At 62.5% G+C, this 56,084-nt stretch carries 54 protein-coding genes (2 of these 54 only partly in view); 35 read left to right on the top strand and 19 right to left on the bottom strand.

Annotated features, from left to right (window positions below; all coding sequences use genetic code 11):
* The 3 genes from P3T42_RS26935 to P3T42_RS26925 all read left to right on the top strand — a co-directional run.
* Positions 1-746, top strand: partial view of a fumarylacetoacetate hydrolase family protein gene (locus tag P3T42_RS26935; RefSeq protein WP_429307722.1) — the 3' portion only. The gene continues 208 nt to the left of window position 1, outside the view; 746 of the gene's 954 nt are visible here — the last part of the coding sequence; the start codon falls outside the window, past its left edge; its stop codon occupies positions 744-746.
* Positions 747-771: 25 nt separating this feature from the next.
* Positions 772-1,758, top strand: a complete 987-nt coding sequence (locus tag P3T42_RS26930; protein WP_429307721.1) for a 2-dehydropantoate 2-reductase — start codon at positions 772-774, stop codon at positions 1,756-1,758.
* A 66-nt stretch (positions 1,759-1,824) separates the two neighbouring features.
* Positions 1,825-2,313, top strand: a complete 489-nt coding sequence (locus P3T42_RS26925; protein WP_074296934.1) for a GNAT family N-acetyltransferase — start codon at positions 1,825-1,827, stop codon at positions 2,311-2,313.
* A 22-nt stretch (positions 2,314-2,335) separates the two neighbouring features.
* Here P3T42_RS26925 and P3T42_RS26920 read toward each other — a convergent pair whose 3' ends face one another.
* Entirely contained in the window at positions 2,336-3,049 is a 714-nt protein-coding gene (locus tag P3T42_RS26920; protein WP_074293748.1) for a LuxR family transcriptional regulator, read from the bottom strand.
* 172 nt (positions 3,050-3,221) lie between these two features.
* Here P3T42_RS26920 and P3T42_RS26915 point away from each other — a divergent pair, with 172 nt between their 5' ends.
* Both P3T42_RS26915 and P3T42_RS26910 read left to right on the top strand, forming a co-directional pair.
* The gene (locus P3T42_RS26915; protein WP_429307720.1) at positions 3,222-4,517 is read left to right on the top strand and encodes a pyridoxal-phosphate-dependent aminotransferase family protein; all 1,296 of its coding nucleotides are present in this window, start codon (positions 3,222-3,224) and stop codon (positions 4,515-4,517) included.
* A 103-nt stretch (positions 4,518-4,620) separates the two neighbouring features.
* Positions 4,621-5,448, top strand: coding sequence for an AraC family transcriptional regulator (locus P3T42_RS26910; RefSeq protein ID WP_429307719.1), 828 nt, complete (start codon positions 4,621-4,623; stop codon positions 5,446-5,448).
* A gap of 94 nt (positions 5,449-5,542) precedes the next feature.
* Here P3T42_RS26910 and P3T42_RS26905 read toward each other — a convergent pair whose 3' ends face one another.
* A complete protein-coding gene (locus tag P3T42_RS26905) occupies positions 5,543-6,883 on the bottom strand; it encodes an aspartate aminotransferase family protein (protein WP_429307718.1) in 1,341 nt (446 codons plus the stop codon).
* A gap of 39 nt (positions 6,884-6,922) precedes the next feature.
* Positions 6,923-8,299, bottom strand: coding sequence for a condensation domain-containing protein (locus tag P3T42_RS26900; protein ID WP_429307717.1), 1,377 nt, complete (start codon positions 8,297-8,299; stop codon positions 6,923-6,925).
* A 440-nt stretch (positions 8,300-8,739) separates the two neighbouring features.
* Between P3T42_RS26900 and P3T42_RS26895 the strand changes: the two genes are divergently transcribed.
* The 5 genes from P3T42_RS26895 (at position 8,740) to P3T42_RS26875 (ending at position 14,972) form a co-directional block, all read left to right on the top strand.
* A complete protein-coding gene (locus P3T42_RS26895; RefSeq protein ID WP_429307716.1) occupies positions 8,740-9,522 on the top strand; it encodes a DUF3050 domain-containing protein in 783 nt (260 codons plus the stop codon).
* Entirely contained in the window at positions 9,519-9,890 is a 372-nt protein-coding gene (locus P3T42_RS26890; protein ID WP_074293743.1) for a cupin domain-containing protein, read from the top strand. The genes P3T42_RS26895 and P3T42_RS26890 overlap by 4 nt, the downstream gene beginning before the upstream one ends.
* A gap of 11 nt (positions 9,891-9,901) precedes the next feature.
* A complete protein-coding gene (locus P3T42_RS26885; RefSeq protein ID WP_429307715.1) occupies positions 9,902-10,828 on the top strand; it encodes a diiron oxygenase in 927 nt (308 codons plus the stop codon).
* A 10-nt stretch (positions 10,829-10,838) separates the two neighbouring features.
* A complete protein-coding gene (locus tag P3T42_RS26880) occupies positions 10,839-14,402 on the top strand; it encodes an amino acid adenylation domain-containing protein (RefSeq protein ID WP_429307714.1) in 3,564 nt (1,187 codons plus the stop codon).
* An 81-nt stretch (positions 14,403-14,483) separates the two neighbouring features.
* Positions 14,484-14,972, top strand: coding sequence for an SRPBCC family protein (locus tag P3T42_RS26875; protein ID WP_429307713.1), 489 nt, complete (start codon positions 14,484-14,486; stop codon positions 14,970-14,972).
* A 39-nt stretch (positions 14,973-15,011) separates the two neighbouring features.
* On the opposite strand, the gene P3T42_RS26870 is transcribed toward P3T42_RS26875, so the two are convergent.
* Entirely contained in the window at positions 15,012-15,980 is a 969-nt protein-coding gene (locus P3T42_RS26870; protein WP_429307712.1) for a LysR substrate-binding domain-containing protein, read from the bottom strand.
* A 148-nt stretch (positions 15,981-16,128) separates the two neighbouring features.
* Positions 16,129-16,902, bottom strand: coding sequence for an AraC family transcriptional regulator (locus P3T42_RS26865; protein ID WP_074293740.1), 774 nt, complete (start codon positions 16,900-16,902; stop codon positions 16,129-16,131).
* 92 nt (positions 16,903-16,994) lie between these two features.
* Between P3T42_RS26865 and P3T42_RS26860 the strand changes: the two genes are divergently transcribed.
* From P3T42_RS26860 to P3T42_RS26850, 3 genes are read left to right on the top strand one after another with little or no spacing between them, the layout of a single operon-like run.
* Positions 16,995-18,470, top strand: coding sequence for an efflux transporter outer membrane subunit (locus P3T42_RS26860; RefSeq protein WP_083640179.1), 1,476 nt, complete (start codon positions 16,995-16,997; stop codon positions 18,468-18,470).
* 54 nt (positions 18,471-18,524) lie between these two features.
* Complete coding sequence (locus tag P3T42_RS26855; RefSeq protein WP_429307711.1) at positions 18,525-19,649, top strand: HlyD family secretion protein; 1,125 nt, start codon at positions 18,525-18,527, stop codon at positions 19,647-19,649.
* A complete protein-coding gene (locus tag P3T42_RS26850; RefSeq protein WP_429307710.1) occupies positions 19,646-21,232 on the top strand; it encodes a DHA2 family efflux MFS transporter permease subunit in 1,587 nt (528 codons plus the stop codon). Before P3T42_RS26855 ends, P3T42_RS26850 begins: the two co-directional genes overlap by 4 nt.
* A 33-nt stretch (positions 21,233-21,265) precedes the next feature.
* Here the strand turns inward: P3T42_RS26850 and P3T42_RS26845 are convergent, their stop codons facing one another.
* The gene (locus P3T42_RS26845; protein WP_429307709.1) at positions 21,266-22,147 is read right to left on the bottom strand and encodes an aldo/keto reductase family oxidoreductase; all 882 of its coding nucleotides are present in this window, start codon (positions 22,145-22,147) and stop codon (positions 21,266-21,268) included.
* A 102-nt stretch (positions 22,148-22,249) separates the two neighbouring features.
* Here P3T42_RS26845 and P3T42_RS26840 point away from each other — a divergent pair, with 102 nt between their 5' ends.
* Both P3T42_RS26840 and P3T42_RS26835 read left to right on the top strand, forming a co-directional pair.
* The gene (locus tag P3T42_RS26840) at positions 22,250-23,179 is read left to right on the top strand and encodes a LysR family transcriptional regulator (protein WP_429307708.1); all 930 of its coding nucleotides are present in this window, start codon (positions 22,250-22,252) and stop codon (positions 23,177-23,179) included.
* Positions 23,180-23,331: 152 nt separating this feature from the next.
* Positions 23,332-25,926 (top strand): transglycosylase domain-containing protein, encoded by a 2,595-nt coding sequence (locus P3T42_RS26835; RefSeq protein ID WP_429307824.1) that lies wholly within the window; start codon positions 23,332-23,334, stop codon positions 25,924-25,926.
* Between the two features lie 16 nt (positions 25,927-25,942).
* Here the strand turns inward: P3T42_RS26835 and P3T42_RS26830 are convergent, their stop codons facing one another.
* Positions 25,943-26,719 carry an NAD(P)H-dependent oxidoreductase gene (locus P3T42_RS26830; protein ID WP_429307707.1) on the bottom strand — a complete coding sequence of 259 codons (777 nt, stop codon included), beginning with the start codon at positions 26,717-26,719 and terminating at the stop codon, positions 25,943-25,945.
* An 85-nt stretch (positions 26,720-26,804) separates the two neighbouring features.
* Here P3T42_RS26830 and P3T42_RS26825 point away from each other — a divergent pair, with 85 nt between their 5' ends.
* Positions 26,805-27,695 (top strand): LysR family transcriptional regulator, encoded by an 891-nt coding sequence (locus tag P3T42_RS26825; RefSeq protein WP_429307706.1) that lies wholly within the window; start codon positions 26,805-26,807, stop codon positions 27,693-27,695.
* Positions 27,696-27,851: 156 nt separating this feature from the next.
* On the opposite strand, the gene P3T42_RS26820 is transcribed toward P3T42_RS26825, so the two are convergent.
* The 4 genes from P3T42_RS26820 to fabV all read right to left on the bottom strand — a co-directional run bounded on the left by P3T42_RS26820 (position 27,852) and on the right by fabV (position 31,020).
* Positions 27,852-28,313, bottom strand: coding sequence for a RidA family protein (locus P3T42_RS26820; protein ID WP_429307705.1), 462 nt, complete (start codon positions 28,311-28,313; stop codon positions 27,852-27,854).
* 60 nt (positions 28,314-28,373) lie between these two features.
* Positions 28,374-28,937, bottom strand: coding sequence for a DinB family protein (locus P3T42_RS26815; RefSeq protein ID WP_429307704.1), 564 nt, complete (start codon positions 28,935-28,937; stop codon positions 28,374-28,376).
* 39 nt (positions 28,938-28,976) lie between these two features.
* Positions 28,977-29,735 (bottom strand): precorrin-6A synthase (deacetylating), encoded by a 759-nt coding sequence (gene cobF / locus P3T42_RS26810; RefSeq protein ID WP_429307703.1) that lies wholly within the window; start codon positions 29,733-29,735, stop codon positions 28,977-28,979.
* An 88-nt stretch (positions 29,736-29,823) separates the two neighbouring features.
* Positions 29,824-31,020 (bottom strand): enoyl-ACP reductase FabV, encoded by a 1,197-nt coding sequence (gene fabV / locus P3T42_RS26805; protein WP_429307702.1) that lies wholly within the window; start codon positions 31,018-31,020, stop codon positions 29,824-29,826.
* A 104-nt stretch (positions 31,021-31,124) separates the two neighbouring features.
* Between fabV and P3T42_RS26800 the strand changes: the two genes are divergently transcribed.
* Both P3T42_RS26800 and P3T42_RS26795 read left to right on the top strand, forming a co-directional pair.
* On the top strand, positions 31,125-31,619 hold the full coding sequence (locus P3T42_RS26800) for an NUDIX domain-containing protein (RefSeq protein ID WP_429307701.1): 495 nt from the start codon (positions 31,125-31,127) through the stop codon (positions 31,617-31,619).
* A gap of 120 nt (positions 31,620-31,739) precedes the next feature.
* Complete coding sequence (locus P3T42_RS26795) at positions 31,740-32,714, top strand: C45 family autoproteolytic acyltransferase/hydolase (RefSeq protein ID WP_429307700.1); 975 nt, start codon at positions 31,740-31,742, stop codon at positions 32,712-32,714.
* Positions 32,715-32,736: 22 nt separating this feature from the next.
* Here the strand turns inward: P3T42_RS26795 and P3T42_RS26790 are convergent, their stop codons facing one another.
* From P3T42_RS26790 to P3T42_RS26780, 3 genes are all read right to left on the bottom strand, one after another.
* Complete coding sequence (locus tag P3T42_RS26790; protein ID WP_429307699.1) at positions 32,737-34,245, bottom strand: aspartate/glutamate racemase family protein; 1,509 nt, start codon at positions 34,243-34,245, stop codon at positions 32,737-32,739.
* Positions 34,242-35,525: a dicarboxylate/amino acid:cation symporter gene (locus P3T42_RS26785; RefSeq protein WP_429307698.1), complete on the bottom strand. Its 1,284-nt coding sequence runs from the start codon at positions 35,523-35,525 to the stop codon at positions 34,242-34,244. The genes P3T42_RS26790 and P3T42_RS26785 overlap by 4 nt, the downstream gene beginning before the upstream one ends.
* A 216-nt stretch (positions 35,526-35,741) precedes the next feature.
* On the bottom strand, positions 35,742-36,650 hold the full coding sequence (locus P3T42_RS26780; RefSeq protein ID WP_074293727.1) for a LysR family transcriptional regulator: 909 nt from the start codon (positions 36,648-36,650) through the stop codon (positions 35,742-35,744).
* 629 nt (positions 36,651-37,279) lie between these two features.
* On the opposite strand from P3T42_RS26780, the gene P3T42_RS26775 reads away from it, so the two are divergent.
* Positions 37,280-38,452 carry a porin gene (locus P3T42_RS26775; protein ID WP_074293726.1) on the top strand — a complete coding sequence of 391 codons (1,173 nt, stop codon included), beginning with the start codon at positions 37,280-37,282 and terminating at the stop codon, positions 38,450-38,452.
* A 101-nt stretch (positions 38,453-38,553) separates the two neighbouring features.
* On the opposite strand, the gene P3T42_RS26770 is transcribed toward P3T42_RS26775, so the two are convergent.
* On the bottom strand, positions 38,554-39,585 hold the full coding sequence (locus P3T42_RS26770; protein ID WP_429307697.1) for an FUSC family protein: 1,032 nt from the start codon (positions 39,583-39,585) through the stop codon (positions 38,554-38,556).
* Between P3T42_RS26770 and P3T42_RS26765 the strand changes: the two genes are divergently transcribed.
* Complete coding sequence (locus P3T42_RS26765) at positions 39,563-40,126, top strand: MarR family winged helix-turn-helix transcriptional regulator (RefSeq protein WP_429307696.1); 564 nt, start codon at positions 39,563-39,565, stop codon at positions 40,124-40,126. The genes P3T42_RS26770 and P3T42_RS26765 overlap by 23 nt on opposite strands.
* 22 nt (positions 40,127-40,148) lie before the next feature.
* On the opposite strand, the gene phnX is transcribed toward P3T42_RS26765, so the two are convergent.
* The gene (phnX, locus tag P3T42_RS26760; protein ID WP_074293723.1) at positions 40,149-40,952 is read right to left on the bottom strand and encodes a phosphonoacetaldehyde hydrolase; all 804 of its coding nucleotides are present in this window, start codon (positions 40,950-40,952) and stop codon (positions 40,149-40,151) included.
* Between the two features lie 100 nt (positions 40,953-41,052).
* A complete protein-coding gene (locus P3T42_RS26755; protein WP_429307695.1) occupies positions 41,053-42,258 on the bottom strand; it encodes a 2-aminoethylphosphonate--pyruvate transaminase in 1,206 nt (401 codons plus the stop codon).
* 117 nt (positions 42,259-42,375) lie between these two features.
* Between P3T42_RS26755 and P3T42_RS26750 the strand changes: the two genes are divergently transcribed.
* From P3T42_RS26750 to P3T42_RS26735, 4 genes are all read left to right on the top strand, one after another.
* The gene (locus P3T42_RS26750; protein WP_074293721.1) at positions 42,376-43,233 is read left to right on the top strand and encodes a LysR substrate-binding domain-containing protein; all 858 of its coding nucleotides are present in this window, start codon (positions 42,376-42,378) and stop codon (positions 43,231-43,233) included.
* A gap of 202 nt (positions 43,234-43,435) precedes the next feature.
* Entirely contained in the window at positions 43,436-43,651 is a 216-nt protein-coding gene (locus P3T42_RS26745) for a hypothetical protein (RefSeq protein WP_074293720.1), read from the top strand.
* Between the two features lie 303 nt (positions 43,652-43,954).
* Positions 43,955-44,347: a VOC family protein gene (locus P3T42_RS26740; RefSeq protein ID WP_074293719.1), complete on the top strand. Its 393-nt coding sequence runs from the start codon at positions 43,955-43,957 to the stop codon at positions 44,345-44,347.
* Positions 44,348-44,392: 45 nt separating this feature from the next.
* The gene (locus P3T42_RS26735; RefSeq protein WP_429307694.1) at positions 44,393-44,812 is read left to right on the top strand and encodes a hypothetical protein; all 420 of its coding nucleotides are present in this window, start codon (positions 44,393-44,395) and stop codon (positions 44,810-44,812) included.
* 33 nt (positions 44,813-44,845) lie between these two features.
* On the opposite strand, the gene P3T42_RS26730 is transcribed toward P3T42_RS26735, so the two are convergent.
* The gene (locus tag P3T42_RS26730; RefSeq protein WP_429307693.1) at positions 44,846-45,685 is read right to left on the bottom strand and encodes an SDR family NAD(P)-dependent oxidoreductase; all 840 of its coding nucleotides are present in this window, start codon (positions 45,683-45,685) and stop codon (positions 44,846-44,848) included.
* A gap of 76 nt (positions 45,686-45,761) precedes the next feature.
* On the opposite strand from P3T42_RS26730, the gene P3T42_RS26725 reads away from it, so the two are divergent.
* The 10 genes from P3T42_RS26725 to P3T42_RS26680 all read left to right on the top strand — a co-directional run bounded on the left by P3T42_RS26725 (position 45,762) and on the right by P3T42_RS26680 (position 54,479).
* A complete protein-coding gene (locus tag P3T42_RS26725; protein ID WP_429307692.1) occupies positions 45,762-46,946 on the top strand; it encodes a serine hydrolase domain-containing protein in 1,185 nt (394 codons plus the stop codon).
* A 174-nt stretch (positions 46,947-47,120) separates the two neighbouring features.
* Positions 47,121-47,708: a GNAT family N-acetyltransferase gene (locus P3T42_RS26720; RefSeq protein WP_429307691.1), complete on the top strand. Its 588-nt coding sequence runs from the start codon at positions 47,121-47,123 to the stop codon at positions 47,706-47,708.
* A gap of 77 nt (positions 47,709-47,785) precedes the next feature.
* The gene (locus P3T42_RS26715; protein WP_429307690.1) at positions 47,786-48,364 is read left to right on the top strand and encodes an RNA polymerase sigma factor; all 579 of its coding nucleotides are present in this window, start codon (positions 47,786-47,788) and stop codon (positions 48,362-48,364) included.
* A gap of 12 nt (positions 48,365-48,376) precedes the next feature.
* Positions 48,377-48,691 (top strand): hypothetical protein, encoded by a 315-nt coding sequence (locus tag P3T42_RS26710; RefSeq protein WP_074293713.1) that lies wholly within the window; start codon positions 48,377-48,379, stop codon positions 48,689-48,691.
* Positions 48,688-48,984: a 4Fe-4S dicluster domain-containing protein gene (locus tag P3T42_RS26705; protein ID WP_429307689.1), complete on the top strand. Its 297-nt coding sequence runs from the start codon at positions 48,688-48,690 to the stop codon at positions 48,982-48,984. Before P3T42_RS26710 ends, P3T42_RS26705 begins: the two co-directional genes overlap by 4 nt.
* Before the next feature lie 115 nt (positions 48,985-49,099).
* Positions 49,100-49,786, top strand: coding sequence for a pyridoxamine 5'-phosphate oxidase family protein (locus P3T42_RS26700; RefSeq protein WP_429307688.1), 687 nt, complete (start codon positions 49,100-49,102; stop codon positions 49,784-49,786).
* A 105-nt stretch (positions 49,787-49,891) separates the two neighbouring features.
* Positions 49,892-51,022, top strand: a complete 1,131-nt coding sequence (locus P3T42_RS26695) for a hypothetical protein (protein WP_074293710.1) — start codon at positions 49,892-49,894, stop codon at positions 51,020-51,022.
* A 73-nt stretch (positions 51,023-51,095) separates the two neighbouring features.
* A complete protein-coding gene (locus P3T42_RS26690) occupies positions 51,096-51,812 on the top strand; it encodes a dienelactone hydrolase family protein (protein ID WP_074293709.1) in 717 nt (238 codons plus the stop codon).
* Positions 51,813-52,147: 335 nt separating this feature from the next.
* Positions 52,148-53,185 (top strand): phosphogluconate dehydrogenase (NAD(+)-dependent, decarboxylating), encoded by a 1,038-nt coding sequence (gene gnd / locus P3T42_RS26685; protein WP_074293708.1) that lies wholly within the window; start codon positions 52,148-52,150, stop codon positions 53,183-53,185.
* A gap of 232 nt (positions 53,186-53,417) precedes the next feature.
* Positions 53,418-54,479, top strand: a complete 1,062-nt coding sequence (locus P3T42_RS26680) for a phytoene/squalene synthase family protein (protein ID WP_074293707.1) — start codon at positions 53,418-53,420, stop codon at positions 54,477-54,479.
* Between the two features lie 31 nt (positions 54,480-54,510).
* Here the strand turns inward: P3T42_RS26680 and P3T42_RS26675 are convergent, their stop codons facing one another.
* Positions 54,511-55,236 (bottom strand): response regulator transcription factor, encoded by a 726-nt coding sequence (locus P3T42_RS26675; RefSeq protein WP_429307687.1) that lies wholly within the window; start codon positions 55,234-55,236, stop codon positions 54,511-54,513.
* A gap of 403 nt (positions 55,237-55,639) precedes the next feature.
* On the opposite strand from P3T42_RS26675, the gene P3T42_RS26670 reads away from it, so the two are divergent.
* Positions 55,640-56,084: the 5' portion of a UDP-N-acetylglucosamine 1-carboxyvinyltransferase gene (locus tag P3T42_RS26670; RefSeq protein WP_074293705.1), read on the top strand. 857 nt of this gene lie beyond the right edge of the window; only the first 445 of its 1,302 coding nucleotides appear in the window; its start codon is at positions 55,640-55,642; the stop codon falls past the right edge of the window.

The following is a 56,084-nucleotide window of genomic DNA, read 5'->3' as shown; positions in this document are numbered from 1 at the left end:
TCGCGGTTCACATCTCGTACAGTTCGCGCAGCATCGAGACGCGCAACAAGCCGCGACCGACCGATGCGCCGACCTATTTTACGAAGCCGCCCACCGCGTTGAACGGGCACGACGGGCAGATCCTCAAACCCGCCGATTGCAGGTATCTGAACTACGAGGGCGAATATGCCGTCGTGATCGGCAAGACCTGCCGCAATGTGTTGCCTGATGAAGCGTGGGATTACATCGAAGGTTTCTGTCCCGCGCTTGATATGGGCCTGCAGGACTTCCGCGACACGGATCAAGGGTCGATGCTGCGCGTGAAGGGCGCGGATACGCTGCTGCCGATCGGGCCTGGACTCGTGCGGGGCGTGAATCTCCTGGAGCAGACGCTGCGTACCTACCGCAACGGGCTCGTCGTGCAGGAAGCGCGGATCGGCGAGGAAACGATCTGGGGCCCCCACTACGTGATCGCCGATATCGCGCGCCACATCACGCTGTTGCCGGGCGACGCGATCTTGATGGGTACGCCTTGTCATTCCCGTTCGGTGGATCCCGGCGATTATGTGGAGTGCGAAATCACCGGCTTGGGGCGGCTTGGCGGATGGGTGGAGGCGCTTGAGGCGCCCCGTGCCAGTGCACTGGGAGTAGGCCATCAACCGACCGATAGCGCGGAGGTGCGCCGCGTCGCGCTCGGTTTCGATGAGCGGGTCCCCGAGTGGCTCAAGGCCAACTACCGGGAAGCGGCTGCGCGCAAGCGCGGCTGAAGTGAATCTACATTCGGGAATGAACGTGAAAATTTGCATTGTGGGTGCCGGCGCGATCGGCGGGTTGATCGGTGTGCATCTGGCGGCGGCCGGCCGTGCCGACGTGAGCGTGCTTGCGCGCGGAGCGGCGCTGGCTGCGCTGCAAGCGCATGGCTGGCGGGTTCGCCATGCCGGCGCCGAGACGCACGCGCGAGTGCGAGCCGAGAATGATGCCCGCGGTCTTGGCGTACAGGATGTCGTCGTCATTGCGGTAAAGGGTCAGGCGCTGCCGGAACTGATGCCGCGGCTCGCGCCGTTGATCGGCCCTGAAACGCTCGTCATGCCCGCGATGAACGGCGTGCCCTGGTGGTTCTGTCATGGCGTCGCGGGTTTCGAGCATCGTCCTCTGCGATCGGTCGACCCGGACGGCGTGTTATCGGCGAGTGTGCGCGACGAGCAGATCGTCGGCTGCGTGGTGCACGCAAGCGCGTCGACGGCGCGGCCCGGAGTCGTTGAGCACAGGATGGGGCGTGGCCTCATCGTCGGTGCGGCGCAAGGCGGACACAGCCCGCGGGTTGCGGAGGCGGTCGATGTGCTGCGCGGCGCGGGCTTTGACGTCACGCATTCGGACAATATCCGGCGTGACATCTGGTACAAGCTATGGGGGAACATGACGATCAACCCCATTTCCGCGATCACCGGCGCAACGACGGACCGTGTGCTCGCCGATCCGCTCGTCCAGGCGTTCTGCTCGGCCGCGATGGCCGAGGCGGCTGCGATCGGCGCGCGGATTGGCTGCACGATCGAGCAGACGCCGCAGGACCGTCATGCGATTACCGCGAAGCTTGGCGCATTTCGGACCTCGATGCTTCAGGACGTCGAAGCGGGCCGCACGATCGAACTCGATAGCCTCGTCGCGGTGGTGCAGGAGATCGGGCGTGGACTGGAGATCGCGACGCCGAACATCGACGCGCTGCTCGGCCTGTCCCGGCTCTTTGCGCGGGTGCATGGCCTTTATCCGGAGGCAGTCTGATTCGACCGGTCGTGACTTGGCATGGATCGCACGGGTAATATCATGGATTCAGACGCGCAGCCGACTATGCCAAACATCGAATTGAAACTGGCGGGAACACCAGACCATCAACGCATCGTGAACCTGATGCAGTTCTATAACTACGACTTCAGCGAATGGATTCCGCTTCCGTTCGCCGAAGACGGCTTCTTTGCGCTTCGCCCTAAGCTCGACTATTTAGCGAGCGCCACAACGTCTCCGTTTCTCATACTCGTGGATGGAGAGGTCGCCGGTTTCGTCATCGTCGATGACGAGGTTCATGCTGCAGGGGCGAAGCACAACATCGGTTACTTCTTCGTGTCGCGGCGTTTTCGCGGTCTCGGCGTGGGCAAGCAGGTCGTGTCCGACCTGCTGACCCGATTCCCCGGCGCGTGGCAGATATGGCACGTCAAGGAAAATCTGGGCGCGGCTGCCTTTTGGGCAAAGGTGATCCCGCTGGTGTCCGAGGGCGACTATGCCGTTCACGACCTGTACATCGAAGACTGCAACGCGATCCTGTATCGGTTTGACCGGTGAGATACCCGATCTCCGTTGCTGCTCAAACCAGCCATCCCAGCAATAGCGCTTTCGTCGCCGCATGGGTCTTGTTTCTTGCGTCCAGTTTGACGACCGCGTTCTGTAGATGAAACTTGACGGTCCGCTCGGCCGTGCCGAGGATCTGGCCGATTTCGAACGCGGTCTTGCCATCAGCGGTCCATGTCAGCACCTCGCGCTCACGCGACGTCAAGCGGTCCGCCGTCAATGCGATCGGCGGGGCGCCTGCGAGTAGCGGCATCAGGTGCAAATGGGCAGCCTCGGCGAGCGCTGCACATGCCGCCCGTCGGCTCCGCACTTCGGCTAGCGTGATGGGTTCCGTTTCGCGCACGAGACTCAGCAGGCCGAGATTCGACGAGCAATCGTAGCTCGCTTGCGCCCAGCCGTACCGCAGACCGAAGCTCACCGCTTCATCCCAGAACTGCAATTCTTCGGATTCCTCTTTAGCTTGCCAGATGACCGGTTGCTTCGCTCGGGCGGCGCGGCGTACAGACGGGTCTCGCGCCGCGTAACCGCGTTCGATATAACGCTGCTGCCACGCCACCGGGTAATTGCTCAGGATTTGCACCTCGGGCCGCGCTAGCGGCATCGCGCTGCGCCGCCCATACGTGCAGTAGGGAAAGCCTAGCGCCGCGGCCGCATTCCTGATTACCGCAAACGCGTCTTCGGCGTTTTGCTGGTGCTGCAACTGCTCGAAAACCTCATCCAGCGTGTCCATGTTGTATCTCTCGTAGAGCACGGCTGCGGCTCTCAACGCAAGCGGCGTTCGACGATGCCGGCCGTGGGCCTGTCCTAAAGGACAGTTTTGTTGTAGTGGAAATACGTGTTCAATCTGCTACCTGTGAGTGATGCGACGCCCTCCTTCTTTAACCGTCTGCCGGAGATATGGAATGCTGGGATTCAAGTCTGTACACGACATCGTACGGGTCGACGATCTGCTCGCCGGCGAACTGCCGCTCCTGATGGGTGCGGGACCCGTGCCGCTTGCCGATTCCGTCGCCCGCGCGAACACGCTGATGATCAATCACCTCGGCAGCACGATGGATACCGTGCTGGAGCAGGTTATGCAGATGGGGGCATATCTGTTCCAGAGTTCCGACGCAACGATTCTCGGCGTGGCGGGCCCCGCTTCGGCGGGCCTCGAGATGACCGTGTCGAATCTGGTCACGCCGGCGACGCGTGTGCTGTCCGTCTGCAATGGCCACTTCGGCATGCGGATCGCGGAGATGGCTGCGCGTGCGGGGGGCGAAGTGGTCCGACTCACAACACCGCCATTTCATGCCGCCGCTGCCGACGACGTCGCTCGCGAACTGCGCCGCGGTCGCTACGGCGTGTTGACAATCTGTCACGGTGAGACTTCGCACACTGTGCATAACACCGCATTGCCGGAAATCTGCAGAATTGCGCGGGCACAAGGCTGCCTTGTTCTGGTCGATGCCGTTTGTACCCTGGGCGCGATGCCGTTCCAGATGGCGGACTGGCACATCGACGCCGCCGTCGTGGGAGGACAGAAGGCATTGGGCGCGATTCCCGGTGTGGCGCTGGTCGCGTTCTCGCCGCGCGCGTGGGCTCGCATCGAAGCGCGTCGCGAAGCCTCGGCGCACTGGTGTCTCGACGCTCGGCTCGCAGCGGATTTCTGGTTGCGGCGTGCCTATCACTATACGGCGCCGGTGCCGGGGATCCTCGCACTTCATGAAGCGCTGCGGCTGTATTGTGAGGAAACACCGGACGAGCGTTTCCTGCGGCACCGGCGTTGCTCTCATGCGTTGCAGGCCGGCTTGCGCGCACTCGGCCTCTCGTTCGCGGTCGAGCCAGGCGTGCGCTTGCAGACAGTGCTTGGCGTGCGTCTGCCGGACGGTGTCGATGCGCGTGCGCTGCGCGAATCGATGAGTCGCGAGTCGGGCGTCGACATATCGGGCGCGTTCGGTCTCGACATCGTGCGAATTGGGCAAATGGCCGAGCAGTGCCGTGCGCCGAATCTGCTGCGCACCTTGCGGGCGCTCGCGGCGGCCCTCGCCGAGCAGCACTGCGAGGCGGATCTCGCCGCCGCGCTTGCTGTCACGAAGCGGCTCCTTAACGACGCAGCGTCTGGCCGCGTGCGATTGCCGCCGAATCCTCCGTCCGGCTACACGCGCATGCGGGACGCGAGCGTGCCGGCGGAGGAACCCGAGGTGCAACCCGAATAGCCGCACACAGGCACAGGTCACGCCGCGGCAGCGCGGGCGTGTTCGGGTGCCGCCGTCTGCTGTTGTCCACGCAACTCTCATCAGCCCCATCAGGAAACGCCTCATGACAGATTTTCCCGAGAAGTCGCCCGAGCGACTCGCGCCGGCGCGTACCTTTGCGTTTGCCGGAATCCGGCCAAGCGTCAGCGGCAGCGTGGCACGTACGCGTGCCCCGCAGGTTTTCGAAACCGAATACGAAGCCCATGCCCATACATATGGTCAGTTGCTCTTCGCGCGCAGCGGGGTCCTGGTGCTGGACGTCGCGGGTACGCGCTGGATTGCGCCGCCCATGCGTGCAATCTGGATTCCGCCACAGGTGGTGCATGCGCTGCGCGTGGTCGGTAACGCAGAGCTCTGTTCGCTTTACTTCGGCGCCACGCTGTGCGTGTCGTTACCGTGGCAGGTCTGCGCGGTCAAGGTCTCGCCGTTGCTGCGAGAACTCGCGCCGCGCGTCTACGATGAGATTCTCGACTCCGGTACACCAGGCGAGAACGCATGCGCTGTGCTGATCGCCCAGGAACTGCAGATGCTGTCGCAGACGCCGCTCAGCCTGCCGATGCCCGAGGACCGCCGGCTCGTCAAGCTGTGCGAGCGCTTGCAGCGCGAACCGCATTGCGAGCAGCCGCTCGATTCGCTCGCCCGCGACGTGGCCTTAAGCCCGCGACATCTGGCTCGTCTCTTTCGCAGCGAGACCGGTATGAGCGTTGCGGCATGGCGTCAGCAGCTTCGTATGTCGATGTCACTTGTGCTTCTGGCGAGCGGCGGCCGGGTCACCCAGGCGGCGCATCAGGTCGGCTATCGCAGCGCCACGACTTACGCGGCGACGTTCAGGCGCACCTTCGGCGTGTCGCCGAGCCAGTACTTCGACACGCCGAACGGCTCGCCGGGCTGATCGCATTGCACGCTGCCCGTCGCGCGGCGTACCCATCCTGCGCTTCGGGCGGCGTGTCTTGCGCCGGATCGGCCCGACCCCGGCGCACGCGGACTCAGTCGCGCCGCACGCGCTCGAATGCGTGCTCGATTGCCGCGACGATCATGTCCACTTGAGCGCGGTCGATGATCAGCGGCGGTGCGATTGCGAGCCGGTTGCCGAGCGAGCGAATCAGCACGCCTGCTTCGCGCGTGGCTTCCGCCAGCGCGGCGCCGTAGCCGTCTGCGGGATCGATCGGCTCGCGCGTTTCCTTGCTTTTCACCAGATCGATGCCGACTAGCAGCCCCTTGCCCCGCACGTCGCCGACCACTGGGTAACGATCCACCAGCGGCTGCAGGCGTTCGAGCAGATATGCGCCTTGCTGCGCGGCATTGGTCGTGAGATTTTCGTCAATCACGATCTGCAGGTTCGCAAGCGCCGCTGCACAGACGATGGGGTGACCCGCGTAGGTGTAGCCGTGCATCAGCGTGCCCGCAGCGCCGGGATTCCCGGCGAACGCTTCCTCGATACGCCGGTTGACAAGCGTTGCACCCAGCGGCAGGTATCCCGAGGACACTCCTTTCGCAAAGCACATGATGTCCGGCGCGACGCCCCAGCCGCGACTGCCGAACAGCGTGCCGGTGCGCCCGAAGCCGGTCACGACTTCATCGGCGATCAACAGCACACCGTGGCGGTTGCAGACTTCCCGCACGAGCGGCCAGTAGTTCGCGGGCGGCACGATGATGCCGCCGGTAGCCTGCACCGGTTCCGCGATGAACGCCGCAACCGTGCCGGGGCCCTGAAACACAATCTCACGCTCGAGCAACGCGGCGCATATACGCCCCAACTCCTCGGGATCGTGTGTGAACGGGTTGCGGTAGATCCACGGCGTCTCGACGTGAAAGCAGCCGGCGAGCACCGGCTCGTAGTTGCGCCGGTACGCGGTGTTGCCGGTCACCGAACTGCCGCCGAAGTGCGAACCGTGATAACTCTGCTTCAACGAGATGAACTTGGTGCGCTCGGGTTCTCCGGCGACCTTCCAGTATTGCCGCGCGATCATCAACGCGGCCTCGACCGCGTCCGAACCGCCGGAACCGAAGATCACGCGCCGCATGTCCTCGGGTTCGAGCATCCCAACCAGACGCGCCGACAGTTCTTCTGCGCGCGGATGGCTGAAACCGGCGAAGACCGGGTGGTACTCGAGCTCGTCGAGTTGGCGCAGGATCGCCTCCTTGATCTCCCGGCGGCCGTGTCCGACATACACGTTAAAGAGCGATGCAACCGCATCCAGCAATGGCCGGCCGGTATCGTCGTAGAGAAAACAGCCTTCGCCGCGAACGATCCGCACGGGCTTTCCCGTTGCCGCTGCGACCGGATGCTGGCGCGGATGCCAGAAGCGTGATTCCTTGTAAGCCATGATTGGACTCCAGTGAGGGGGTGGCAAGCGATCGGTCGGTTAGACCGCCGGCGCAAGCGCCGGTCGCCAGTCGGGTTGCGCTTCGAGGCGGGCATCGAGCTCGCGCAGCGGCGCTTCGGGGGCATCCAGCGCGGCCTGGGCGAGTGCCAGAAACCGCGTGACGTGTGCGTTCAGATCGGCGCGCCGGTAGTACTGCGGGCTGGCATCGAAATCGAAGCGCAGCGGCTCGCCGTTGCGGCGGTCGGTCAGATTCACCATGAAGTCGTCGGTGATACCGACGGCCAGGTTGTGCGACGTGGCCCGGCTTGCGGCGAAGGCCAGGTCGTAGTCGAACGACATGATGTTGATCTCGGTGCCGAACACGCCTTGCCCATTGTCGAGCGACACCAGTTCACGGTGCAGGTCGCCCATGCGGTAGCGTTGATGCCGACGCAACGCGGTCATCTCCTGATTCGCTTGCCGGCACAGTTCGTCGAGCGTGTTCGAAGGTTCGACCGACAGGCGCAGCGGCAGCATGTTCGCCGTCTCGCAGGGCGTGCGCCGCTCGCGCGACGACGCACGCGCCATGGCGGTCACGGCGAGCACTACGTCGTGTGCGCCGGTTTGCAGATGAATGTAGGCGGCCGTCAGCGCAGTAATCAGTTGAGGGACCGTCGACTTGAACAGATCCTTCGCTACGGTCTCAATGCGCGCGTGCTGGCCGGGTTGCGCGTAGCGGGTCTCGCGCATGTCCGGCAGCGAGTCGCGCTCGGGCAACAGCGCCGGGCCGGCGAGCGTGGTGGTGCGAGGGTGGTCCGCGAAACGGCTCAGCCAATAGCGGCGATCCTCGGTGTACTGCGCGGAGTCGCGATACGAGCGCTCGTCTTCCATGAGCGCTTCGAGCGACGCGAAGCGGCAGGGCGGTGTCGGCACGCCGGCGTACAGCGCGCTGTAGACCTCGGCGACGCGCGTGGCAAGCAGACTGCACGAGTAGCCGTCGACGACGATGTGCGCGTAGCCCTGATACCAGTAGTACCGGTTGTCGTCGAGCTTGAAAAGGATGTACGCGAAAAACGGCCCATGCTCCAGTTCGATTGTGCGCGAGTAATGGTCGCGCATCTGTGCAAGCGCCTGTGAGTGTGCATCGTGCACGCCGCTCAGATCCCGATACAGCAACGCCCAGTTCGCGCCGACCGTATCGTCGACGATGCGCACCGGCCCGTCGATGGCCTCGGCAAAGCGTACGGTATGCAGCGTCTCGGCCTCGTCGATGACCTGCCGCAGCGCGCGTTCGAAGCGTTGCTGATCGAGCGGTCCGCGAATATCGAGGTATTCGGCCGCGTAAATGTTGGTCGAGGGCACCGCGTAAGCCTGCGCAGCTTCCCAGAAATCGAGTTGCGGCGCGGAAAGCGGCAATTTCCTGATTGAGCCACTCATATTTCTCTCCTGTGGATTATTACTTTGTACTCGCGAGATCTTCTGGATTCTGATTTGTAAAATCAATCAGGGGGTCACAAAAATACCATTTATAGGTTTGCGTGATTCGCAACACGGGATTTTGGTGGGCACATGCTAGTCATGCGTGGAATATGCTGTCAAGCACGCCAAGGATTATGTTGATTGGTCGGAAAGCCTTATCTGTAAAGGCGTGTGGTCGATTCGATTAAAACTTGACCAGAAATAATATGAGAATGTCCGATTTGAATAGGCGACGTTCAGTTTTGGCAATTAATATTGCCGTGCGTGCTGGAATTGTTCTGTTTCAAAACGGGACTGCTGCCGCAATATCCGTAGGCTGAAATATCCGTGTCAACTGTGTCGCGCCGGCGATGGCGACGGCACAGCCTCTCCATATGCTCTTATCAAGGAACCTCATCGTGAATCAAATCGACTTGTTGGAAGCGAAGATCAAGGAGCAGCACGCCAGGCTCACACACCATCCGGTATTCAGCTCGATTCGCACCATCGAGGAATTGCGGACCTTCATGGAGTGGCACGTGTTCGCTGTGTGGGACTTCATGTCGCTCGTCAAGCGTCTGCAGCTCGACTTCACCACCGTTGCCGTGCCGTGGATCGCACCGCGCAATATCAACGCCGCGCGCCTGATCAACGAAATCGTGCTGGGCGAAGAGACGGACGAAACGCCGCGCGGATACATGAGCCATTTCGATCTGTATCTGCACGCAATGCGCGACGTCGGTGCGTCGACCGGCAGCATCGAACACCTGATCTCGCTGCTGCGCTCGGGTTTCACCGTGTCGGCTGCGCTGTCGACGGTCGCGCCGCCGGCTCCCGTCCGGCAGTTCGTCACGGCAACGATGGCAACGTGTTTCGACGGCAAGACGCATCAGGTTCTCGGCAACTTTTTCTATGGCCGCGAGAACGTCATTCCTGACATGTTCCGCACGCTGCTCGACGAATGGAAGATCGATCGCACCTCGACGCCGCTGCTGACCTATTACCTCGACCGGCATATCGAAGTCGATTCGGGTGAACACGGTCCTGCGGCGCAGACCATGATCCGCGAAGCTGCGGGCGACGACCCGGGCAAATTGCAGCAGGCGCTCGAGGCGGGCATTGCCGCAATCGACGAGCGCCTGCAGCTCTGGGACGGTCTGCTTGCCCATCTCAACCAGACACGCAAGACGGTGGCCGCATGAACGTCAAGCTCGCAGAACGCATTCTGGATGTGGCGGACATCCACTGGGAGCATCCGCGCCATTTCGATCATGGGATCGATCAGCTGGTGGTCGTCGATACGCTGGACGAACGCGCGAAGCGTGGCATGCGTACCCGGCTCGTGCGCTTCGCGCCGGGCGCCGCGACACGCGTGCCGTTCCTGCACGACTATCACGAGGAGGTCTACCTGGTGAGCGGCGATCAGAGCCGCCTCGACGTGGCAACGTTTGAGCGTCGCGACACGCACCTGACGGGCACTTACTTTGTCCGGCCGGCCGGCACCGAACACGGACCGTTCAGCAGCGAAGCAGGTTGCGTGCTGCTCGAGATCCATTACTACGACGCGTAGGAACGATTGCGATGATGACATTGCAGAGTTACAAGAGTCACGCCGAGTCGTGGGAGCAGCGTGCAACGATCCGCTCGCGCCCCCGGCGTATCGTCGAGGACGACGGTTTGCACTACTACCCGCTCGAGCGTCAACCGCTATGCGCGCATCCGGCGATCGTCGATGCAGGCGACGCCGTGCGGGACTTCATCCTGTTGCAGAGCTTCTACAAGTACATCAACGACGTCATCATCTTCGAAACGGAGATCGTCAACGCGACCGCGCTTAAGATCGCCCGCGGCCGCTTCGCCCACGATTTCCCGTTTGCCTGCAGGCATGATGCGATGTCCGTGGTCATCGACGAGGATTATCACGCGTACGTTGCGATGGACTATCTGCGCCAGGTCGAAGTGCATACCGGTGTCGCCGCGCTTGCGGCGAACCACGAGATCGAGCTGTCGCGCGCCATCCCGCGCGCATTGGAACGCGTCGCGCCGCCGTACCGCGACGGCATGGAACTGCTCGCCGTCGCGATCTCGGAGAACACGGTGACCGCCGAAGTCGCGGCGTTTTCGCGCGACACGACGTTAAAGCGCTCGGTCAAGGGCGTCATGTCCGATCACCTCGCGGACGAGGGGCGCCACTCGGTGTTCTGGATCAACCTCGTGAAGCTTTACTGGAGCGAGATCGACGAAGCGGCGCGCAGCGCGCTCGGCGAAACGCTGCCGGTCTTCCTGAAGGAGTACCTGAGCGCCGAACTGCAGCTCGCATTTGACCGCCGTCTGATCGACGCACTGGATCTGCCCGCGGCTACGCGACGCGAGATCGCGGGCGACATGGTCGGCGCCTATCCGATCACGAGCCATCATCCGATGATCGTCAATATCCGCAATTTCTTCAAACTGAGCGGGCTGCTCGATCATGCGCCGACCCGTGCGGCGCTGGCGAGCGTTCTATGACGGTGAAGCCATGAAAGCGATAACGATTGCGATCAGCGGCCAGACGCCGCTGGCGGCCAGTATCGCGGCCGAACTCCATGAGATCGGGCATACGGTTAGCGTTGCCGATAACCAGGCCGGTCCGCTGCGCGATGTGGCCGATGCACTGGGCCTTGCTGCGTCGCCGGACTGCGCCGCTTCGGCGCCGGTCGCGTGGAGGATCGTCTGCGAGGCCCATGCTGCCGATGGATGCGGGGCTCGCGACGCAGCGGCACGCGTGCTCCGTTTTGCCGCGCTTGCGGAGCAGGTTCCCCCGCAGCGCGTGCGGCTCGAATGGCATCTGCTGCATGCGCCGGATGACTGGCGCGTCGCGGCCACGCAGACTGTCGAGTTCGATGCGCCGGTATGCGGCGCCGATCTGGTCGGCGAGATCGAGCATGGCGCGCTGCAGTTGCTCACCGATGTGGTCAACCGGATTGCGCGCGACCTGTTCGACGATACGCCGCATCCGCCCGTCGACAACGGCTATGCGCAGCCGCTCGATCTCATCGCGCTCGCGCGCTGGCATGCGTCGAATGAGACGCACCGTCACTACGCGTGCGAGCCGTCGTTGCCGGAGATGGTAGCGCGGGCCGCTCAGGCCACACCTGGCGCGACTGCCTTGATCGACGCGGACGATTCGCTCGACTACCAGGCTCTGCTGACCCGCGCGGCGCGCTTCGCCCATGCGCTGCACTCCGGCTCGCATGGCGTGCCGCCGAAGGTCGTGGCGGTGTGCCTGCCGAAGTCAGCGGCACTCTATACGGCGATGCTCGGCATCCTCGGCTCGGGCGCCGCCTGCGTGCCGCTCGATCCGGCGTTTCCGCCGGAACGCATCCGCCTGATCCTCCAGGAATCGGGTGCACAAGGGCTGGTCAGCGACGCGTGGTTTGAGGCCGCGGCGCTCGAGGGCATGGGGATTCGCCTGATCGACGCGCCGCAGCCGAACACCGATGCCACGCTGCCGTCGCCTCTGTGGCCCATCGAGCTCGATGCGCAGCGGGCGTCGCGATGCGCGATTGCGATCTACACGTCCGGTTCAACCGGCGTGCCGAAGGGCGTGATGTTGTCGCATGGGAACCTGGTGCATTTTTGCCACTGGTACCGCGACCACTGCGCGCTGGATGCAAGCACACGCGCGCTGCAGTTTTCGACCATTGCGTTCGATGCCTCGTTGCTCGATATCTTTCCGACATGGCTCGCCGGCGGTACGCTCATTGTGCCGACGGAAACGCAGCGCCGCGAACTGGATGCGCTGCAGGCGCTGGTCGACGCGCAGCGCGTGACGCATGCTTTCCTGCCGCCCGCGCTGCTCGCCGCACTGCCCGACAGCGCATGGCCCAGCTTGCGGCATCTGGTGACGGGCGGCGACGTCTGCGATCCGGATACGATCGCCCGCTGGAGCGCAGGCCGGCAGTTCCACAATATCTACGGCCCAACCGAGTGCACGGTGCTGGCGACCACGTCGCGTATGGAGGCCGGCAGCAATAACCGGCGAATCGGTCGGCCCATTGCGAACGTTCGCTGCTATGTGCTCGACGACAACGGCCGGCCTGTGTGCACCGGCCAGGCCGGCGAACTCCATATTGCGGGGGCGGGTGTCGGCATGGGCTACCTCGGGCAACCGGTACTCAGCGCCGAACGCTTTGTGGCCGAACCGGGGGGCGACGCGACGATGTACTGCACGGGCGACATCGTGCAATGGGACGTCGACGGTAGCCTCCTGTATATCGGCAGGCGCGACAAGCAGATCAAGATTCGCGGTTTTCGTGTCGAACTGGGGGAAGTCGAAAACGCGGTGCTGGACACGCAGTTGTATCGGCAGTGCGCGGCCATCGCCGACGAACGCAAGCGCATTCGCGTGTTCGTCGCGAAGCCTGCCCACGCAAGCGGGAATGCCGAAACGCTGCGTACCGCGCTCGCCGCGTCATTGCCGGACTACATGATGCCGTTCGACATCGCCGAGCTGGAGATCTTGCCCGCCACGCCCAACGGCAAGATCGACCGTGCCGCGCTTGCCTGCCTGCCGTTAAGCCGCGCGTGCACGACGGGCGGCGATGCCTGTGAGCCGCGCACGGCGACAGAACGTCATCTGCGCAACCTGTGGGCGCAATTGCTCGATCTCGATGCAGCCGAGATCGGCCGGCAGGATTCGTTCTTCGAACTGGGCGGCCACTCGCTGCTGGTCTCACGGTTGATGCTGGCGGTCAAGCGCGAACTCGCCGGCAACGCGCCGCTGGGGCGTTTCATGGAGCAGCCCACTATCGAGGCGCTCGCATCGCTGCTGACCGACGACGACCTGCAGCGGGGCGATCGCATCCCGGCGCGGGTGCACGAAGACCGGCACCTGCCGCGCGATATCCAGCCGCAATCCACGCGCGATGAGGAAACGGGGCGTGGCGCCGTGCTGTTGACAGGTGCGAACGGCTTTCTCGGTACCTTCATCCTGCATGAACTGATCGCGAAAACGGACGGCCCGATCTATTGCGTCGTGCGGGCGCATAGCGTGGCCGAAGCGCATCACCGGCTCGACGATGCGGTGATCGTCAATGGCATGGAGCACCTGTGCGGCCATCCGCGCATCCGTATTCTGCTCGGCGACCTGGCGAAGCCTCGCCTCGGTCTCGCCGAAGATGTCTGGCAACGACTGGCCGGCGAGATTGGCACGATCTATCACAACGGCGCGCACGTCAATCACGTCTACGACTACCCGTTCCTCTACGACGAGAATGTCGGCTCGACGCTCGCGTTGCTGCGTCTCGCCTGCGAAGGACGCCGCAAGGCGTTGCATTACATATCGACGCTCTCGGCAGCCAGCACAATCGATGCGCGTGGCAACGTGCTCGAAGCGCCGCCGGGGACGAATGCACCCGTGTTCGTCAATAACGGGTACAACCTGACCAAGTGGGTTTCGGAGCACCTCGTCTGGGAGGCGGTGCAACGCGGCATCGATGCGACGATCCTGCGGCCCGGCAATATCACCGGACATGCACAGACCGGCCTGTGCCAGCCGGGACGCAACCGCATCCTGCTGCTCGTCAAAGGCTCGGTGCAACTGGGTTTTGCGCCGGGTGGCGAGGCGCAGTTCGATTTGAGTCCGGTGGACTTTCTTGCCCGCGCGATTGTCGGCTGTACGCTCGACCCACGCCGCAGCGAGCGCGTGTTCCATCTGCACAATCCCCGGCCCCTGACATGGAACGGCTATCTGCAGGCACTCGCACGCCTTGGCTATCCGCTCGTGCTGGAGGACGCCGCGACATGGCGTAACCGTCTACTGTCGATCGACGAAGCGAACGCGCTGTTCGACGTCGTAGCGTTCTACCTCGACGACCGTCAGGACGACATCGGCGATATGTCCGTCATCGATCATGCGCGGAGTGCGGCGACGCTCGCGCGTCTCGGCATCGCCTATCCGGAGAAGGACGAACGCCTGCTCGGCCAGCACTTCCGCTATCTGATCGATTGCGGCTTCCTGCCGCCGCCTGACCCGCACACGCCCATGGTGGACCGCGCCCCGCGCGCGGCCGACCCGCACGACGCCGAACCCGCGTGGTAACACCGGCGTTCGTCGCCGCGCGAAGCTGGGCGCGATGTTTTTCCCTTGCTACCGATGTCCATTACTTACCGAGGAGATACCATGCTGCAAAAAGCCAATCCCGCGCTGCATCCCGCCACTCTGATTTACGCACCGGCTACACCGATCCTGACGGGCCGTGCCGAACTCGACGTCTCCGCACGTGCCGCATGGCGGGTGGTCGGCGATTTTGCCGGCTTTGCCCAATTCATCACGGGGCTCGAACGCACCGAGATGACGGGTAGCGGCGTGCGCTCGCTGCGCAAGAAGCTGTTTGCCGACGGCAGCATCGTTGTCGAGCAATTGAACACGCACGACGACGCCGCCATGGTGATGACGTGGAGCCTGATTTACACGACATTCGATATCGGCAACCTGTGGGCCTCGATGCGTGCCGAGCCGCGCGGCGAAAACGCCTGCACGGTGACGTGGGACATCGCGGGCGAGCCGTGGGCGGGCGGTACCGGCAGCCAGCCCGAATTCGAAGCGTTCGTGACGGGCTTCCTCGACATGGCCATGACGAATCTGCGCAACCTGTTCAACACCAGGTAAGCGTTGCGACCCGTGACGGCGAGTGCTTTGCGCGCGCCGTCACGACGTTTCCGTCAGATCGCGCGCGCTGTGGCGCAGACGGGGCGACGCGGTCTCACAGGGCGAGTTCGCTGACAGCGCAAGGCGCAACTGCGTCTTCATGAAATCGATCCACGCGCGAATCTTCGCATCGAGATACCGGCGCGAGGCATAGACCAGAAAAACCTCGATGCTGTTGAGGCGATATCTGGGAAGCACACGCACCAGCGCGCCCGACTGCAGATCGTCGGCCACCACGAAGTGTGGCAGCAAGCCGATTCCCATTCCTGCCTTGACCGCGATTGCGAGCGATGCGCCGACGTCGACCGTGAACGCGGGATCGAGCGTCACGATCTCGCAACCCGTTTCGCTTTCGAACTTCCAGATCCTGTCCTCATAGGCCGGCGCCACCAGTTGCAGGCAGCGGTGCTGTTCGAGCGCGGCGGGCACTTGCGGCAAGCCGTGTTCGGCAATGTACGCCGGCGCTGCGCACAGTATGCTATCCATGCGCCCTACGCTGATCGCGATCAGATCGGACGAACGCAGGCTGTCCATCGCGACCAGCGCAACGTCGTAGCCGTCGCGAATCAGGTCGGGCATCTTCGGCGCCAGCGTGAGATCGACGCTGACGTTGTTGTAGCGTGCCTGAAATTGCGCGGCGAGCGGAATCACGAAGTGGTTCGCGAGACTCGCGCTGCAGTGCACGCGCAAGCGGCCGCGCGGATGCAGAACCGAACCCTTCGCTTCGCGTTCCGACGCATCCAGCGCATGCAAAATTTCGCGCGTGCGGATGCGGTACTGCTCGCCGGCCTCGGTCAGAGCCATTGAACGCGTGGTGCGATTCAGCAGACGCGTACCGAGATGGTTTTCCAGCCATGTGACCGCCCGGCTGACCTGCGGCGCCGAGAGTCTAAGCTGTTCCGCGGTAGTGGTGAAACTGCCGGCGTCGGTCAAGGCGACGAAGACCCGCATGCATTGAATCAGATCCATGATGGTGCGATCGCACGGGCGTCGTGCACGGCGCGTCGCTCAGTGTGTTGGTTGTCCCACTGTAGCGTTGATCGGCGCGACATCGCGCGCGCAAATGGTCCAGTGGTCGTCGCGAAACGGACAGCGTGCGAGGGGGCGTGGTGTCTCGTCAGGACTTGCGGAAATATTCGCTCGGCGGCACGCCGAGCGCCTTGCGAAACATGGCGGCAAACGCGCTCGGGCTCTCGTAGCCATGCTCGAGTGCGAGCTCGAGAATCGACGCGCCGGCCGCGAGGCGCGGCAGGCTCAGCAGCAATCGCGCATGCCGGCACCATGCGCCCTGGGTCATGCCGGTTTCGCGCCTGAAGGTGCGCGCCAGCGTGCGCTCGTTCATATGCGCCTCGTCCGCCCAATGTGCGAGCGTCACCTGCAGCGAAGGTTGATTGATCAACTGCGTGCACAACTCGACCAGCGCGGGATGCCGCGGCATGGGCACGTGCAGCGATAAGGCCGGTGCGATCTCAATCTCGTCGAGGATCAACCCCATGATGCGGTGCGCGCGCGGGCTATTGGCCGCGTACTCGTCTATTTTGGCCGCCGTCACGATCAATTCGCGCAGCAGCGTACTCACGCCGATGACGCGGCACGCATCCGGCAAGCCGGCGCGCACGCCCGGCTCCACGAAGACGGTGCGCATCTGCACTTCGCCGGCGGTTTGAATTTCGTGCCGCGTGCCTCCCGGCACCCACACCGCGCGCCCGGTCGGCACGACCCAACTGCCGCCTTCCGAGCACACGATCATCACACCGGAGATGGCGTGAATCAGTTGCCCCTGCCGGTGCGAGTGCAGGGGGAATGCGGTGCGCGCCGGAGGATCGGTGGCGATGACCGCGACGAGGGAGGCTTGCTCCATCAGATCGATGTCCGTCGAAGGGAAGTCCATTTTGCGACGATGAATGATGATTCTGCGCGAGATTAACCGGAGACGTCACATTAACATTGCCGCCATCTCCTGTCCGAACCGCATGGCAATCGATGGCACATTTCCGCTCATGGCGTTCCTTCAAACCGGCTGTACGACACCTTGGCGATGCGCTGCGCATGACGTGCCTCGGCGTGCTCGCGAGCGTGGCGACAGGCTGCACAGTCGGCGCGCCATACCGCGAACCGGCCGTACCGGATGCCGCGAGCCGGCCGTTCGTGTCTACCACGGCAGCGCGGGTCTCGACCGACCCCGCCGCGGACCGGTGGTGGCAGCTCTATCGCGATCCGGTGCTGAACGGCCTCGTTGAGGAGGCGCTCTCGCAGAACCGGGATCTGGCCGTCGCGGCAGCGCATCTGGAACGTGCACAAGCGGTATTGAATGAAGCGGGCGCGGCTCGCTTGCCCGATACGGCGGTCGCGTTAGGCGGCAACTACGGCAAGCAGAGTTCCGACCAGATCGTCGCCGCGGCGGATCACCGAAGCGCGCCAACACGTTGGGCCTATGCGCCATCGCTGGCGATCTCCTGGGAAGTCGACCTGTGGGGTCGAGTGCGCCAGCTGGTTGCCTCCGCGCAGGCCGACGCCGACGCCACGCAGGCCGCCCGCGACGCACTGCGGGTCGCCGTCGCCGCCGGGACGACGGATGCCTACGCGCATGCCTGCAGCTATGGCGAGCAGATCGAGGTTGCGCAACGCTCGCTTGCGATCGCTGACCGCGTGGCTCAACTGACGCAGCTTCAGCGTGCGCAAGGGCTCGTCTCGGAACTCGAGGTGGTGCGTGCGCAGGCGTTTGTCGACGACACGCGCGCCACGCTGCCTACCCTGCAGGGCAAGCGGCGGGCAGCCCTGTACGAGCTCGCCGTGCTGACCGGTCGCGCGCCGGCGGATTTTCCCGAGCAAGCCGCGCAGTGTGTCGCCGCACCGGTGATCGCCACGCCGTTCCCGGTTGGCGACGGAGCTGCGCTTCTCAAGCGCCGCCCCGACTTACGTGAGGCCGAACGGCATCTTGCCGCGGCCAGCGCGCGGGTTGGGGTTGCGACCGCGGAGTTGTATCCGTCGGTGGTGCTCGGCGGTTCGGTGAACTGGCTGTCGACGAGCGGCAGTCTTGCCTCGCTCGGTAACGAATATGCCGTCGCGTGGGGTATCGGCCCGCTGATTAGCTGGCATTTCCCGAACATGGCGGTAAGCCGCGCGAAGCTCGCACAGGCGCAAGCCGACAGCGCCGCGGCGCTCGCGTCGTTCGACGCGAGCGTCTTGAACGCACTGAAGGAAACCGAACAGGCGCTCACGTTGTACGGCGCGGAGTGGGACCGGCATCGCGCGCTGCAGCAGGCACGCGAGCAACATGCCCGCGCGTTCGATCTGGCCGAGCTGAACTACAAAGCCGGTGCGCTTGATTTCCTCGATGTGCTCGATGCCGAGCGCGAACTAGTCACGACCGACGCCGCGCTTGCTGCGTCGACGGAGCAGATTTCGTCCGACCAGATCGCCGTATTCAAGGCGTTGGGCGGTGGCTGGCAGCGTTGAAGCGGCCCGCAACACAGGTTGGGTTATCCGTCATCTTCATTCAGGGTTCCTTTTATGAGCACCACTGTCGTTCCGGGAAAGCGCGCTATACCCGGCAGAAAACACTGGCTCGCGACCGGCGCCGCGATCGTCGCCGTGGTGGCGGTCGTAGCGGGCGTCCGCTGGTGGACCGTCGGGCGTTTTATCGAAAGCACCGATGACGCGTATGTGCGCGCCGACGTTGTGACGCTGAGCTCGCACGTGCCGGGCTATGTCAGCACGGTGGCGGTCGAAGACAACCAGAAAGTGCAGGCCGGCGACGTGCTGGTGCGCATCGACGACCGCGACTACCAGGCGAAAGTGACGCGTGCAGAAGCGGCGGTCGATGCCGCGTTAGCGACGATTCGCGCCGAGGAAGCGGGTGTCGCGAGTCTCGATGCGCAGACCACCCAGCAAGGCAGCCTGATTGCGCAAGCGCAGGCCGACGCAAGCGGCGCCAAGGCGGACGCGGTGCGCCGCGACGCCGATGCGGCTCGCTACCGCGAGTTGTATGCGCAACAGGCATCGAGCGGACAACGCTGGGAGCAGGCGCAGGCCGATGCGCTGAAAGCGGATGCGGCGCTGACGAAGGCGAGCGCCGCTGTAGAGACGCAGCGCGACCAACAGGACGTATTGCGCAAGCGCCGCGGGCAGAGCCTCGCTGCGATCGAGCAGGCGAAGGCGCAGTTGAGCGAGGCGCGCGCCGCCCTCGCCCTTGCGCAGATCGATCTGCAAAACACGGTGATCCGCGCGCCGCGCGCCGGCGAGGTCGGCCAACGCACCGTGCGGGCAGGACAGTATGTCGAGACCGGCATGCCGCTGCTGGCCGTGGTGCCGCTCGACGATGTGTACGTCGTGGCCAATTTCAAGGAAACCCAGCTCGGCGACATGCAGCCGGGCCAGCCCGTCGAAATCGATGTCGACGCGTATTCGGGCCGTACGCTGCACGGCAAGGTGACCAGCATTGCGCCGGGTTCAGGCGCCGAGTTTGCGCTGCTGCCGCCGGACAACGCGACCGGTAACTTCACGAAAGTCGTGCAACGCGTGCCCGTCAAGATTCACGTGGACGCGTCACGTGTGGATGCTGTTAGGCTGCGCGCAGGCTTGTCCGTCGTCGTCAAGGTAGATACGCGCGGCGCGAACGGTGCGCTGCCATCATGACGCCCAGCAAGATGGCAGTCACACCTTCTGAAAGCGTCTCGCTGCGTACATGGATCGTCGTGCTCGGCGGCGTATTCGGCTGCTTCATGGCCGGCATGAATGTCCACGTGACCAACGCATCGCTGCCCGACATTCGCGGCTCGCTCGGCGCCAGCTTCGAAGAAGGCTCATGGATCACGACCGCCTATCTGGTGGCGGAAATCATCGTTATTCCGCTGACCGGCTGGCTGGTGCAGGTGTTTACGATACGCCGCGTGCTTCTGGTGGGCGCAAGCGGTTTCCTCGTGTTTTCGCTTGCATGCTCGCTCGCCCCCAGCATCGACGCCATGATCGTGGCGCGCGCCCTCCAGGGCGCGTTTGGTGGTGTGCTGATTCCCCTCTCGTTCCAGCTTATCGTCACCGAATTACCAAGCTCGCGACATCCGCTCGGCATGGCGCTCTTCGCGATCGCCAACAACGTCGCGCAGGCCGCCGGCCCTTCCATGGGCGGCTACCTGACCGACATGTATTCGTGGCGCTGGATTTTCTATCTGCAGATTCCGCCGACGCTTGTGCTGCTCGCTGCAATCGGCTGGTCGATCAAGCCGCTGCCGATGAATCTCGCGAAGTTGCGTAACGCGGACTGGTTGGGTATCGGGACGATGGCGGTCGGCCTGAGCGCGCTGCAGATCGCGCTCGAAGAAGGCGGGCGCAAAGACTGGTTCTCCTCGACGTTTATCGTCGACACGCTGATCGTCGCGGTAGCGGGGCTCGCCGCGTTCGCGATCATCCAGTTACGCCGGGCGGATCCCTTCATCAATCTGCGGCTGCTGGGACGCTACAACTTCGGCATCGCGAGCCTGATGCAGTTTCTGTTCGGCGCCGTCGTGTTCGGTGTGGTGTTCCTCGTGCCTAACTATTTCGCACAACTGCAGGGTTATAGCGCGCGTGATATCGGCCTTGCGATGATTCCGTACGGGCTTGTGCAGTTCGTGATGTCGTTCCTGACGCCGCCGCTGATGCGCCGCACCAGCGCGCGTACAACGATTATTCTCGGCTTCGCGCTGGTCGCGGCAGGTTGCCTGATGAACATCCATCTCGATGCGGACGCTGCCGGGAATGTCGTCATACCGTCGTTGATCGTGCGTGGCGTCGGCCAGTCGCTGGTGGTGATCGCGCTGTCCGTGATGGCCGTCGACGGCCTGGAACGAAGCCAGCTCGGCTCCGCTTCCGGGCTGTTCACCATGGTGCGCAACGTAGGCGGCGCGATTGGCATTGCGGTGGCGAGCCAGATCGTGGTGGAGCGTGAGAAGTTACACGCGATGCGGATCGGCGAATCGGTCACACCGTTCTCGCCGGCGTTTCAGGAGCGCGTCGCCGATCTCGTGCGGCTGCTGACACGCAGTCACCTGGCGAGAGCCGACGCGCTGCCGAAGAGCGATTTGAGTGGCGTACGCGAACTGGCGCTCGGCATCATCAATCAGACCGTCGGACGCGAGGCGCTATTGATGGCCTATAGCGACACGTTCCTGATTGCGGGCGTCGCGATGCTCGGATGCACACTTGCAGCGTTCGTGCTGCGTACGACCCGGCAGACCGGCTGAGCACCGCTCGACGCCCCTGACCCCCTCACACGATCAATGCTCGGCGCCGGCCTGGCGGATCGTGTCCAGTTCAGCGAGGACGGCTTCCGACAAGCTCAACTGCGCCGCCTGCATGTTTTCACGCAGATGCCCGAGCGACGACGTGCCCGGAATCAGCAGAATGTTAGGCGAGCGATGCAGCAGCCATGCGAGCGCCACCTGCATCGGCGTCGCGCCGACCGTTTGCGCGACCGTCGACAATACCGAGGACTGGATCGGCGAGAACCCGCCGAGCGGGAAGAAGGGCACGTAGGCGATGCCCTTGGCCGCCAGTTCGTCGACCAGCGCTTCGTCCTCGCGCTGGACCAGGTTGTACTGGTTCTGCACGCACACGATCTCCGCGATGCCCTGCGCCTCGGCGACCTGGGTCGAGGTCACGTTGCTCAGGCCGATATGGCGCACCAGCCCTTGACGCTGGAGTTCGGCCAGTGCCTCCACCTGTTTGGCAATTGATCCTTCAGAGGGTGCGTGGATCGAGCCCATGATCCGCATGTTGACGACGTCGATCACATCGAGGCCCAGGTTGCGGAGATTGTCGTGCACGCCGCGCTCGATATCCTTGGGCTCGGCAGCGGGGAGCCACGAACCGTCGTTGCCCCGCACCGCACCCACCTTGGTGACGATCACCAGATCGTCCGGGTACGGGTGAAGCGCCTCGCGAATGATCTGATTGGTCACATGAGGACCGTAGAAGTCGCTGGTATCGATGTGATTGACACCGGTGGCCACCGCTTCGCGCAGCACCGCGAGGGCTGCGTCGCGATCCTTGGGCGGGCCGAAAACGCCGGGTCCGGCTAGTTGCATGGCGCCATAGCCCATGCGGCGGACCGGACGGCCGGCGAGCCTGAAGGTGTCCACGGGGGTGAAGTTTGACATTGCGCTCTCCTTGACGAGTGATGGCTGCAGTATGGTCGCGATTGCGTTGTTAGATAATCCGATCTAAATTGCACAGGTTGTTGCAAATTGTGAACAATGACCATGGAATTGAACGATCTTGCCGCCTTCGTATCCGTGGCGCGCGCCGGTGGCTTTCGCGACGCGGCCCGCGTCAGCGGGGTATCCGCCTCCAGTCTCAGCATTGCCGTGCGGCGTCTCGAGGCGAAGCTCGGCCTGCGTCTGCTGAACCGCACCACGCGTAGCGTGGCGCCGACCGAAGCGGGGCTGCGTCTCATCGAAAAGCTGGCGCCCTTGTTCAGCGAGATGGAGGCGGCGCTGGACGTCCTGAACGGATTCCGGGAGAAGCCCACCGGCACGCTCAAGCTCAACGTGCCGTCGAGCGCCGCGCGGATGGTTTTGCCAACGGTCATCGCGGCGTTTCTGAAGGCTTATCCCGACGTCCGCGTGGAGGTGGTGGTCGAGGATGGCTTTGTCGACGTGCTGTCGATCGGCTGCGATGCCGGCATCCGCTACGACGAGCGACTCGAGCAGGACATGATCGCTGTCCCGATCGGCCCTCGTGTGCAGCGCTTCGCGACGGCTGCGGCGCCGAGCTACCTGGACGTCCATGGCAGACCCGAGCATCCGCGCGATCTGCTCGGGCATGCCTGCTTGCGCGGCCAGTTCGCCGGCGGCGCGAAGCCCACGTGGGATTTTGAGCGCGACGGCGAGGTGGTGCGGCTGGATCCTTCGGGACCGCTCCTCGTGCGACCGGGCGCCGCTATGGATCTCGCGATCAGCATGGCGCTAGCGGGTGTGGGCGTGATTCATCTGTTCGAGGGGATGCTGCGCCCGCACCTCGATAGCGGCGCGCTGGAGCCGATCCTGGAGCCTTGGTGGCCGCGTTTTTCAGGGCCGTTTCTGTACTATCCGGGGCGGCGCCACCTGCCGGCGCCGTTGCGAGCCTTTGTCGATTTCCTGAAGGCCGGGGAGGGGGCCGAGGTATCCGACACCAGCCTCGCCAGCCTGTAGCCGGATTGTCGACGCCCCCTGTCTGCCCTGTTCTTCGGCATGAATCCGGCTCTCAATACGCAGTTTGATACCATTCACGCTTTTCAAGATGGGCTGAAACCAGCGTGAGTCGCCAATTTGCATCGTCCGTACGTGAGTCCTGCCGCAAGTGGATGGGCCGGCTGGCGCGTGTATTGGGGGCTGGGTTTCGTCTCGTGATCGGGCTGATCCGCTGCGCCGCGCGTCTGCTTCAGCCGCTGCTGGCCACGGCGCTGTTTCATCTGCGCCATCCGACGCGGCGCGGCGTGCTGCTCACGCTCGCTACGCCGCCTGCGCTGGTGCTGCTGTATGTGATTGTGCTGATCCCTTTCACGCCGAGCATCAGCGATATCCGTAAGGCACGGGTCGATCAACCGGCGCAGATCCTGTCGGCAGACGGCAAGCTGCTGGCCGAATTCAAGCCCTCGAACCGCGAATGGGTCGCGCTGTCCGATATCTCGCCGCACATGGTCGATGCGCTGATCTCGACCGAGGACCACCGTTTCTATCAGCATCACGGCATCGACTGGCGGCGGACCGGGTCGGCGGCGCTGCATACCTTCGGTGGCGACCGTCAGGGCGGCTCGACGATCACGCAGCAGCTCGCGCGCAACCTCTATCCCGACGAGATCGGCCGTGCGCCGACCTTGACGCGCAAGGTGAAGGAAGCGATCACCGCGCTGAAGATCGAAGCGGCCTACAGCAAGGACCAGATTCTCGAAACGTACCTGAATACGGTGCCGTTTCTCTACAACGCGTACGGCATCGAAATGGCCGCGCGCACCTACTTCGGTAAATCGGCCGACCAACTGGACATTCTGGAAAGCGCCACGCTGACCGGCATGCTCAAGGGCAATAGCTACTACAACCCGGTGCTGAACCCGGATCGCGCGCTGGAGCGCCGTAACACGGTGCTCGCGCAGATGGTCAAATATGGCCGGCTGACACCCGCGGCTTACGACACGCTCAGGCGCAAGCCCTTGCGCGTCGACTTCGAACGGCAGATCGAGCCACCTGGGCCCGCGCCGCACTTCGCGCAGCAGTTGCGTAAATGGCTGATCTCTTGGGCTGACCGCAACGACTACAACATTTACTCAGATGGACTAATCGTTCATACGACGATCGATTCGCGCCTGCAGTCGATGGCGACCGCGGCCGTCGCGTTGCAGGGCAATGCGTTGCAGTCGATCGCGAATAACGCGTGGAGCGGACGATCGGGCTGCGCGCCGGGCAACGATCTCTTCAAGACCTTCATCCGCGAGACGCAGGACTATCGGGCCTTGCGCACGGCAGGCCAGAGCGACGACGATGCGCTCCAGCATCTCAGCTCGGACCGGACGTTCGTGCGCAACCTGTGCCATGACAAGACCGAAGTGCAAGCGGGCTTTCTCGCCATCGATCCGCGCAACGGACAAATCAAGGCGTGGGTCGGCAGCCGCGATTTTGCCGATGAACCGTTCGATCACGTTCAGCAGTCGCGCCGTCAGCCCGGCTCGACTTTCAAGCCGTTTGTGTATGGCGCCGCTTTCGCAGACGGCGCGAAGCCGACGGATACCTTCATCGATCAGCCCGTCGAAATCGCGCTGAAGGGTGGCGAGATCTGGCGTCCGAACGACGACGTTGCGCCGAGCGGCAAGCCGATGACGCTGCGCGATGCGCTGGCGTATTCGCGCAACCGTATCACCGCACAATTGATGGAGCAGGTTGGACCCGACAAGGTGGTGCACCTCGCCCGCGCGATGGGCGTGCGCGACAGCACGCTCGAGGCGGTGCCGTCGCTCGCCTTGGGCACGAGTCCGGTGACGATCAAGGAGATGGTGTCGGCTTACAGCACGATCGCGAACGACGGCATGTATCTCGAACCGCGCATGGTGACGAGCATCGAGGACCGCAATGGCAACGTGCTCGCGCAGTTTGAGCCCGCGTCGCCGGAGCGGGCCTTGCCGGCTGCGGCGGACCGGACGCTGATCGATGTCATGCGTGATGTCGTGAATCGCGGCACGGGCGCGGCCATCCGCTCGCGTTTCGGCATCCGCGCGGATGTGGCGGGCAAGACCGGCACCACGCAGGACAATGCGGACGGCTGGTTCATTCTGATGCAGCCGCAACTGGTGGCGGGCGCGTGGGTCGGTTTCGACGACGGACGTGTCACGCTCGGCAGCACTTATTGGGGCGAAGGGGCGCATACCGCGCTGCCGATCGTCGGTGACTTCTATCAGCGTGCGCTGCGTGCGCGGCTGATCGATTCGCGGGTCCGTTTCGACACCGAGGTGCAGCCAGGGGTGTTCGACCAGTTCCGCGACAAACTGCATGCGTGGATCGCTTATCTGTTCGGATCGAAGCCGCAGACGCCGGCGCCTGCCGCGCCGGTTCGTCGCGTAGTGCCGAAGCCTGCGCCGGGTGCGCAGATTGCGCCGGTTGCGCCCGCGGCGTCGCAGGCATCGGGTGTCCCCGCTGCATCCGGAGCCTCAGTGCCGCGCGAGTTGCCGCCTTTGCTCGGTGCGTCTCATGAGGCCGCATCGGGGCCTGTGGCTGCGTCGAGTGCGGGTATGGGCGGATTGCCCGCCTCGGCGGCTGCGGTGCCGCCGGCGGCGCCGACCTCGGCCGGCGAGCGGCCGGGTGTCACGCAAGGCAACGGTGGATTCCCGTCCGAAGAACCGGGTTCGACACCCACGCCGACGCCTGACGTGCCGGAAGCGGCACCCGATACGGGCGCGGAAAGACCGTGAGCTCAGGCGCCCGAACTTACGCGACGTGAACAGCGAAGCCGACCTGATCCGTTGCAACGTCAGGCCGTAGCGTGAGTGCCGGGATCTCGTATGCGCCGGCGTTCTGCGGGCGAAACGCGATCGGCTCGGTCTTCCCGAGATCGTCGAGACGTTTTCCGAGTTCGGCGCACGTCCTTGCGAACCGTTCGGAGTCCATGCGACCGGTCCGATAGAGTACGAACGGCGGCAGGACATCGAAACCGGGGTAGTACAGCACGCCGTGGTGGATGGGGAACAACAGATCGTCGATCGGCCCATTGATTCCGCGTGGACCGTAGTGCGACTCCCATCCGCCCGCGGTGACGACCAGCATCGCACGCTTGCCTGCCAGCGTGCCTTCACCATAGCGGTCGCCCCAGCGAACGTCGGAGTGTTCGCCGACGCCGTAGCCAAAACCATACGCGTAGACGCGTTCTACCCAGCCTTTCAGAATCGCGGGCATCGAGAACCACCACAGCGGAAACTGCAGGATCACCGTATCCGCCCATCGCAGCTTGTCCTGTTCGCGTTCGATGTCTGCGCTCTGCAGCCCATGTTCGAACGCATGCTTCGAGTCGGCTGCGGGATCGAAGCGCGCGCCGACCTCGTGGACCGTGCTGTCGTTCGCATCGAGCACCGCTTTCCAGTTCATGGCGTACAGATCCGATATCTGCACGACGTGGCCCGCCTCCTCAAGGCGGTTGATCGAGAAATCCCTGAGCGAGCCATTCAATGACCTGGGCTCAGGATGGGCATAGACGAGAAGAACATTCATGGCAGGACCTCTGTGGATAGATGAGGGCAGGATAGGTCCGGCTCAGGTATATTGGAAATGAATATCCAATATTGCAGGTATTGCCATGAATAATCTAAGACGGCTAGACCTCAACCTGCTGGTCACGCTCGATGTTTTGCTTTCCGAGCACAATGTGACGCGTGCAGCAGAACGCCTGAACTTCTCTCAACCTTCGGTGAGCGTTCATCTCGCCAAACTGAGAGATATCTTTAACGACCCGCTGTTGTTACCGGGGCCACGCGGTATGCGACCCACGGCGCGAGCCGAAGCGTTGCGCGAACCCTTGCGGCAAGCATTGGAAGCGCTCGAACGCACGGTAGCACCAGCGAGTCCGTTCGATCCCGCCACGGCAAGCAACACGTGGCGTGTCGCCGCCGCCGACTACGGCGAATCGACCATCCTGCTGCCGGCCATCGCCGGCTTGCGTTCGGTGGCGCCGGGCACGCGGCTGGGCGTCGTAGAAGCGTTTCCGTCGCGAATCGCGAAGCAGGCCGAGCAAGGGGAAATCGATCTCGCCTTTCATACCAGTGAGGACGCGCCTGCCGGACTGCATCGGCGGGTACTCTTTGCGGAGCGCTATGTGCTGGTGGGCCGGGCCGGTCATCCGGGCCTGAAGCGCCGACCGACGCTCGCGCAATTCTGCAAACTCGAGCATGTGATTGTGTCGCTGGACGGCCCCGGGTTTCGGGCCGTGACCGACGACGCGCTCGCAGAGGCCGGTCTTACGCGCCGGGTCGTGCTCTCCGTTCCACACTTCCTGTTCATGATGAAGGTTTTGGCGAGCACCGACCTCGTAGCAATGCTGCCTTCGCGCCTCGTCGACACCCCTGCGTTACGCGCGGTTGAACCGCCTATCGAGGTGCCGGGCTACGAGATGGCCATGCTCTGGCATGAGCGCTCGCATCGCGATCCGGCGCATCGGTGGTTGCGGGAGTACATTGCAGATTCGCTGTGACACGCGCTGCTATCATTGATTGAACCGCAAACGAATCGCCTCGATTGAGTAGACACGGTGATGAACGCCCCGATTCCCGATGACGCCAAAGGCCACGGTGATGTGCCGCGCGACAGCCAACCTGCCGCCCACCCTCAGCGGACTCGGGCGGCAGTATCACGGTGCGGCGGGCGCGTTGATGGGTGTGTGCGGTGTTGACGAGGACGAGGCCGGGCGCCGGAACCTGTCCCGGGGAATTTCCGCGATCGCGGCGATCTCGATCATCAACTCAGGACGGTACAGGCGCTCGACCTGCACCGTGGTGGTCACCGGATACGGTTCGGCGAAGAACGTCTTTCGAATATCCGCCGCGTGCATGAAGACGTCGATATCCGTCGCGTAGTGAACGAGCGAGAGGATGTCGGCCATCTCCCCACCCATGGCTGCGAGAACATCGCGAATGTTGTGCAGAACCTGGCGTGTCTGCGCGCGCATATCGTTGGCGCCGACAACCTGTCCGTGCCGATCGAGCGATACCTGGCCCTTCAGATGGACGATCTGGCCGTCACCCTGAATGACGGCCATCGAAAACGCGCCGAACGGCGACCACACTTCGGGTGGGTTCACTGCCTGGATCATTGTCGAACTCCGATCACGGAGGATTGTCTAGCCGATACCGCTGCCCACCACGTTTAGCGCTTATTGCCCGGGATGAACGACCTCTGACAAAGGCACCTGCCCTTGGAGCCGGCGCGAAGGTTCACTTCTATGCAGATGCACGGCGTAGGTGTCCCATGGCAATTGAATGCTTTGCTCGGATGCGCTGGACACCTGCTTCAGGATTCGCCCGACCTCGCCGCGGTGATAGCCGCCATGGGTCACGACATGGGTCAGCATCTCGTCGCGCGTCATATACCCCCTGTCGCCGTCGGTGAAGACAAAGGGTACCGATTCGGACAGCATGGCCGGCGTCACCGCTCCTACGTAGTCGAGGTACCACTGATCGGTCGACGCGAGATCGGCGCGCAGTTCCGCCAGTTCCGGGGTGCCTGGCGTGTTGTCTGCCGGGAAGCGATGAGGTTCGCGCATGAGGTGAGCCGCGAAGATCTTGTTCACCACCAGACAATGATTCATCAGCCTGATGGTCTGGTGCAGTTCCGTCGCATGACGCTCCGCGCTCAATCCATTCATGGAATCCAGCAATTCGCCGTTCGCCCATGCCTGATAGCGGAACATCTTCAGCAGTAATTCACGTGCATCCATGATGGCAATCTCCTGATCTGAATAGTGTGTCAGCGAAACTTAGGCAGGCCTGCGCAGCAGATAAGTATCCATGATCCAGCCATGGGTGCGACGCGCCTCCGCCCGGACACGTTCTATGTCGTCCGCGACGTCCCGCAGCTTTCCGGAGATCAGGATCTCGTCGGGCGTTCCCACGTAGGCACCCCAGTAGATATCCAGATCCTCATCGACAAGCTTCCGGTAGGTATTCTGCGAGTCGAGCATCACGACGACGCTGTCCACGTTGTCCGGGAAGCCGTTGGCGATTCCGCGGCCGTTGGTGATTTCTACCGAGCGCCCGATCAGATTCAGCGGCACTCTGTGGCGGGCGGCGAGCGCCTGGACACTGCTGATGCCTGGAATCACCTCATAGTCGAAGGCGTGCTGTTCACCATGGGCAATGGCCTCGATAATACGTATTGTGCTGTCGTACAACGACGGGTCGCCCCAGACGAGAAACGCACCACATTCGCCTTCGCGCATCTCGTCGGCGATCAGGTGTTCGAATATCCGTTGCTTGTCGCGATTCAGTTCGTCTACGGCCGAGGTGTAGTCGCCGTCGTCGCGTCTGCGCTCGGGGCTCGTTGCTTCGGCGATGCGATAGTGATCGTGCGTGACGAAGCGCTCGATGATCTGCTTGCGCAGGGCAACGAGTTTCTCTTTCACGGCGCCTTTGTCCATGACGAAGAACACGTCTGCCCGATTGAGCGCGTTGATCGCCTGCACGGTCATGTAGTCGGGGTCTCCCGCGCCAATCCCGATGATCAGAATTTTTTTCATCGCGCACACTCCTGTTCAGGCCTTGCGTCTGCTTTTAGCAGAAGTAAGGCCTCGTACCGCCGCAGGGCGGCACATGATCTGCAAAAGCCTAGACTTGAACCACATGAGGAATCTGCACGTCGGGATCGACCTCCGCGTCGTAGTCTACGCCGTCGATCTCGAAGCCGAACAGGCGTAGAAACTCCGTCTTGTAGCCGGCGAAGTCGGTGAGCGTGTAGAGGTTCTCGTTCGTCACCTGGTCCCAGAGTTGTTGGACCTCGGCTTGCACTTGCGGATCGAGCTCCTTGTAATCTGCGCGCAGACGCCCTTCATCATCGAGGTGCGGCGCGTTTCCGTAGAGACTGTCCTTGTAGAGTCCGTAGACCTGCTCGATGCAGCCCTCGTGCGTGCCCTTTTCCTTCATCACCTTGAACAGCAGCGACAGGTACAGCGGCATCATGGGAATGGCCGAGCTCGCCTGGGTAACGACCGCTTTCAACACGGAGACGCGCGCATCGCCGCCCGTGCGCGCCAACTTCTTGCGAATGCCGACCACCTTCTGGTCCAGGTCCTTCTTCGCCGCGCCAATGGAGCCGTTCCAGTAGAGGTCGTGGGTGATCTTTTCGCCGACGTAGGTAAAGGCGGTGGTCTTTGCGCCGTCGGCGAGCACGTCGGCTTCAAGAAGCGCATCGATCCACATCTGCCAGTCTTCGCCGCCCATGACCGCGACGGTATTGTCTATTTCCGTTTGCGTTGCCGCTTCGACCGCGGTCTCCCGGACGACTTCCTTGTCGGTATCGATGCCGCGCAAGGTGACGGCTTTGCCGATAGGCTTGAGCGTCGAATTGAACACTTCGCCGGTCCTGGGATGCGTGCGCCGCGGCGATGCAAGGCTGTACACGACCAGATCGATCTTGCCGAGATCGCGCTTGATGACGTCAATGGTCTGTTGTTTGAGCGCGTCTGAGAATGCGTCACCGTTGATGCCCTTCGCGTACAAACCCTTGTCCGTGGCGATCTTTTCGAACGCGGCGGTGTTGTACCAGCCTGCGGTGCCCAGCTTGGTGTCGCTGCCGGCCCGTTCGAAGAACACACCGAGCGTAGCTGCGCCGCAACCGAACGCGGCCGTGATGCGGGCGGCCAAACCGTAACCGGTCGAGGCGCCGATCACCAGGACTTTCCTGGGACCGTCGGCAATGGGACCGCTGGCGGTGACGTAGTCGATCTGTTCCTTGACGTTGGCCTCGCAGCCAACAGGATGGGTGGTCACGCAGATGAAGCCACGTACGCGCGGTTTGACGATCATGAAGACCCCTTTTGTGAGGTGTCGGGACGGACGGTTGTTCGAGGGCGGAAAAACGTGGGTATTGTAAAGGAGGTGGGATGGGGGCACCTGGGGGGCGGAAGTTCGTGGTCTACAATTCTGCGGTCGCGAAACATCACACTACTACCATGCACAACGAAAGCTACCTCAGTTGGCTGCGCAAACGCGTCGGCCCCGGATTGATCCTGAGCCCGTCGGTCGCGGCGATCATTCGCGACACAGAGGGACGCCTGCTGTTGCAGGAGAAGTCGTCAGGCGAGGCATGGAGTCTGCCGGCCGGCGGCATTGAGTTGGGCGAGAGTCCGCAGGAAGCGATCACCCGGGAGGTGATGGAGGAGACCGGCTACGAGGTTCGCGTCGGACGCATCCTCGCTGTGTATGGTGGGAGCGCGTTTCGCTATACGTATCCGAATGGTGACGAGGTCGAATACGTGGTCACGCTGTTCGAATGTCAGATCGTGGGCGGCTCGGGCGTTCCAACAGATAACGAAACTAAATCGACGCGGTTTTTCCACCGCGATGAGATGCCGCCGCTAGCATTGCCCTATCCGATGGATGTGCTGTTCGGCGAGGAGCGTTAGCGCTGGATGGTTTAAGCGGGTGACGGGCTAGCACTCCCGTTCAAGGTTAAGCTAACGCCATCATGCCAACGGGACCTTGGGTCTCAAGCCAATCCGCAGCCGAGACCCAGGAAGCGTCGCATGCACAAGCGCTACGTTGTCACGCAGGAGGATCGACCGGGCGAGGCCTGGCTGGCGCGCTTTAACGCCGGCCGCGAAGCCGCCGAGCGTTGGTACAGAGGCGAGTGCCGTACCGCGCCGCCAACTGCGACTGAATGCCGACTAGCGTTGCAGCGTCATATGCCGGAACTGCTGCCGCACTACGACGAGGCCTGCGCTCTGGTTGGCGACGATGAAGCGGCTCACTGCCTGTTGAGTCACTATCGCCCTGCGCTTTCTCCGATGGGTTGCAGCCAGGCGGTATGGCTCGGCGAAGGCGGCCCGGCGTTGATTCGCAACATGGACTTCCCGCTCGACATGATCACCGAGCGTTTCGAATTGACGGCATGGTCGGGAAAACGCGTGATGGCCAAAGCGCAACGCCCATGGGGCGGCTGCCTCGACGGCATGAACGAAGACGGACTGGTCGCGAGCCTGACAGCCGGAGGCGGCCAGTCGCAAGGCTTAGGATTCTCCGTCATCCTGATGTTGCGCTACGTGCTCGAAACCTGCCGCCGCGTGGATGAGGCCGTTGAGGCGCTGAGTCGTATTCCGATTGCGCTTTCGCAAAACGTGACGCTGCTGGATCGATCGGGCGCATACGCTACCGTGTTTCTTGGCCCGGACCGCGCGCCGGTTGTATCGCGAGTAGCGGCTTGCACAAACCATCAAGAGACACCGCCTCGACCGAGGGCGGGTAATACGAGCGCCGAACGCTTGCAGACCTTGCTTGCTGCGCTGGATGAGCCTGCCATGACGTTGGCTTCGTTGATTGCGCGTTTCCTGGAGCCGCCGCTTTACTCGCGGCGTGTCGGGTTCACCACGGCTTATACCGCTGTGTATCGACCAGCGGAAGGGCGCGTCGACTATCTCTGGCCGGGGAGAAGCTGGTGTCAGCGATTCGATCGCTTCGTGGCCGGGGAGTACGTGCATGATTTCGGCGAGCTTGAGACGTAGTGCTTTCTACGAACATCGGGAATTACCGGGTGCAGGCATCCTTGGCGCTGTCGATCAACGCATTCGCTAATCCGATTTCACCGCGAGCATACGCCACACACCGCCTCGCAAGAATCTCCGTCGGATCAACAAGATTCACAACCCCACCGCCGCCCGAATACATCTTCCCTTCGGGCAACAACAACGGCAACTCAGTACACCCAAGAAGAATCACCTCAACACCGCATTCGCTCAACTCATCCACGGCCGCAGTAACATCGCCGATACACTCACCCGCCAGGAACCCCGCCTTCACCCCACGTTCGCCATAGATCGCATTCATCACCCGCGCCTGCAGCCCATCACTCGGCACGACCTGTCTGAGCCCATGCACCTCCAGTGCCTTCCGATAAACCCCACTCATGATCGTGCCCGTCGTCGCCAGCAGTCCAACTTCGCGCAGCTCGGGAAACGTCGCCCGCAAATATTCGACGCTCACGGTCAGCATATTGACGATCGGCACATTCAGGTACGGTTGAATCCGTTCGACGAACGCATGCGCGGTATTGCAGGGAATCGCGATGATGTCGACATCCCCCGCTTCGAGCTTCTTGCACGTCGCATACAGCGATACCGTCGGATCCGGACCATCACCGAGCAGGTTGTCCGTACGATCCGGAATCTGAGGATTCTGCTCGACCAGTAGTTTGATGTGCTCCTGGTCGCGTGTCGCGGGCGTGCTGCGCACCAGCTTCTGCATGAAATCCACCGTTGCGGCGGGTCCGACACCACCGACCACACCAACCTTGAACCCCCGTTCGCGGCTAACGCATTGACCCGCTACCGCGTATTGGGCGTACACAAGATTCGAATCGACGATGGGTACGCAAAGCGTCCCTATCCGATGCGCCACGAGGCCAATCTCCGTCATGCCGGGGAGAATCAGTTCCGCACCCTGCGCGATCAGATCCAGGCAAGCTTCACGCAACAGTTCCACAGGCTTACCTTCAAGCCTACCGCTCTTGATGCCGCCGTCCCCGTAAACCGCCCCGGTGACAAAATCAACCCCACCGACGGCGCTCCGAGCCGGATGCAACACTTCAAACTCCGGCGCACTGAAATACCGCTCAAACAAATGCTCATCACGAATGTAGTCCGACGTCAGCACCCCCACTCGCCGCACCGAAGGAAAGCAACGCATCACATACTCACGCAATGCATCGACCATATCGACGATCTGCACCGACACGTTCTCCTGCAATTCCCCCATGAACGTATGGCTCAAAAAGCACGGCAGCAGAACCGTCGTGACGCCGCGCTTTTCGAAGTCGCGGATCATGTCGAAGATATAAAGCTTGCGCTCCGTCGTTGCGGCGCGCGAGGTATTCGCGTTGCGAAACGGATGTTGCTCGAACACGACGTCGAAGTGTTCAGCGTCTGTACGCACCGGGCTTGCCTGAATCAGCTTGAACAGCACATCTGCACCGGCGAGCGGCCCAAGCCCGCCGATTACACCAAACACTCGCCTGGCTGGTAACGTCCGTGCTGTCATTGCACTTCGCTCTGAAGTTGTTCGAACTCCGTAATAGCAGCGGCGCTGACGTCGCTGCGACGCGTTTCCCACTTTGCAATCACAGCGGTCGCTACGCTATTGCCGATCACGTTCGTCATTGTGCGCCCCATATCGAGAATCTGGTCAATGGCGAGCACCATCACTACACCTTCGGCGGGCAAATGGAACAGCGGCGCCACGGCGGCGACCACTACGACCGAACCGCGCGGCACGCTGGCCATGCCCTTGCTGCTCAGCATCAGCACCAGCAGCATGAAGATCTGTTGCGACAGCGGCATGTCGATACCGAAGGCCTGGGCGATGAATATCGCCGCAAACGACTGATACATCATCGAACCGTCGAGGTTGAACACGTAGCCGAGCGGCAGCGTAAAGCCGACCACCTTCTTGTCGACGCCGAACTTCTCGAGTTGCTCGGTCAGGCGCGGATAAGCGGCTTCACTGCTGGCGGTCGAAAATGCCAGCATGGCCGGTTCGCGCACCGCCTTAAGCAGCGCTCCCACCTGCTTGCCCAGAAACAGATAGCCGACGCCAACCAGCGCCGCCCACAACAGGGCCAAACCCAGGTAGAACGAACCAATCAACTTGCCGTAGGTCAGCAATACGCCCAGACCACGCAGCGTCACTGCCGATGCAATCGCCCCAAACACACCGAACGGCGCGACGCGCATCACGTAGTCCGTGAGCCGCAGCATCACGGGCACCATGCCGTCGATCGCTTGCACGACCACCTTGACGCGCGCATCGTGCTTTAGCGCGCCCAGCCCCAGGCCGAAGAACAGGGAGAACACGAGGATCTGCAGGATGTCGTTGCGCGTCATCGCGTCGAGCAGACTGGTCGGAAACGCGTGCGTGACGATGTCCTTGAAGTTCAGCCCGGCCGTATTGAGTCCGGTGTTCACATCGCTGCCGCTCGCCACCATGTGCAAGCCGGCACCCGGTTGCAGGGCATTGGCGAGCACGAGCCCCAAGGCGAGCGAGACCAGCGACGCGCAGACGAACCACCCAACCGTGCGTAGCCCGATACGGCCGACATCCTGACCGCTCTCCATGCCCGCCAGGCCCGAAACGAGCGTGGCGAACACCAACGGCGCGATGATCATCTTGATGAGCCGCAGAAAAATATCGGTGATGATCGAGAAATTGCCGGCCATGGCTTTTGCTGCAGCGGCGTCGGGGGCGCTCGCGTGGCACACGTAACCGGCGACGACGCCGAGTACCATGCCGACGGCAATATAGAGCGTGAGGCGATTTTTCATAATGGTCCCTTTCTTCGTCGACCAGTCCAGGTGTCCTTCCGGGCACATCCTCCTTTAGCAGGAGACGTGCGTGCGCTTCGTCTTTCCGTAGGCGTGGATCACCGTACGGAGAAGACTTGGACGGATACTAAAGACGACAGAAATGAACGTGATGCGGCCTTGACATCGCGCTATGCGGCAGCCGCATAGGTCGCGGAGACGGGCATTCGCCGTGTGTCAGGCCTCGGTGCGGGACTCCAGATACTCCCAGAGGTCTTTGAGCAGTGGCATGTCGTTGTTTCGATCGCGGTACAGCCGCAGTTGCAGATCGAGTTGCCAGGTGCGATCGCCGGCGGCCACGAGCGTGCCGCTAGCCAGTTCGGCTTCGATCAGGCTCCGCGGCAGCCACGCGATGCCTTCGCCATTGAGCGCGAGCTTCTTGAGCACATCGGCCATGTCGGATTCGAAGTGCGGAACCAACGCGGGATTCTTGCTCGCGCGATGCAGCAGCAGATGCAGGCAGCGGGCGAAGTAGGTGGTGGCGCTATAGCCGATCAGCGGCAGCGGACGCCCCGGCGTCCCGGGCAGCCTGAATGAGGGCGTTGAGCGCTGGCTCGGCGCGCACACCGGCAGGAACACGTCGCGCCCGACGGTGAGGTGAGGGTAACGTGTGGCGTCCAGGTGCAGGGGCAGGTCAGGGTGCTCATACGCGAGCATCAGTTCGCAGTTGCCGTTGACCAGCATCAGAATCGAGTCGTGCACATTGGTCGGCACGATGCGCACCCGCAGCCCGCTAAAGCGGCTTTGCAGCGATTGCAGCCAGTCGGGGACAAAGCCAACCGAAAGGGCGTGACCGGCGGCGATCTGCAGTCCTGTTCCCGGCATGCGTTGCTCGCTGCGAATGATGGCGCGCGTGTCGAACAGTTTGCCGACTATATCTTCGGCGGCTTCCAGGAAGAGCCGGCCCGCTGGCGTGAGCGTCGGCGGGTAAGTGCTGCGGTCGATCAACTCAGCGCCAATCCACTGTTCGAGCGCCTGAATGCGCCGGCTGAGCCCGGACTGGGTGACGTTGCGCAGTTCGGCGGCTCGCGAGAAGCTTTGGTGCTGCGCGAGCGCGATGAAATCCTCGATCCACTTGATTTCCACGTTAGCTCCTAGACAGCGTGTGAACCGGCCGGCGCCTGGCAGATGCCAAGGCGATCGATTCTAGCGTCGCCGTTTTTTGTCGCCAACCCGGAGCGCGTGCATGGCGCGGCAGCACCTCACCATTAATCAGACGCAATGGCGGGCACTGCGACGGCCTTCAATAGTCATGCTGGCAATCAATTAATACCCCCGCGGAGAATGAATCGTCCGTCGCGAGGCAATGCTCCGCTTGAATGAATATTTGACGCCGGCAGTATCGGGATGTGGGAAGAGAATTCGCCGATCAACGCCCATTCATCAGATGGATCGGCATGTGGCAATCAACCAACACAGGCCAAAAAAACAATTAACAAGGGTGAGTCAAATTGCCTCTTGCCCTTTCCACATATAGCCTGCAGGTTTTTCAACTTTCTGAAAATTAGAATTTCAATATGAATCGATCTTTTAACATCGCGCCATCATATATATTTGCGCCGCAGTAGCCGATCGAACCGGATGAAATCAGGTGGTGTGTATCCGGAAGATATTTTCCCCGGGAAAAAGGCTTCAAACGGATTCAAACGTTCGGTTCGCGAGTGAACTCGCAGGATAGCAAATCCAGACCAGTATCTTTACTCGGATAAATTTTCATGAAAAAAACAATTCTTGCCTTAGCTTCTCTCGCGGCCATGACGTCGGTCGCTCACGCACAAAGCAGCGTCACGCTTTATGGCGCGATCGATACGAGTATTGCCTACTTCGGCAACCAGCAAGGTGCGAACCACTCGGGCGGAACGTTCCAGTTGGCCGCCGGCAATCTGTCGCCGAACCTCTGGGGTTTGAAGGGCACGGAAGATCTGGGCGGTGGTCTGTCGGCCATCTTCAAGCTGGAAAGCGGCTTTAACGTCGACAACGGCCGCCTTGGTCAGGGACAGCGCATGTTCGGCCGCACCGCAATGGTCGGCCTGTCGGGCGAGAACACGGGCACGGTGACTCTCGGCCGTCAGTACGATCCGCTGATCGACCTGATCCAGCCGCTGACGAACGACGACACCTTCGGCCCGACCTTCGCGACGCCGGGCGATATGGATAACTACGACAATAGTTATCGGACCAACAATTCGATCAAGTACACCACGCCGAACTATGCGGGGCTGCAGGCATCGGCGATGTACGCGTTCGGCGGTGTGCCGGGCAGCACGGCAAGCGGTCAGACGTACGCCGCCGCGCTTGCGTATAACCACGGTCCGTTTGGTTTCGCCGCGGGTTACTTCCACGCCAACAGCGACCACGGAACCGCCGCAACGTTCGACGGCCTGAACCCGGATGCGACGAGCTTCGCTGTGGATTCGGAGGCCATCACCGGCGGGTTCGTGTCGGCGAACTCGATGCAGATCATTCGCGCCGCAGGCGACTATGTGTTCCGCAATTTCACGTTTGGCGTGTCGTATAGCAATGTGCAGTACAACAACTACACGACGTCGTTCGGCAACCAGAACAACACGAAATTCAACACCGGTCAGGTCTACGTGAACTATCAGCTGACGCCCGCGACGATCGTCGGCGCAGGCTACGACTACACGAAGGGCAACGGCAACAACGTCACGGTTGCGTATAACCAGTTCAGTCTCGGCGCCGACTACTTCCTGTCGAAGCACACGGACATCTACGTGCTGGCCGGTTACCAGAAGGCATCGGGCAATACCATCAGCGCAACGTCGGGCGATGTGGTGGCCGCGGTCGCGTCGATGGGCGACTTCGGCAACGATGCGTCGACCAACAAGCAAGCGATGGGCATGGTCGGTATCCGTCACAAGTTCTAAGCTTGCGCCAGGTGGTCCACAGGAGGGCATCTGCATAAAAAATCCCGCCTGGGTGTCTCAGGCGGGATTTTTCATTGTGCGGATCGAGAATGCTAACGGCGCTAGCGGCCCGGCGAGAGTTGAGGTGTTGCGAGCCGCCTCAAGCCAAAATTGGTGGCAACCACCAAGGCGACGCCAAGCACGGTCGCTGCCAGGCGATCGCGGACCACACCGCCATCGAGCGGTTCGATGCTACCCAGGATCAAGATGACGAGCGGCGTCATCACCGTTGAGTAGGCCAGATAGTTGCGGACTTTCAGCAACGGTCGCGCGGCCGACAGCAGCGCGATTGCCAACGCCAGACCAAAGCCCGACGGTCTGTGTGCGAGGAACAGACTGGCGGCCAATACGCCGCATGCAGTGCCAATTGCACGTTGCGTCGCCTGAATGGGAAGTACCTCGATCTGACGACGAATCAATATCGCCACGGTGAGTGTGATCCAGTAGAAGTGATGGTGTGGCCATAACGCGCGCAACCACCACGCAGCACCAAAACATAACGCCAGCCTGAGTGTGTATTGCCAACCGGACAAACGGGTTAGCGATTTTCTCCATCTATTGAATCGTTGGGTGGCCGTCGGGGGCATCCCGGCCGTCGTAAGTGGCGCGTGAGTGCTGCCGGCCAGGTCAGTGCGCCGCCGCACGCGCTCCACTGTGCCAAGCAGGAGATTCAACATCGTTGTCCATAAAGCGCCTGTTGCAATCAGAGCGAGCAGGTCGACAGGATGCGAGGTTGCCGCCACCGCGTGGGACACCATGATCAGGAACAGGATAAAGCGCGTCGTGGCGACGGCCAGCGGTCTGCTATACCCGCCGATTGCCGCCGCGAGGCAGGCCAATGCCATCACGCCCGCATCGGTCTGCCAACCCTGCCCCGCTAGAAGAGTCGCCGCAACGGAAGCGAGGGCGGCGGGCGTAAGAACCCACGCGAGTTCTTTTACTTGAGTGCGGAGGCTTGACGTGGTTCCCACGGCGCCAATCATCAGACTGCCAAGCGATGCCGCCAGGCCCAGAGAAGGGTGACCCGCTGCTGTCGCAAGCAGCACGGGTCCTGCCATACCGACGCTAGCGATGACCGCATCGATCAATCTCACTTCGGTGTCTGTCGACCAGCGCAGCGCTTCGACGAGATGTGCCTTTCCGTTCATTGAGCGTGACTTCTTTCGTGAGGTTCGACGCTTGATTAATGATACGCAAAGCGTACTATATCGTCGTATGAAAAGCGAACAGACAACCTTGATCTTCCGCGGCGTCATGGCGCTTGGGAGGCGCTTGCGCGCGGAACGGCCGCAGGGGGCGCCGAGTCTTCCGGCAATCAGCATTCTCGGCACGCTGCGCCGGCTCGGGCCTATGCCGGCGCGGCGACTGGCGACCGAAGAGCGGCTTCAACCGCAGTCGCTCACGCGTCTGATCGGCGACCTGGAGTCAAAGGGCTGGATTGTGCGAACGCGGAGCGAGGTGGATCGGCGTGAAATTTCCATCGAGCTCACCGCGCTCGGCAAAGCGGTGTTTGCCGAAGATATGCGGGCTCGGCGTATCTGGCTGGAACACGCTATCGCGACTACGCTAACCGATGCGGAGCAGGAGGCGCTGATAGACGCGTCGGAAGCGATGCTCAAATTGAGCCGGCTGTAGTGGTTGAGGCTTTCGTACGCCCTTAAGGCCGCTCCCCACGCGCCAGCCTACCCTCGATGTCATACACCACCGGCATCAGATCCGCGACACTATCAACCACATAATGCGCACCCGCAGCGGTCAACCGTTGCGCCGCTGCTGCACGCAGCCGCGTAAACTCATCGGCCGGCAGCGCCTTCACATCCGCTTCGGCCATACCGAACGCATTGCCGCTCACGGCCACGCCCACCGCCCACGTCCCACCATTGATGCCTTCTTCAATACCCACTTCGGTATCGTCGACCTTGATCGCATTCTTTGCGAGCCACACGCCGAGTTGCGGCAATGTCTTGTAGATCATGTACGGCGAAGGACGCCCTTCCGGCGTATCTCCGGTGCAAACGAGGCTATCCGGCGAAAACCCCTGCGCCGCCGCGCCCGGCGTGATTTCGGCCATGATCTCGCGTGTATAGCCCGTCGTCGTGCCGATGCGGATGTCCTCGGAACGCAAGGCCGTCGCAACCTCGGCGACGCCCGGAATCACCTGGCTATAGCTCGCTGCCACCTTGATGTTCTTCGGAACGAAGACGTCATAGATTGCATCGATATCCTGCTCGCCTGGCGCGTGGCCGTACTTGTCCGCCCAGGCTTGAGCCACCCGCGGCAGCGCCATCAGCGCCGCGATATGCGGCCGCTTGGCCATGCCCATCGGTCCGCGCGCTTCGTCGATGGTGATCGAGACGCCGAACTGCTCAAACGTTTCAACAAACGCGCCCATCGGAGCGAGCGAACCATAATCGACCACGGTACCGGCCCAATCGAAAATCACTGCTTTTACGTGCTTCATTGACATCACATCCTGAGAAGTATCCCGGCGACGACGCGGTGCCTGTTAGCCGCCATCTGCCGTTGGTATCCTGCCGTGCGCCTTGGCGCGCCGGCCGGTTTCAAACTTGTTGCGCCAACAACTGACGTTCTTCGAGCGCTACACCCGGCGGCGCCGCGTGCTCGACACCCATCGTGCGCAGCGCTTGAGCGCACGCTACGACGACGCGTCGCATGACATCCGCATCCACCTGGCCGATGCAACCCACGCGGAAGCTGTCCACCACCGTCAGCTTGCCCGGGTAAATGATGAACCCCTGTTGCTTCATCAAATCGTAGAAGTGTTCGAAACGGAACGCGGGATCTGCGGGCGCAAAAAATGTCACGATGATCGGCGAGCGCCAGTGCGCGTCGAGCAGCGGTTCGAATCCGAGTTCGTGCATGCCGGCGACCAGCAAGTCGCGGTTATGCGCATAGCGGGCCAGCCGGCCGGCTTGTCCGCCTTCGAGCGCGTGCAGCCGGAGCGCCTCGATAAACGCCGCGACGGTGTGCGTGGGCGGCGTGAAGCGCCACTGCCCCGTGCGGTTCATCACGTCCCATTGGTCGTACACGTCGAGGCTCAGCGAGTGACTGCGGCCCTTAGCCTCGAGCAACGCGTTCTTGCGGGCGATGACAAAACCAAAGCCCGGCACGCCTTCAATGCATTTGTTCGCTGAAGAGACAAACGCTTCGCACTGCAGATGTCGTACGTCGAGCGGTACCGCGCCGAATGCGCTCATCGAATCGATCAGCAGCTTGCGGCCCTTCTTGGCGGTCGCTGCGGCGATCTCTTCGATCGGGTTGAGAATCCCCGAGCTCGTTTCGCAATGCACGGCGACGACGTGCGTAATGCTCGGATCGGCGTCGAGCATGCGTTCGACTTCGCTGCCGCGCGGCGGCAGGTAGTCGCCCTTGTCGAGCACCGTGTGACGGCGTCCCAGATAACCGAGCGTGGTCGCGATGCGCTTGCCGTAGGCGCCGTTGGCCAGCACGAGGGCGTGCCCGTCGCGTGGGACTAGGCTGCCCAGCATGGCTTCCACGCAGTAGCTCCCACTCCCCTGCAGCGGCACGCAATCGTAGTTGTCCGCGGTATCGCCGGCGATCTCGAGCAGGCTGCGGCGAAGCTGCGTCGTCATCGCGCGGAAATCGCCGTCCCACGATCCCCAGTCGCGCAGCATCGCTTCCTTGGTCGAGAGCGCCGTCGTGAGCGGTCCCGGCGTCAACAGATACGGCTCGCCTTTCGCGGGCGCGGCGCACGAGGTAACGGATGAGTCGACTGCGGTGTCCATGCTTGCACGTCCAATGAAGGTCTCAGTGCTTGCCACAGTACAGAAATAGGGAACATCGGTAAAATCGATATAATCGATGTCAATATCAGTGAAACTTATCAATGGGGCGAGGCGCAGATGCAATACGCGCAATTGCGGGCGTTTCACGCGGTCGCGGAACATGGCGGGTTCTCCAAGGCGGCGCAGGCGTTGTCGCTGACGCAGCCAGCCATTTCGGACCACGTGCGGCGGCTCGAGCAGGATTTCGGGGTCAAGCTCTTCGAGCGCGGGCCGCGCGGCGTCGAGCCGACCGAACTCGGCCGCCGTCTCTTCAGCGTGACGCGGCAGATGCTCAGTTGCGAGCGCGAGGCCCGGCAATTGCTCGACTCGGCGAGCGGCCTCGAGTCCGGCACGCTGTCGCTCGCGGCGGACGCGCCCGATCTCGCCGTCAAGCTGATCGGCGCGTTTCGCAAGCAGCACCCCGGCATCGTGGTGACGCTGTCCATTGCGAATGCCGCCGAGTGCATGCAGCGCGTGCTGTCGAGCACCGTAGACGCAGCCATCACCGCCGCGCCGCAGGTTCACAGCCGGCTCGAGGCGCGGGTGCTGCGGCGCGATCCGCTGGTCGCGATGGTGCCCGCCACCAGTCCGATCGCGAAGAAGCGCAAGCTGACCTATGCGGAATTGGTGCAGCAGCCGGTGATCTTTCGGGAAGCGCAATCGGTGACGCAGCAGTTGCTCGAAATCGAACTGGTGCGGCAGTCGCTACAGGTCGAGCCGGTGCTATACGTGGACGGCCGCGAGGCGCTCGAAGAAGCGATTGCGCAGGGCATGGGGGTGGGAGTGATCGCGTCCGCGGAATTCAACGAGTCGCGCCGCATCAGAATGATTCCGCTGCAGGACTGCCAGGTCGAGATGATCGAGTCGCTGACGCGGCTCGCCGAGCGGCCCGCATCGAACCTGCTGAACGCGCTGTTCGCGACTGAGCTCGGTTAGCGGTTTCGTATGGAAAATGTAATCCCGCCGCACGGCTGGGATTTGACAATGTTTTACAGCTTGGCCAATTCTGAGATGCTATTGTCGTCAGGGATGGCAAGCGGCGATCGGCCATCCGCGTGAGTCATGAGCGTGCAACCGCAACGCTCCTTGATAGCGGCGAAGTAGTTCATATCGACCTTCAACATATACGGTGATTGTCATGGGAATTCTGGATACGGTAGGTGAGATTGCAGGCGCAGTTGCGGCAGTGGAAGCAGCTGAGAAGGTCGATCCGGATGCTGGGCTGCTGACGAAGGGCATCGCCGCAGTCGCCGGGTTCAAAGGCGCGGGCGCGCTGGAATCGCTCGTCGAAAAGAAAGAAGACGAGAGCGGCGAGCAAGCGTCCGACACGGACAACGCTGCACCGCAAGCCTGAGTTTACGTTGTTTCCAGGCCAGTCGTTCAAGCGGCTGGTCTGGCGTCATATCCTCACGCCGCTACATTCGTAGACGACTACGTTTCTTCCCGTTTGCCTGGTCTCCCGCGGCCACCGCCTTACCCTATCCCCTTTGGTTCAGGTCTTCGTCGTCGCCAACGCGCGGTGATTGAACTCGGACGCCATATACTGCTTTAGACTGTGCGTCGGTCCGTATGACCTTACCCGCGATCCGACGGACCCGCTTCCGCACGAGCCGTGTTTCTACGTATCGCACCACCGTAAAGTGCAGTTGGAGGTTTCATGCCCATTCTCGGCTTCGCTCACTACAACTTCCGGGCGAGTCGCCCGATGCTCGATACCCTGCGTGATTTTTATATCGAGGTGGTCGGTTTGCGACTCGGTCCTCGACCGCCGTTTCAGAGCTTCGGTTACTGGCTCTACATCGGCGAGCGCGATGTGCTCCACCTCAGCGAAGCGCGCCCGGACGAAGTGCGTCCCGCCCAGGTGATCAATACGTTCGACCATGCCGCGTTTGCCTGCAGCGACCTGAGCGCGTTCGAAGCGCGGTTGAACGAGTTCAAGATTCGCTATCGGCGCGGCCACGTGCCGCTGACCGGTCAGCAGCAGTTGTTCTTTTCGGATCCGGCGGGCAATGGGGTGGAGTTGAATTTCGCGGAGAAGGACGTGTCGTGAGTGCACGTCACTAAGGCATTCTCGAAGTCGGACAACGAGGTCAGCATGGGCGACGCATGGCAATTCCAGGTCAGAATCACCGCTTCCGCAGCACTTGCCGCGAGCTTGCGCGGCGATCCCTCGTCTGGCACGTACGCGCCGCTCGGCGATGTCCTGCGCAAACACCATGCGTCCTTGAAGTGCCAGTTCGATGCGTTCGCGGACTACGTCAGCGAGGCCGAAAGAGTTGGCCCGGAACATTACCCGCTGTATCACTGGACCCGGGAAACCATCGAGAAGCCGGAGAAGAAGGCTCGCTATCTGCGGTCCTTCACGCTGTATGTCGACGGCGAAGAGGTCTACAGCAAAGCGATTGCGGATGCGCTGCAAGCGGAACTCGACGCGTTGGTCGGCGCTGGTGGAATAGAAAACGTGGTCAAGTTCGATACCAATCCGGCAAACAGCCCGCAACCTCCCGCGCGGTAGCGGTAGAGAGCCGCTTACGCAATCCCGCAAGCCTCAGCGGACATGCGGAATCGACACGCCTCCATCGACCATCAAGGTTTGCCCGGTAACGAAGCGCGCTTCGTCCGTGGACAGCCAGACGGCGACATCGCCCACCTCATCGGGAAGCCCTACGCGCCGAAGCGGCGTGAACGATGAAATCAACGCTTCGTTCTCAACCCCGCCGGTGCGTTCAAACATAGGTGTCCTGATGGCGCCAGGATTGATATTGTTGATGCGGATGTTGTGCGGTCCATATTCGATTGCCACGGCGCGTATCATCGCGTCCAGCGCGCCCTTGCTGGCTGAGTAAGCGGTGGATCCGACGCACGCGCCCTTCGCCAGAAACGACGACGTATTGACGATCGAGCCGCCTTTGCCGATGCGCAGCATCGCAGCGATCTCGTACTTGATCGACAACCATGCGCCTTTGAGATTGATGGCAATGACTTCATCGAACTCCGCCTCCGTCATTTCTGTAATCGGCGCGAAGTTGCCTTCGATCCCGGCGTTGTTGAACGCGGCGTCGAGGCGTCCATAGCGTTCGACCGTCAGATCGATCAGCGCCGTCACCTGATGCGCTATGGAGACGTCTGTTGGAACTGCGAATCCGTCGCTACCCGTTTCCTTGACAAGCCGAACGGTCTCTTCGATCTCTGTGCTGCGCCGTCCGGCAACCACCACCCTGGCGCCCTCCTGGGCGTAGGCCACGGCCGCGGCACGGCCTATGCCGGTTCCGGCTCCGGTGACGAGCGCGACTCGGCCTTCAAGGCGACGTGTGGTGAACGATTGCGACATGCTCTCTCCGCCAGGATCAGGATTTCGGTGTCGACCAGACTCTACAACATTGCCCAAGTCGTGGGTTATGCGTGCGTACCAGGCACTGTGGCACACTGCGCTGCCTACGCAACGATTCCATGGAGCAAATCCATTGAACACCCTACGATCGCTTGTCGTCCTGACTGTTGTTTCGCTATCCGCGATGCATGCAGTGGCCGGCACACTCGCCACTGATCCTTCAGATCAACCGGCTTCGTTAGCCTCCGCAGCGCAAGGTGTCGCGCCTCCTCCGAGCGCCGGGTCGGACCCGTTTCCAGGCGCCGAATGGAGCCACGGCGATCCCGCGAAGATGGGCTGGTCAGTCGACGGCCTTGCCGCAGCGAAGGCCTATGCCGATCGCGTTGGCTCGACCTCGGGCATGATCGTTCAGCACGGCGTGGTCGTCGACGAATGGGGCGACACGGCCCGCAAGTCCGCGCTATTCTCGGTGCGCAAGAGTCTGGTGAGCGCGCTGATCGGCATTGCCGTCGGGCGCGGTCAGATGCATCTGGACCAAACCCTCGCTGAGTTAGGCATCGACGACAATCCACCCTCCCTGACGGCCGTTGAAAAAACCGCAACGGTACGCGAGATGATCGAGGCTCGTTCGGGCGTCTATCACCCGACGGTCTACGAAACGCCGTGGATGCTCTCCATCAAACCTGCTCGCGGGACGCATGCTCCAGGCGAATTCTGGGTCTACAACAATTGGGACTTCAACACCGCCGGGGCGATCTACGAGAAATTGACAGGGCAGCGCATCTTCGACGCACTGAAAACGGAAATCGCCAATCCGATCGGCATGCAGGACTATCAGCCCTCGGATGGGCGCTATGCATCGGGCGAACCGGGTTCAAGGTATCCGGCTTATCCGCTGAAGATGAGCGCCCGCGATCTGGCGCGCTTCGGACTGCTGTTCTTGCGCAACGGACGCTGGCGCGACCAGCAGGTGATTCCCGCCGAGTGGGTCGCTGAATCGACCCGGCCGTATTCCGACACCCCGTATGGCGGCTACGGCTATATGTGGTGGACAAGCAATCCGGCGGTCGGTCCTCGCGGACCGGGCGCAACCATCACGCTTGGCGCCTACTGGGCCGACGGTCACCTGGGCCAATACGCCATTGTGGTTCCCTCGCTGGACCTGGTCGTGATCAACCGCGTCGATCCGAAGCTGACGCACAAGCGCGTCGAGGAGCAGCAAAAAGCCAAACTGCTCTGGCTGATCGAATCGGCGTCAGGCGCGACGGACATGGGTCCCGAGCCGAGGATCGTCAATCTCGGCCCGCTATCCCCGTAGCCGCGAACGCGGCGGGAGAGGGCGCTTGCCGCGCCTCTCCAGGCTGCTTGCATGAGCGGATGGCTGATCCGTTTCCGGAGTCGTCGCACTAAAGAGCACGTGTGGGGTCGGCGCGGTGGATGAGGCACACTGCTGATCGTGTGCCCTCTCACCCTCCGGAAGTCTGACGCGCCGATGACTGCACCTTTCCCCAATCTTCACCTCCCGGCGACCGCTCGCCTCCAACTGCGCCCGCTCGAAGTGTCCGACGCGCAGCGGATCTTCGACATCTGGTCCGATCCGGAAGTCATGCGTTTCTACGACGTGGCGCCGCTGACCCGCATCGGCCAGGCCGAGGACGTGGTGACGAGGCTCATCCAGGACATGGCCGAACGCTCGGGTATCCGCTGGGCGATTGTGTCCACAAACGAGATGCGCGTCATCGGCACCTGCGGGTTCAGACTCAATTTCGCTTTCAGATCGGCCAGTCTGGGCTTCGAGCTCGAACGCCGCTACTGGCGTCAGGGATTGATGCGCGAGGCGCTCGATGCCGCAATCGCCTATGCCTACGATCACCTCGGCATGAACCGCATCCAGGCGACGACGAACCTCGATAACCATGCGTCGGCGGGTCTGCTGGCGAGCCTCGGGTTTGTCGAAGAAGGCGTGATGCGGCAATGGGGCTACTGGAAAGACGCGTTTCACGACGTGCGGCTCCTGTCGCTGATCCAGTCGGATCACGCGGCGCGGCAAGCGGCGCTGTCTCGTCCGAATCCAGACTGAGCAAGGCTGCGCACCCCAGCGTGCCGATTATTTTCCGCCGGACACAATATTCCCGCTCCTGATCCGTCTACAGACGTATGGAACCGCCGCCGACCCCGGACCCGATGCTCGAACGAGAACGCGACCTCACTGCAACCATCTTGCGTGAGCGTAGCAAGCTTGGGCATTTCATCCGGCGCCGGGTGCGCGATCCGAGTGAGGCGGAAGACATCTTGCAGGATGTCTTTCACGAGTTCGTGCAGGCCTACCGGCTGCCCGCGCCGATCGAACAGGTCAGCGCATGGCTGTTCCGGGTGGCGCGCAATCGCATCATCGATGTGTTCCGCAAGAAACGGGAGCAGCCGCTGGCCGAGACCGCGAGCGAGCCGGACGACGACAGCGAGTTCCGGCTGGATCTCGCGCTGCCGTCCTACGAAGCGGGTCCGGAAGCGGTCTATGCACGATCGGTGTTGCTCGACGCCCTGCAAGCGGCGCTCGACGAATTGCCGGGCAATCAGCGCGAAGTTTTCGTCGCGCATGAACTCGAAGGGCGCAGCTTCAAGGAACTGGCTGCCGAGAGCGGCGTCAGCGTGAACACGCTGCTCGCGCGCAAGCGTTATGCGGTGCTGCATCTGCGCACCAGCTTGCAGACTGTGTATGACGAGTTGGATATTTAAAGGAGCAGGTCGATGAGATGCAGAGTGAGATTCTTCGGCAAGGCACTGTTGGCGTTAGTGGCGATTGCAGTGCTGGGATGGATCGTAATGGCGCTGTGGAATTGGGTGATCCCGGCGGTATTCGTCGGTGGGCGTGCGATCGATTATCTGCACGCGCTGGGCCTGCTGGTGTTGAGCCGCATCCTGTTTGGCGGATTCCGCGGCCGCGGCGGCTGGCACGGACGCGGCGGGTGGCGCAGGTGGGAGCGCATGACGCCGGAAGAACGCGAGAACTTCATGAAGGGTGTCTCGTCGACGCGCGGCAAGCCGCAGGAGGACAACCCATGAGACAGGCATCGACGGCTGCTTGCAAGCAGGCCGCGGGCGTCATCGCCCCGGTGGTGGACTTCAAACGCTGCGAAGGCAAGGGCGATTGCGCGGTCGTATGTCCCGAGGACGTGTTCGAAATCCGCAAGATCGACGACGAAGACTATCAGCAGTTAGGCATGCTTCATAAATTCAAGCTGCGGGTACATGGTTTGCAGGTTGCGTACACGCCGAACGCCGACGCTTGCCGGGCCTGCGGTTTGTGCGTGACCGCCTGTCCGGAGCGGGCCATCACGTTAGCGCGCGTGAAATGACTTGAATCCTGCGTGGCTGCTGGCCCCAGAAATGGGGCGTCCCGTGGACCTACCCAGGGAGCCTTGACTTTTACTATCGTGAGCGCTTTCCCAAAAAAGAATACAGGCGCTCACCATGACCTCTGCGGAAACCAGCGTTCCCCCTTCTCTTCGCACTCGCGTGCGCCGCGTTGCCCAGCGCGGTCAATATGATCGCGTGACCCTGCATGCCCTGCTCGACGAGGCCTACGTGTGTCACGTCGCGTTTGCCGACGAGCACGGCGTGCATTGCATTCCCACTGCGTGCTGGCGCGAGGGAGACTATCTCTACATCCATGGCTCAAACGGCAGCCGCATGCTGAAGCTGGCGGCCAGCGGGGCGCAGTTTTGCGTGACGGTCACGCATCTCGATGGGCTGGTGCTGGCGCGCTCGGCGTTCAACCATTCGATGAACTATCGTTCCGCCGTGATCTACGGTGTCTTCGAGGCGGTGCCGGACGACCACAAAAGTGCCGCGCTGGACGTTTTCCTCGAAGGTATCGCTCCGGGGCGGTCCAAAGAAGTGCGGCCGGGCAATGCGAAAGAGCTGGCCGCAACGACCGTGCTGCGCGTGGCGCTGAACGAGGCGGCGTGCAAGGTTCGCACGGGCGGTCCGAAGGACGACGAAGAGGATATGGGCCTGGCGGTTTGGGCGGGCGTGTTGCCGATGGGATTGTCGCCGCTGGCGCCGGTGGTGGACGAGGCTGCCGCGCGTATCGGCGCGCCGGACTATGTGCGGCAGTGGCAGGCGGTTGCGGCGGACCGGGTGGGGGAGGAGGCGTAGGTTGCCGCGTCGGGCTGGCCACCGGCGGTCGTTTCGACGTCATTTACAGTGCGCAGGCCCGTCTGTATCATGACTTCTCACTGCTTTTGAGAAGTCTCAAAACTGATGAGAAAACCTGAAACAATCGAGCCGGACCCGTGGCATTTCCCCCGGCCAGAGCTGGCAGAGGGCTATCTGCGGGCCTTTGAGCTGAAACTGTCGTCTGCGCGCGGCCTGTTCGCGCGCAGACGCATGGGCAAGACCGAATTCCTGCGCCGCGACCTTCTGCCGGCGGCCGCGGCGGACGGTTACCTGATTGCCTACACCAATCTTTGGGACAACCGTTCCGCCCCCGACGTTGCCCTGGTGGCGGCTTTGACCGATGCGCTGGAACCGCAGGGTGTGAAGGCGGTCCTCACCAAACTCGGCCAGCCGTTGAAGAAGGTCAGGGCCAGCGCGAAGCTTCCCGGTGGCGCGGAAGGTGCGCTGGAGGCGGAGCTGGCGCAGCAGGCCGTCGACAAATCAGAAGCGTTGCGCGAGGTGCTCAAGCAACTCGACCGCCAGAAAAAGCCGCTCCTGCTGGTCATCGACGAAGCGCAGGTGCTGGCACGCGCCGAGCACGGCGACTTCTCGCACGCGCTGCGTGCTGCGCTCGACATTCGCAAGGGAAGCATCAAGGTGATTTTCGCGGGCAGCTCCGAGACGACGCTGCGCGAGATGTTCGCGCGCGCGTCGGAGCCGTTCTACAACTGGGCGCCGTTGGAAGCCTTTCCGTTGCTGGGCGATGAGTTCGTGGCTTTCACGATCAAGCTGATGAACAGCATGGCCCGGCAGGTGCTGACCCTGAAGCAGGGCAAGCGAGCGTTTGACGAGTTGCACCGCACGCCGGAGTTCTTCAAGCGGTTCGTCGAGCGCTACATGCTCTATCAGCCGCAGGGTGAGGAAGCGGCGCTCGCGCACACGAAAGCCTCGGTGTTTTCGGATGAGCACTTCCTGAAGCAATGGACCGAAATGAATCCGGCGGACCAGGCCGTGATCACGATGCTTGCGCGCGGCGAATCGGACCTGCATGCGAAGGAAGGCATGGCGAAGCTGTCCGTGATGCTCGGCAAGCCCGCAACCAGAAACACCGCGGGCCACGCGCTGCGTCGGCTGCAGTCGGAAAACGCGGTGACTCGCCTCGCCCTGGGGGACTACCGTATCGAAGATGAAGCCTTCGCCGAATGGATCCGCCGACGCACCGCGCCGAAGCATTAGCCCTGGCCGGCGCGCCAGCGTCTCCGCGCGACAACCGCTATGCTATGCGTTCCGCCTAAACGAGGAACGTCTCATGAAACAGTCACCAGGATCCATGATCAGCTTTCGCCGCCCCGATGGAAAGGACGTCGAGGGCTACCTTGCCAAGCCGCAGAACCCCGTAGGCGCGCCCGCCATTGTCGTGATTCAGGAATGGTGGGGCTTGAACGACCAGATTCGCGGCGTAGCCGACCGGCTCGCGCAATCCGGTTATCTGGCGCTGGTCCCCGATCTCTACCGCGGCAAGCAGACGGTCGAGCAGGAAGAAGCGCACCATTTGATGACCGGCCTCGATTTCGGCGACGCCGCGTCGCAAGATATTCGCGGCGCCGTGCAGTATCTGAAGCAACATGCGGATCGTGTCGGTCTGACCGGCTACTGCATGGGCGGCGCGCTGACCCTGCTGGCGCTCGGTCAGACTCCCGAACTGGCGGCCGGCGTGGTGTGGTACGGCTGCCCGCCGCTGGAGTACATCCAGGCCGACAAGATCAAGGTCCCGGTGCAGGCTCATTGGGCTACGCAAGACGAGTTCTTCCCGCCGGCCGCGGTCGAGGCAGTCGAGGCCAAACTGCGCGACGCGAAAGTCGAACTGGAATCGCACCATTACCTTGCGCATCATGCGTTCGCCAACGAAACGGCCGTCGGCCCGGGCCGCATTCCGCAGACGCAATTCGATCCGGTCTGGTCGCAACTGGCGTGGGATCGCACGTTGACCTTCTTTGGCCGCACGCTGTGGCCGCAACGCACCTAAGCTGAAGCGAATCGCGGGCGGCAGCGCTGCGCACCTCTGCGCAAATTGAACGACTTCCGCCCCTCTCCTGTCTCACCGTTGCGCCTGCCCACAAGCGGGCGCACTGCATCCCGGCAATAACTGCGCCGCGTCACACGCCACCCCTCGACTCTTCGGAAAAGATTCCCTGCGAAACGAGCGGGTGGCGACTAACGTACTAAGGTACGACCGTACAGGACTCTCGCTTGCGCATGTGAGCGTCGTTCCGCGCCACGCATGCATGGGTGGTCCTGATTCACAACTGCTTGAATGACCGCGACAGCAGTTATCGCGGTCTCGCACGTAAGGAGTGAGACATGCAGCTAGGCATGATTGGATTGGGGCGCATGGGCGCCGACATGGTGCGACGCCTGACCGCCGGCGGTCAGACATGTGTGGTCTACGACGTCCAGCCGGCGGCGGTCGAAAAACTCAAACAGGATGGCATCGCAGGCGCTGCGTCGCTCGCAGATCTGGTCAAGCAACTGGCTAAACCACGCGCCGTCTGGCTGATGGTGCCCGCGGCCGTGGTCGATGCGACGCTCGCGCAATTGACGCCTCTGCTGGAACCGGGCGACATCGTGATCGACGGCGGCAACTCGTTCTACCGCGACGACATCCGCCGCGGCAAGGAATTGGGCGCGAAGCAGCTTCACTACGTGGATGTCGGAACGAGCGGCGGCGTGTTCGGCCGCGAGCGCGGCTATTGTCTGATGGTGGGCGGCGAAACCGCCGTGGTCGAGCGGCTTGGGCCGATCTTCTCGACTTTGGCGCCGGGTCCGGGCGCGGCCACACCCACGCCGGGGCGCGCGAAAGACGCAGGTACGGCCGATCAGGGCTATCTGCATTGCGGGCCGCAAGGCGCCGGCCACTTCGTCAAGATGGTTCACAACGGCATCGAGTACGGGATCATGGCGGCTTATGCGGAGGGGCTGAATATCCTCCACAACGCCAATGCCGGCAAAAAGACGCAGGATGTGGACGCCGAAACCTCGCCGCTGCACGGCCCGGAGTTCTATCAGTACGACCTGAATCTGCCTGAGATCACCGAGGTCTGGCGGCGCGGCAGTGTGATCGGCTCGTGGTTGCTCGACCTGACCGCAGCGTCGCTGGTCGGCGATGCGGGCCTCGAGCAGTACTCGGGACGCGTGTCGGATTCGGGCGAGGGGCGTTGGACGGTCGCAGCGGCAATCGACGAAGGCGTGCCCGCACCGGTGCTGAGCGCGGCGTTGTTCGCACGCTTCAGTTCACGCGGCGACGGGGACTTCGCCAACCGCGTGCTGTCGGCGATGCGGCACGACTTCGGCGGTCACATGGAAAAGGCGGCTGCCAAGTTGGGCCAACCGCGCGATTGAAAGGTCGGCTCACGCCGCGAGGCTTCGGGGCCTCTGCGGCGGCGCCGAGTGTCGCGAAGCCATCCCTTCTTCACGCGGATTTCCTCGCGGCAGCCGGCGTACGGTTCTCAGCGTGCCGTGGCTGTCCGCGTAAATGACTGAGGCCGGCTTGTGGAGCGCCGACAGGACGGTCACCGTTTGCAGGATACAATTCGGCAGCGCGTAATTTGTCCCAAACCGACCTGACCGATCCATGCTGAATCCTACCCGGACCTATCTCCTGGGTCCGCTGCTGAAAGGCGTTTCACGTTCCTTTTACCTCACGCTGCGTATCTTGCCCGCCGGAATGCGCGACCCGATTGGTCTCGCGTATCTTCTCGCGCGTGCCGCCGACACGATCGCGGACACCTCCCTGATTCCGCCGGAGCAACGGCTGCAATTGCTGCTGTCGCTGCGCGCTCAGGTCAACGGCGGGGGGGACCAGGGCGCGTTCCTGCAGCGGATGTCGGTGGAAGTGGCGGCGCAGCAGACGCAGTCGGACGAAAAGGTGTTGCTCGAGTCGCTCGGCCCCGCGCTCGCGATCCTGGCGCAACTCAGCGAGGCGGATCGCAAGGCCGTGCGCGAGATCGTCTCGACGCTCACCGAGGGGATGGAGTTCGACCTGCGTACTTTCCCGGACGAACGTTCGGGGCAGATCGTTGCGCTTCGCGAAGGGTCCGAGCTCGATCGCTACACGTATCTGGTCGCGGGCTGCGTCGGCGAATTCTGGACCCGCATGACTTACGCGCACATGCCGGGCACGCTGAAAAGCTCGCCGGAGACGATGTCGACGATGCTGCGCCGTGGGGTTCGCTTCGGCAAGGCGCTGCAGATGACCAACGTGTTGCGCGACTGCGGCAAGGATTTGCGGATTGGACGCTGCTATCTGCCCGTCGAGATGCTGGATCGATTCGGCCTCACGCCGCAAGACCTGCTCGAGCCGGCCAATTCGTTGCGCGCGCAACCGCTGCTGTTCGAACTGGTCCGTCTGACGCTCGACCACTTCCGCGAGGCGGTCGACTATACGCTGGCGCTTCCGGCGTTCGCCGTCCGCTTAAGGCTGGCGTGCCTGTGGCCGGTGCTCATTGGCCTCGAGACCGTGCTGCTGCTGGTTCATAACGACGCCTGGCTCGATCCGGACAAGGTCTCCAAGATCCAGCGCGGCAAGGTGTACCAGGTGATTGGCTATTCGACGCCGCTGGTGGCGTCGAATACGCTGCTGCGCAGTTGGGCCGACCGGTTGATTGGGCGGATCGAAGCCCGCTTGCAGGGTTGACGGCGCGAGTTTGGGCTTTGGGTGCGCCGCGCTAGCCCGGATAACCGTGGCGTCCCGCTGTCATCCCGAGCGCGCTGACCCGCTCCAGAATGTATCCGTAGCGATAGACGCTGCTCAGGATATAGCCATTGCGCGGCCGCAAATTCAGCTTCGTACGGATCATGGATGCGTGGCTGTCGATCGTCCTCGAGACAAGAGCCGCTTTCTGATTCCAGACCACCTCGCGAATATGCGATATCGAAACCGGCCGGGACATATTCCGGAATAACAATAAGGCGAAATCGTATTGCTTTCGGGTCAGGCCAATAAAATTACCTGATATAAATACTCCTTGTTCGTAATGGTCGAAGCGATATTCGCCGAAACTTTCCTCTGGGATATTTTGTACGGTTGGGTAAATGCGTCCCAGAATTGCGCTGACTCGCGAAATCAGAATGCCGGGCGCAATAGGCCGACACAAGGTATCATCCGCGCCCGCATTTAAGAGGCACAGCACTTCGGGTGTGACTTCGCGGTCCGTACAGACGAGGACCGGCAGCGCGACCGGCAGGTTGGCCCGGATCCGGGTAAGTATCTCGACAAAATTCATCTCCTCCGCCATGCGACCGAGGAGCAGCAATTCGAACGGGCAATGCAGCGCCGTCTTGTACAGGTCCTGCTCGGACCTGAAAAGATGGCATTCGTAGCGTTCGGCTTCCAGATGGAGTTTCAGGAACTCCGCCTCGCTCGCGTAGGCGGTCAGTATGGCGATTCGCATGGTTGAATCCGTCGACGTAAATGATTTGCTGCCGGACGCGACCGGCTTTACGTTATGTAAGCTCCACGTCATGCAGAAGCCGTGTGACGCCGGTCAGCGTTTTTTACGGATATGAAATTAGCATGTGTTAAAAAATAGTCTGTCGACTTTTGTGGAATTTTGTGAAAAACATTGAATGTGAAATGAGATTTTTCATTCAATAAGCCGCGATGTGGATTATGGGTGGCTATGGGTTTATATTCGACGGACGCGGACTTAATTGGAAATTCTGGCGATAGCGGCGACGGTTCCGCATGCCGGCCGCGCGATATAACGCAAAAATCGGATGTTTCCGTTCAGCGGCGCGGCCCGCGCGGTGGCATGATATCGGCCTCACGTCCCCTCTTTTCAGCACCTCCCGAACATGTCGAACCTGATCGTTCATGGCGGTCTCCCGTTACGCGGCGAGATCGAGCCATCCGCCAATAAAAACGCTGTCCTGCCGATTCTTTGCGCCACGCTGCTGACCTGCCAGCCGTTGCGCCTGATTGGCGTCCCCGAGATCACCGACGTCAAGAAGATTCTCGACATCTTCCGCATGCTCGGCAGCGAAGTGTCGATGGACTTCGGCACCGGCATTCTCGAATTGCATCATCACGCCACCGCGTTCGATCCCGTCGCGCACAAGTTGCCGGAGGAGATGCGTTCGTCGATCATGCTCGTCCCGCCGTTGCTGGCGCGTTTCGGCGTGGCGCGTCTCGAGAACGACGTGAAGGGTTGCACGCTCGGCGTGCGCGAGATCGACCCGCACGTCGAGGTGTTCGAGCGCTTCGGCGCACGGGTCGCACGCACGGCGGATTCGCTGATCG

The sequence above is a fragment of the Paraburkholderia sp. GAS38 genome (assembly GCF_050434965.1).
GTDB lineage: Bacteria > Pseudomonadota > Gammaproteobacteria > Burkholderiales > Burkholderiaceae > Paraburkholderia > Paraburkholderia phenazinium_A.
This window is presented reverse-complemented; position numbering and strand designations above follow the sequence as displayed.

Coding starts and splice junctions, on each gene's coding strand:
- P3T42_RS26740 (WP_074293719.1), top strand. CDS start 43,955: ATGCCCATTCTCGGCTTCGCTCACTACAACTTCCGGGCGAGTCGCCCG.
- P3T42_RS26825 (WP_429307706.1), top strand. CDS start 26,805: ATGAATAATCTAAGACGGCTAGACCTCAACCTGCTGGTCACGCTCGAT.
- P3T42_RS26900 (WP_429307717.1), bottom strand. CDS start 8,299: ATGAGTGGCTCAATCAGGAAATTGCCGCTTTCCGCGCCGCAACTCGAT.
- P3T42_RS26850 (WP_429307710.1), top strand. CDS start 19,646: ATGACGCCCAGCAAGATGGCAGTCACACCTTCTGAAAGCGTCTCGCTG.
- P3T42_RS26885 (WP_429307715.1), top strand. CDS start 9,902: ATGATGACATTGCAGAGTTACAAGAGTCACGCCGAGTCGTGGGAGCAG.
- P3T42_RS26815 (WP_429307704.1), bottom strand. CDS start 28,937: ATGGATGCACGTGAATTACTGCTGAAGATGTTCCGCTATCAGGCATGG.
- P3T42_RS26690 (WP_074293709.1), top strand. CDS start 51,096: ATGAAACAGTCACCAGGATCCATGATCAGCTTTCGCCGCCCCGATGGA.
- P3T42_RS26705 (WP_429307689.1), top strand. CDS start 48,688: ATGAGACAGGCATCGACGGCTGCTTGCAAGCAGGCCGCGGGCGTCATC.
- P3T42_RS26915 (WP_429307720.1), top strand. CDS start 3,222: ATGCTGGGATTCAAGTCTGTACACGACATCGTACGGGTCGACGATCTG.
- P3T42_RS26905 (WP_429307718.1), bottom strand. CDS start 6,883: ATGGCTTACAAGGAATCACGCTTCTGGCATCCGCGCCAGCATCCGGTC.
- P3T42_RS26745 (WP_074293720.1), top strand. CDS start 43,436: ATGGGAATTCTGGATACGGTAGGTGAGATTGCAGGCGCAGTTGCGGCA.
- P3T42_RS26735 (WP_429307694.1), top strand. CDS start 44,393: ATGGGCGACGCATGGCAATTCCAGGTCAGAATCACCGCTTCCGCAGCA.
- gnd (WP_074293708.1), top strand. CDS start 52,148: ATGCAGCTAGGCATGATTGGATTGGGGCGCATGGGCGCCGACATGGTG.
- P3T42_RS26700 (WP_429307688.1), top strand. CDS start 49,100: ATGACCTCTGCGGAAACCAGCGTTCCCCCTTCTCTTCGCACTCGCGTG.
- P3T42_RS26680 (WP_074293707.1), top strand. CDS start 53,418: ATGCTGAATCCTACCCGGACCTATCTCCTGGGTCCGCTGCTGAAAGGC.
- P3T42_RS26675 (WP_429307687.1), bottom strand. CDS start 55,236: ATGCGAATCGCCATACTGACCGCCTACGCGAGCGAGGCGGAGTTCCTG.
- P3T42_RS26785 (WP_429307698.1), bottom strand. CDS start 35,525: ATGAAAAATCGCCTCACGCTCTATATTGCCGTCGGCATGGTACTCGGC.
- P3T42_RS26920 (WP_074293748.1), bottom strand. CDS start 3,049: ATGGACACGCTGGATGAGGTTTTCGAGCAGTTGCAGCACCAGCAAAAC.
- P3T42_RS26755 (WP_429307695.1), bottom strand. CDS start 42,258: ATGGACACCGCAGTCGACTCATCCGTTACCTCGTGCGCCGCGCCCGCG.
- P3T42_RS26855 (WP_429307711.1), top strand. CDS start 18,525: ATGAGCACCACTGTCGTTCCGGGAAAGCGCGCTATACCCGGCAGAAAA.
- P3T42_RS26695 (WP_074293710.1), top strand. CDS start 49,892: ATGAGAAAACCTGAAACAATCGAGCCGGACCCGTGGCATTTCCCCCGG.
- P3T42_RS26775 (WP_074293726.1), top strand. CDS start 37,280: ATGAAAAAAACAATTCTTGCCTTAGCTTCTCTCGCGGCCATGACGTCG.
- P3T42_RS26845 (WP_429307709.1), bottom strand. CDS start 22,147: ATGTCAAACTTCACCCCCGTGGACACCTTCAGGCTCGCCGGCCGTCCG.
- P3T42_RS26790 (WP_429307699.1), bottom strand. CDS start 34,245: ATGACAGCACGGACGTTACCAGCCAGGCGAGTGTTTGGTGTAATCGGC.
- P3T42_RS26870 (WP_429307712.1), bottom strand. CDS start 15,980: ATGGATCTGATTCAATGCATGCGGGTCTTCGTCGCCTTGACCGACGCC.
- phnX (WP_074293723.1), bottom strand. CDS start 40,952: ATGAAGCACGTAAAAGCAGTGATTTTCGATTGGGCCGGTACCGTGGTC.
- P3T42_RS26835 (WP_429307824.1), top strand. CDS start 23,332: ATGGGCCGGCTGGCGCGTGTATTGGGGGCTGGGTTTCGTCTCGTGATC.
- P3T42_RS26860 (WP_083640179.1), top strand. CDS start 16,995: ATGGCACATTTCCGCTCATGGCGTTCCTTCAAACCGGCTGTACGACAC.
- fabV (WP_429307702.1), bottom strand. CDS start 31,020: ATGATCGTCAAACCGCGCGTACGTGGCTTCATCTGCGTGACCACCCAT.
- P3T42_RS26750 (WP_074293721.1), top strand. CDS start 42,376: ATGCAATACGCGCAATTGCGGGCGTTTCACGCGGTCGCGGAACATGGC.
- P3T42_RS26710 (WP_074293713.1), top strand. CDS start 48,377: ATGAGATGCAGAGTGAGATTCTTCGGCAAGGCACTGTTGGCGTTAGTG.
- P3T42_RS26890 (WP_074293743.1), top strand. CDS start 9,519: ATGAACGTCAAGCTCGCAGAACGCATTCTGGATGTGGCGGACATCCAC.
- P3T42_RS26925 (WP_074296934.1), top strand. CDS start 1,825: ATGCCAAACATCGAATTGAAACTGGCGGGAACACCAGACCATCAACGC.
- P3T42_RS26765 (WP_429307696.1), top strand. CDS start 39,563: ATGACCGCATCGATCAATCTCACTTCGGTGTCTGTCGACCAGCGCAGC.
- P3T42_RS26910 (WP_429307719.1), top strand. CDS start 4,621: ATGACAGATTTTCCCGAGAAGTCGCCCGAGCGACTCGCGCCGGCGCGT.
- P3T42_RS26865 (WP_074293740.1), bottom strand. CDS start 16,902: ATGGACTTCCCTTCGACGGACATCGATCTGATGGAGCAAGCCTCCCTC.
- P3T42_RS26840 (WP_429307708.1), top strand. CDS start 22,250: ATGGAATTGAACGATCTTGCCGCCTTCGTATCCGTGGCGCGCGCCGGT.
- P3T42_RS26720 (WP_429307691.1), top strand. CDS start 47,121: ATGACTGCACCTTTCCCCAATCTTCACCTCCCGGCGACCGCTCGCCTC.
- P3T42_RS26880 (WP_429307714.1), top strand. CDS start 10,839: ATGAAAGCGATAACGATTGCGATCAGCGGCCAGACGCCGCTGGCGGCC.
- cobF (WP_429307703.1), bottom strand. CDS start 29,735: ATGAAAAAAATTCTGATCATCGGGATTGGCGCGGGAGACCCCGACTAC.
- P3T42_RS26715 (WP_429307690.1), top strand. CDS start 47,786: ATGGAACCGCCGCCGACCCCGGACCCGATGCTCGAACGAGAACGCGAC.
- P3T42_RS26820 (WP_429307705.1), bottom strand. CDS start 28,313: ATGATCCAGGCAGTGAACCCACCCGAAGTGTGGTCGCCGTTCGGCGCG.
- P3T42_RS26795 (WP_429307700.1), top strand. CDS start 31,740: ATGCACAAGCGCTACGTTGTCACGCAGGAGGATCGACCGGGCGAGGCC.
- P3T42_RS26830 (WP_429307707.1), bottom strand. CDS start 26,719: ATGAATGTTCTTCTCGTCTATGCCCATCCTGAGCCCAGGTCATTGAAT.
- P3T42_RS26875 (WP_429307713.1), top strand. CDS start 14,484: ATGCTGCAAAAAGCCAATCCCGCGCTGCATCCCGCCACTCTGATTTAC.